General features: G+C 31.8%; 55 protein-coding genes, 2 tRNA genes, 2 rRNA genes and 2 pseudogenes (2 of these 61 cut by a window edge). 25 read left to right on the top strand and 36 right to left on the bottom strand.

Translation table 11 applies throughout. The annotated features are described in order from the left end of the window. Positions 1 to 148: the final stretch of a thiamine phosphate synthase gene (locus tag DZ65_RS0103365; RefSeq protein ID WP_024787258.1), read on the top strand. 371 nt of this gene lie to the left of the window's left edge; only the last 148 of its 519 coding nucleotides appear in the window; its start codon lies off the left edge, out of view; it ends in the stop codon at positions 146 to 148. Between the two features lie 61 nt (positions 149 to 209). Here DZ65_RS0103365 and DZ65_RS0103370 read toward each other — a convergent pair whose 3' ends face one another. After that, the gene (locus DZ65_RS0103370; protein WP_024787259.1) at positions 210 to 1,037 is read right to left on the bottom strand and encodes a prephenate dehydrogenase; all 828 of its coding nucleotides are present in this window, start codon (positions 1,035 to 1,037) and stop codon (positions 210 to 212) included. A 70-nt stretch (positions 1,038 to 1,107) separates the two neighbouring features. Here DZ65_RS0103370 and bamA point away from each other — a divergent pair, with 70 nt between their 5' ends. Continuing rightward, on the top strand, positions 1,108 to 3,291 hold the full coding sequence (bamA, locus tag DZ65_RS0103375) for an outer membrane protein assembly factor BamA (RefSeq protein WP_024790722.1): 2,184 nt from the start codon (positions 1,108 to 1,110) through the stop codon (positions 3,289 to 3,291). On the opposite strand, the gene flhB is transcribed toward bamA, so the two are convergent. Beyond that, on the bottom strand, positions 3,283 to 4,332 hold the full coding sequence (gene flhB, locus DZ65_RS0103380) for a flagellar biosynthesis protein FlhB (protein WP_024787261.1): 1,050 nt from the start codon (positions 4,330 to 4,332) through the stop codon (positions 3,283 to 3,285). The two genes, bamA and flhB, sit on opposite strands and share 9 nt — an antisense overlap. 40 nt (positions 4,333 to 4,372) lie before the next feature. On the opposite strand from flhB, the gene bioD reads away from it, so the two are divergent. Both bioD and DZ65_RS0103390 read left to right on the top strand, forming a co-directional pair. Continuing rightward, the gene (bioD, locus tag DZ65_RS0103385; RefSeq protein WP_024787262.1) at positions 4,373 to 4,990 is read left to right on the top strand and encodes a dethiobiotin synthase; all 618 of its coding nucleotides are present in this window, start codon (positions 4,373 to 4,375) and stop codon (positions 4,988 to 4,990) included. After that, on the top strand, positions 4,991 to 5,395 hold the full coding sequence (locus tag DZ65_RS0103390; RefSeq protein ID WP_084021777.1) for a hotdog domain-containing protein: 405 nt from the start codon (positions 4,991 to 4,993) through the stop codon (positions 5,393 to 5,395). On the opposite strand, the gene DZ65_RS0103395 is transcribed toward DZ65_RS0103390, so the two are convergent. Genes DZ65_RS0103395 through DZ65_RS0103415 form a run of 5 tightly spaced genes read right to left on the bottom strand, consistent with a single transcriptional unit; the run spans position 5,396 to position 10,001 of the window. Continuing rightward, positions 5,396 to 6,796 (bottom strand): DEAD/DEAH box helicase, encoded by a 1,401-nt coding sequence (locus tag DZ65_RS0103395; RefSeq protein WP_024787264.1) that lies wholly within the window; start codon positions 6,794 to 6,796, stop codon positions 5,396 to 5,398. Between the two features lie 17 nt (positions 6,797 to 6,813). Beyond that, positions 6,814 to 7,362 carry a DUF2393 family protein gene (locus DZ65_RS0103400; RefSeq protein ID WP_024790723.1) on the bottom strand — a complete coding sequence of 183 codons (549 nt, stop codon included), beginning with the start codon at positions 7,360 to 7,362 and terminating at the stop codon, positions 6,814 to 6,816. Continuing rightward, on the bottom strand, positions 7,359 to 8,027 hold the full coding sequence (gene hisIE / locus DZ65_RS0103405) for a bifunctional phosphoribosyl-AMP cyclohydrolase/phosphoribosyl-ATP diphosphatase HisIE (RefSeq protein WP_024787265.1): 669 nt from the start codon (positions 8,025 to 8,027) through the stop codon (positions 7,359 to 7,361). The genes DZ65_RS0103400 and hisIE overlap by 4 nt, the downstream gene beginning before the upstream one ends. Continuing rightward, on the bottom strand, positions 8,017 to 9,078 hold the full coding sequence (locus DZ65_RS0103410; protein WP_024790724.1) for a prohibitin family protein: 1,062 nt from the start codon (positions 9,076 to 9,078) through the stop codon (positions 8,017 to 8,019). The genes hisIE and DZ65_RS0103410 overlap by 11 nt, the downstream gene beginning before the upstream one ends. Positions 9,079 to 9,080: 2 nt before the next feature. Beyond that, positions 9,081 to 10,001 (bottom strand): branched-chain amino acid transaminase, encoded by a 921-nt coding sequence (locus DZ65_RS0103415; protein ID WP_024787267.1) that lies wholly within the window; start codon positions 9,999 to 10,001, stop codon positions 9,081 to 9,083. 64 nt (positions 10,002 to 10,065) lie between these two features. Between DZ65_RS0103415 and DZ65_RS0103420 the strand changes: the two genes are divergently transcribed. Next, positions 10,066 to 11,529 carry an aldehyde dehydrogenase family protein gene (locus DZ65_RS0103420; RefSeq protein ID WP_024787268.1) on the top strand — a complete coding sequence of 488 codons (1,464 nt, stop codon included), beginning with the start codon at positions 10,066 to 10,068 and terminating at the stop codon, positions 11,527 to 11,529. A gap of 91 nt (positions 11,530 to 11,620) precedes the next feature. On the opposite strand, the gene recO is transcribed toward DZ65_RS0103420, so the two are convergent. Continuing rightward, the gene (gene recO, locus DZ65_RS0103425; RefSeq protein WP_024787269.1) at positions 11,621 to 12,238 is read right to left on the bottom strand and encodes a recombination protein RecO; all 618 of its coding nucleotides are present in this window, start codon (positions 12,236 to 12,238) and stop codon (positions 11,621 to 11,623) included. 87 nt (positions 12,239 to 12,325) lie between these two features. On the opposite strand from recO, the gene gltB reads away from it, so the two are divergent. The 5 genes from gltB to DZ65_RS0103450 all read left to right on the top strand — a co-directional run bounded on the left by gltB (position 12,326) and on the right by DZ65_RS0103450 (position 19,858). Next, positions 12,326 to 16,699, top strand: a complete 4,374-nt coding sequence (gene gltB, locus DZ65_RS0103430; protein ID WP_024787270.1) for a glutamate synthase large subunit — start codon at positions 12,326 to 12,328, stop codon at positions 16,697 to 16,699. A 33-nt stretch (positions 16,700 to 16,732) separates the two neighbouring features. Then, positions 16,733 to 17,002 carry a NifU family protein gene (locus DZ65_RS0103435; protein ID WP_024787271.1) on the top strand — a complete coding sequence of 90 codons (270 nt, stop codon included), beginning with the start codon at positions 16,733 to 16,735 and terminating at the stop codon, positions 17,000 to 17,002. Positions 17,003 to 17,133: 131 nt separating this feature from the next. Beyond that, positions 17,134 to 17,412: a hypothetical protein gene (locus DZ65_RS0103440; protein WP_162147623.1), complete on the top strand. Its 279-nt coding sequence runs from the start codon at positions 17,134 to 17,136 to the stop codon at positions 17,410 to 17,412. Continuing rightward, positions 17,409 to 18,884, top strand: coding sequence for a glycosyltransferase family 39 protein (locus DZ65_RS0103445; RefSeq protein ID WP_024791209.1), 1,476 nt, complete (start codon positions 17,409 to 17,411; stop codon positions 18,882 to 18,884). The genes DZ65_RS0103440 and DZ65_RS0103445 overlap by 4 nt, the downstream gene beginning before the upstream one ends. After that, positions 18,881 to 19,858, top strand: coding sequence for an FAD-dependent monooxygenase (locus DZ65_RS0103450; protein WP_024791210.1), 978 nt, complete (start codon positions 18,881 to 18,883; stop codon positions 19,856 to 19,858). Before DZ65_RS0103445 ends, DZ65_RS0103450 begins: the two co-directional genes overlap by 4 nt. A 37-nt stretch (positions 19,859 to 19,895) precedes the next feature. Here DZ65_RS0103450 and DZ65_RS0103455 read toward each other — a convergent pair whose 3' ends face one another. Beyond that, complete coding sequence (locus tag DZ65_RS0103455; protein ID WP_051433536.1) at positions 19,896 to 20,447, bottom strand: tyrosine-protein phosphatase; 552 nt, start codon at positions 20,445 to 20,447, stop codon at positions 19,896 to 19,898. Between the two features lie 33 nt (positions 20,448 to 20,480). Between DZ65_RS0103455 and DZ65_RS0103460 the strand changes: the two genes are divergently transcribed. The 3 genes from DZ65_RS0103460 to DZ65_RS0103470 are packed head-to-tail and all read left to right on the top strand — an operon-like array spanning position 20,481 to position 23,079. Then, complete coding sequence (locus tag DZ65_RS0103460; protein ID WP_024791212.1) at positions 20,481 to 21,416, top strand: glycosyltransferase family 2 protein; 936 nt, start codon at positions 20,481 to 20,483, stop codon at positions 21,414 to 21,416. A 6-nt stretch (positions 21,417 to 21,422) separates the two neighbouring features. Continuing rightward, on the top strand, positions 21,423 to 22,268 hold the full coding sequence (locus DZ65_RS0103465; RefSeq protein ID WP_024791213.1) for a lysylphosphatidylglycerol synthase transmembrane domain-containing protein: 846 nt from the start codon (positions 21,423 to 21,425) through the stop codon (positions 22,266 to 22,268). Then, positions 22,261 to 23,079 (top strand): PLP-dependent cysteine synthase family protein, encoded by an 819-nt coding sequence (locus DZ65_RS0103470; RefSeq protein WP_024791214.1) that lies wholly within the window; start codon positions 22,261 to 22,263, stop codon positions 23,077 to 23,079. Before DZ65_RS0103465 ends, DZ65_RS0103470 begins: the two co-directional genes overlap by 8 nt. Here DZ65_RS0103470 and DZ65_RS0103475 read toward each other — a convergent pair. The 5 genes from DZ65_RS0103475 to DZ65_RS0103495 form a co-directional block, all read right to left on the bottom strand. Next, entirely contained in the window at positions 23,069 to 23,377 is a 309-nt protein-coding gene (locus DZ65_RS0103475; protein WP_024787279.1) for a phage holin family protein, read from the bottom strand. The genes DZ65_RS0103470 and DZ65_RS0103475 overlap by 11 nt on opposite strands. Continuing rightward, a complete protein-coding gene (locus tag DZ65_RS0103480) occupies positions 23,374 to 23,628 on the bottom strand; it encodes a hypothetical protein (protein ID WP_024791215.1) in 255 nt (84 codons plus the stop codon). Before DZ65_RS0103480 ends, DZ65_RS0103475 begins: the two co-directional genes overlap by 4 nt. Before the next feature lie 289 nt (positions 23,629 to 23,917). Next, the gene (locus tag DZ65_RS0103485) at positions 23,918 to 25,063 is read right to left on the bottom strand and encodes a murein transglycosylase domain-containing protein (RefSeq protein WP_024791216.1); all 1,146 of its coding nucleotides are present in this window, start codon (positions 25,061 to 25,063) and stop codon (positions 23,918 to 23,920) included. 32 nt (positions 25,064 to 25,095) lie between these two features. Continuing rightward, a tRNA-Thr gene (locus DZ65_RS0103490) sits at positions 25,096 to 25,172 on the bottom strand. A 56-nt stretch (positions 25,173 to 25,228) separates the two neighbouring features. After that, positions 25,229 to 25,304 (bottom strand) — tRNA-Asn (locus DZ65_RS0103495). A 126-nt stretch (positions 25,305 to 25,430) separates the two neighbouring features. On the opposite strand from DZ65_RS0103495, the gene DZ65_RS0103500 reads away from it, so the two are divergent. Further along, positions 25,431 to 26,087: a substrate-binding domain-containing protein gene (locus DZ65_RS0103500; protein ID WP_024791217.1), complete on the top strand. Its 657-nt coding sequence runs from the start codon at positions 25,431 to 25,433 to the stop codon at positions 26,085 to 26,087. Then, positions 26,078 to 26,743 (top strand): molybdenum ABC transporter permease, encoded by a 666-nt coding sequence (locus tag DZ65_RS0103505; protein WP_024789480.1) that lies wholly within the window; start codon positions 26,078 to 26,080, stop codon positions 26,741 to 26,743. The genes DZ65_RS0103500 and DZ65_RS0103505 overlap by 10 nt, the downstream gene beginning before the upstream one ends. Here the strand turns inward: DZ65_RS0103505 and argJ are convergent. The 8 genes from argJ to DZ65_RS0103545 all read right to left on the bottom strand — a co-directional run bounded on the left by argJ (position 26,740) and on the right by DZ65_RS0103545 (position 34,415). After that, on the bottom strand, positions 26,740 to 27,915 hold the full coding sequence (gene argJ, locus DZ65_RS0103510) for a bifunctional glutamate N-acetyltransferase/amino-acid acetyltransferase ArgJ (RefSeq protein WP_024790728.1): 1,176 nt from the start codon (positions 27,913 to 27,915) through the stop codon (positions 26,740 to 26,742). The two genes, DZ65_RS0103505 and argJ, sit on opposite strands and share 4 nt — an antisense overlap. A 52-nt stretch (positions 27,916 to 27,967) precedes the next feature. Further along, a complete protein-coding gene (locus tag DZ65_RS0103515; RefSeq protein ID WP_024789482.1) occupies positions 27,968 to 29,095 on the bottom strand; it encodes a potassium channel protein in 1,128 nt (375 codons plus the stop codon). 24 nt (positions 29,096 to 29,119) lie between these two features. Further along, positions 29,120 to 29,305, bottom strand: coding sequence for a 50S ribosomal protein L28 (gene rpmB, locus DZ65_RS0103520; protein ID WP_024787285.1), 186 nt, complete (start codon positions 29,303 to 29,305; stop codon positions 29,120 to 29,122). 125 nt (positions 29,306 to 29,430) lie between these two features. Then, positions 29,431 to 30,594 carry a 2,3,4,5-tetrahydropyridine-2,6-carboxylate N-succinyltransferase gene (locus DZ65_RS0103525; RefSeq protein ID WP_024789483.1) on the bottom strand — a complete coding sequence of 388 codons (1,164 nt, stop codon included), beginning with the start codon at positions 30,592 to 30,594 and terminating at the stop codon, positions 29,431 to 29,433. Positions 30,595 to 30,629: 35 nt separating this feature from the next. Further along, positions 30,630 to 32,237 (bottom strand): cation:proton antiporter, encoded by a 1,608-nt coding sequence (locus tag DZ65_RS0103530; protein ID WP_024789484.1) that lies wholly within the window; start codon positions 32,235 to 32,237, stop codon positions 30,630 to 30,632. Next, positions 32,230 to 32,616, bottom strand: coding sequence for a secondary thiamine-phosphate synthase enzyme YjbQ (locus DZ65_RS0103535; RefSeq protein ID WP_024787288.1), 387 nt, complete (start codon positions 32,614 to 32,616; stop codon positions 32,230 to 32,232). The genes DZ65_RS0103530 and DZ65_RS0103535 overlap by 8 nt, the downstream gene beginning before the upstream one ends. Further along, complete coding sequence (locus DZ65_RS0103540) at positions 32,617 to 33,363, bottom strand: pseudouridine synthase (RefSeq protein WP_024789485.1); 747 nt, start codon at positions 33,361 to 33,363, stop codon at positions 32,617 to 32,619. A gap of 107 nt (positions 33,364 to 33,470) precedes the next feature. Further along, entirely contained in the window at positions 33,471 to 34,415 is a 945-nt protein-coding gene (locus tag DZ65_RS0103545) for an SIS domain-containing protein (RefSeq protein ID WP_024791218.1), read from the bottom strand. A gap of 128 nt (positions 34,416 to 34,543) precedes the next feature. Between DZ65_RS0103545 and acnB the strand changes: the two genes are divergently transcribed. Continuing rightward, positions 34,544 to 37,141, top strand: a complete 2,598-nt coding sequence (gene acnB, locus DZ65_RS0103550) for a bifunctional aconitate hydratase 2/2-methylisocitrate dehydratase (protein WP_024791219.1) — start codon at positions 34,544 to 34,546, stop codon at positions 37,139 to 37,141. On the opposite strand, the gene DZ65_RS0103555 is transcribed toward acnB, so the two are convergent. The 4 genes from DZ65_RS0103555 to DZ65_RS0103570 are packed head-to-tail and all read right to left on the bottom strand — an operon-like array spanning position 37,127 to position 38,912. After that, complete coding sequence (locus tag DZ65_RS0103555) at positions 37,127 to 37,471, bottom strand: phosphate-starvation-inducible PsiE family protein (protein WP_024789488.1); 345 nt, start codon at positions 37,469 to 37,471, stop codon at positions 37,127 to 37,129. The genes acnB and DZ65_RS0103555 overlap by 15 nt on opposite strands. A gap of 36 nt (positions 37,472 to 37,507) precedes the next feature. Then, positions 37,508 to 38,224 (bottom strand): DUF445 domain-containing protein, encoded by a 717-nt coding sequence (locus tag DZ65_RS0103560; RefSeq protein ID WP_024789489.1) that lies wholly within the window; start codon positions 38,222 to 38,224, stop codon positions 37,508 to 37,510. Then, the gene (locus DZ65_RS0103565; RefSeq protein WP_024787294.1) at positions 38,221 to 38,562 is read right to left on the bottom strand and encodes an arsenate reductase family protein; all 342 of its coding nucleotides are present in this window, start codon (positions 38,560 to 38,562) and stop codon (positions 38,221 to 38,223) included. The genes DZ65_RS0103560 and DZ65_RS0103565 overlap by 4 nt, the downstream gene beginning before the upstream one ends. Then, positions 38,559 to 38,912 (bottom strand): rhodanese-like domain-containing protein, encoded by a 354-nt coding sequence (locus tag DZ65_RS0103570; protein ID WP_024787295.1) that lies wholly within the window; start codon positions 38,910 to 38,912, stop codon positions 38,559 to 38,561. The genes DZ65_RS0103565 and DZ65_RS0103570 overlap by 4 nt, the downstream gene beginning before the upstream one ends. A 69-nt stretch (positions 38,913 to 38,981) precedes the next feature. Between DZ65_RS0103570 and DZ65_RS0103575 the strand changes: the two genes are divergently transcribed. Further along, complete coding sequence (locus tag DZ65_RS0103575) at positions 38,982 to 40,892, top strand: motility associated factor glycosyltransferase family protein (protein ID WP_024791220.1); 1,911 nt, start codon at positions 38,982 to 38,984, stop codon at positions 40,890 to 40,892. Between the two features lie 9 nt (positions 40,893 to 40,901). Here DZ65_RS0103575 and DZ65_RS0103580 read toward each other — a convergent pair whose 3' ends face one another. After that, a complete protein-coding gene (locus DZ65_RS0103580; protein ID WP_024791221.1) occupies positions 40,902 to 42,419 on the bottom strand; it encodes a flagellin A in 1,518 nt (505 codons plus the stop codon). 187 nt (positions 42,420 to 42,606) lie between these two features. Continuing rightward, positions 42,607 to 44,125: pseudogene (locus DZ65_RS11450) on the bottom strand (flagellin B). A 104-nt stretch (positions 44,126 to 44,229) separates the two neighbouring features. Between DZ65_RS11450 and DZ65_RS0103600 the strand changes: the two are divergent. From DZ65_RS0103600 to DZ65_RS0103620, 4 genes are all read left to right on the top strand, one after another. Then, the gene (locus tag DZ65_RS0103600; protein ID WP_024791222.1) at positions 44,230 to 45,759 is read left to right on the top strand and encodes a hypothetical protein; all 1,530 of its coding nucleotides are present in this window, start codon (positions 44,230 to 44,232) and stop codon (positions 45,757 to 45,759) included. 202 nt (positions 45,760 to 45,961) lie between these two features. Continuing rightward, the gene (locus DZ65_RS09805; RefSeq protein ID WP_024791224.1) at positions 45,962 to 46,891 is read left to right on the top strand and encodes a glycosyltransferase family 2 protein; all 930 of its coding nucleotides are present in this window, start codon (positions 45,962 to 45,964) and stop codon (positions 46,889 to 46,891) included. Positions 46,892 to 46,902: 11 nt separating this feature from the next. After that, positions 46,903 to 47,820: a UDP-glucuronic acid decarboxylase family protein gene (locus DZ65_RS0103615; protein ID WP_024787301.1), complete on the top strand. Its 918-nt coding sequence runs from the start codon at positions 46,903 to 46,905 to the stop codon at positions 47,818 to 47,820. Further along, a complete protein-coding gene (locus DZ65_RS0103620; protein ID WP_035003100.1) occupies positions 47,817 to 48,878 on the top strand; it encodes a DUF354 domain-containing protein in 1,062 nt (353 codons plus the stop codon). Before DZ65_RS0103615 ends, DZ65_RS0103620 begins: the two co-directional genes overlap by 4 nt. Here the strand turns inward: DZ65_RS0103620 and pseI are convergent. The 6 genes from pseI to pseB are packed head-to-tail and all read right to left on the bottom strand — an operon-like array spanning position 48,868 to position 53,980. Then, positions 48,868 to 49,884, bottom strand: coding sequence for a pseudaminic acid synthase (gene pseI, locus DZ65_RS0103625; RefSeq protein WP_024791225.1), 1,017 nt, complete (start codon positions 49,882 to 49,884; stop codon positions 48,868 to 48,870). The two genes, DZ65_RS0103620 and pseI, sit on opposite strands and share 11 nt — an antisense overlap. After that, positions 49,865 to 50,308: a UDP-4-amino-4,6-dideoxy-N-acetyl-beta-L-altrosamine N-acetyltransferase gene (gene pseH, locus DZ65_RS0103630; protein WP_024789496.1), complete on the bottom strand. Its 444-nt coding sequence runs from the start codon at positions 50,306 to 50,308 to the stop codon at positions 49,865 to 49,867. Before pseH ends, pseI begins: the two co-directional genes overlap by 20 nt. Beyond that, complete coding sequence (gene pseG / locus DZ65_RS0103635; RefSeq protein ID WP_024791226.1) at positions 50,277 to 51,125, bottom strand: UDP-2,4-diacetamido-2,4,6-trideoxy-beta-L-altropyranose hydrolase; 849 nt, start codon at positions 51,123 to 51,125, stop codon at positions 50,277 to 50,279. The genes pseH and pseG overlap by 32 nt, the downstream gene beginning before the upstream one ends. Then, positions 51,109 to 51,786, bottom strand: a complete 678-nt coding sequence (pseF, locus tag DZ65_RS0103640; protein ID WP_024789498.1) for a pseudaminic acid cytidylyltransferase — start codon at positions 51,784 to 51,786, stop codon at positions 51,109 to 51,111. Before pseF ends, pseG begins: the two co-directional genes overlap by 17 nt. Next, on the bottom strand, positions 51,783 to 52,991 hold the full coding sequence (gene pseC / locus DZ65_RS0103645) for a UDP-4-amino-4,6-dideoxy-N-acetyl-beta-L-altrosamine transaminase (RefSeq protein WP_024787307.1): 1,209 nt from the start codon (positions 52,989 to 52,991) through the stop codon (positions 51,783 to 51,785). Before pseC ends, pseF begins: the two co-directional genes overlap by 4 nt. Next, the gene (gene pseB, locus DZ65_RS0103650; RefSeq protein ID WP_024787308.1) at positions 52,991 to 53,980 is read right to left on the bottom strand and encodes a UDP-N-acetylglucosamine 4,6-dehydratase (inverting); all 990 of its coding nucleotides are present in this window, start codon (positions 53,978 to 53,980) and stop codon (positions 52,991 to 52,993) included. Before pseB ends, pseC begins: the two co-directional genes overlap by 1 nt. 65 nt (positions 53,981 to 54,045) lie before the next feature. Here pseB and DZ65_RS0103655 point away from each other — a divergent pair, with 65 nt between their 5' ends. The 4 genes and pseudogenes from DZ65_RS0103655 (at position 54,046) to DZ65_RS11455 (ending at position 56,302) form a co-directional block, all read left to right on the top strand. After that, positions 54,046 to 54,255, top strand: a complete 210-nt coding sequence (locus DZ65_RS0103655; protein ID WP_024791227.1) for a hypothetical protein — start codon at positions 54,046 to 54,048, stop codon at positions 54,253 to 54,255. A 41-nt stretch (positions 54,256 to 54,296) separates the two neighbouring features. Beyond that, positions 54,297 to 54,941, top strand: a complete 645-nt coding sequence (locus DZ65_RS0103660; protein ID WP_024791228.1) for a HupE/UreJ family protein — start codon at positions 54,297 to 54,299, stop codon at positions 54,939 to 54,941. Beyond that, positions 54,911 to 56,084: pseudogene (locus DZ65_RS10545) on the top strand (IS256 family transposase). The gene DZ65_RS0103660 and the pseudogene DZ65_RS10545 overlap by 31 nt, the downstream one beginning before the upstream one ends. 14 nt (positions 56,085 to 56,098) lie before the next feature. Next, on the top strand, positions 56,099 to 56,302 hold the full coding sequence (locus DZ65_RS11455) for a HupE/UreJ family protein (RefSeq protein WP_156919570.1): 204 nt from the start codon (positions 56,099 to 56,101) through the stop codon (positions 56,300 to 56,302). Positions 56,303 to 56,481: 179 nt separating this feature from the next. Here DZ65_RS11455 and rrf read toward each other — a convergent pair. Both rrf and DZ65_RS0103675 read right to left on the bottom strand, forming a co-directional pair. Further along, positions 56,482 to 56,597: ribosomal RNA gene (rrf, locus tag DZ65_RS0103670) — 5S ribosomal RNA — on the bottom strand. A gap of 58 nt (positions 56,598 to 56,655) precedes the next feature. Beyond that, positions 56,656 to 57,671, bottom strand: a 23S ribosomal RNA gene (locus DZ65_RS0103675) (it continues 1,871 nt past the right edge of the window).

Here is a 57,671-nt window from a genome sequence, read left to right on the forward strand (position 1 = left end):
AGGTGTAGGAATTGAAAAATTAAATGAAATTTGTGAAATTTTTCCAAACACCATAGCACTCGGCGGAATTATCAGCGAAAAAGAAGTAAAAGAAATTGAAAAATCAAAAGCCATTGGATTTGGTGGCATCAGATATTTTTTTCATTAAAAAATAAAATTCAATTTTTTCCTACTCACTACTCACCATTCACAATTCACTTTTACATCAACTACATTATCTTATGCAGTTTGTTTCCATTTTCCATCCAAATTCTGAGCTCGTCCCATTCACTGTTTTCTATTAAATTTTTTGCCAGTTTCAGCTCTTTTTTAAATGCTTCTATAGCCTTTAAAAGATTGCTTTTATTTTCTCTGAAAATGTCTTCCCACATTTTGGCATTGCTTTTTGCAAGCCTGCTCATATCTTTAAATCCACCTGCGGCAAGAGTAACAATATTTTCTCCCTCTTCCTGGTTTAAAACCGCATTTGCCAAAGAAAAACTTATGATATGCGGCATATGGGAAATAAAAGCCGCATGTCTGTCATGGGAAGAGGCTTTCATAAACTTTATTTTCATTTTTAAGTATTGGAACAAATCAATTGCCACTTCTTTTTGTTTTTTACCGCTATCTTCTATATCACAAACAACCATTATTTTATTTTCATACAAATCTTCTATTGCAGCGTTCGGGCCGGAATACTCCGTTCCGGCCATAGGATGGGAAGCAACCAGATTTTTTCTTATATTTTTTGGACACTCTTTTATGATTGTCTCTTTGGTAGAACCAAAATCTATAATACTCACATCATTTTTAAGCGGCATTTTCGAAAGTTCTTTTAATGCCGAAATAATCCCTCTTATCGGTACAGACAAAATAATAACGTCAGCTTTTATTAAATCAGAAAATTCAACTATTTCATCCACAAGGCCCAATGTTAAAGCCTCTTTTTGATGAAGGGGATTATGATCAACTCCTATAATTTTTTTGAAATAATTTTTTGAAGAAAGTGCGAAGCTCCCTCCCATTAGTCCCAAACCTACTACAGCGCAAACCATATAACCTCTTTTTGAAAAAATTATATCACATATTTGGTATAATTTCTCTTAATTTGAAAAAAGGATTATAATGAAGAAAATTATTTTTGCATCTTTACCTTTTATTTTATTTGCAAATATTAAAACAATAACTTATCAGGGTTTGATACATATATCCCCCGTTACGGCAAATACAATAATTTCTGTGCATCCTGGAGATGAATACAATATAAAAAAAATAGATGAAAGTATTAAAAAACTGTATGAGACAGGTTATTTTAAAAAAATAAAAGTTGATTACACCAACGATAAACTTACATTTATATGTCAGGAAAAACCAATTATTTCAAGACTGGAATTTGAAAACCTCTCAGAAGAACTTAAAAAACTTTTAAAAGAACAAAACATTCTTCCCAAAAAAGGAGAAATTTACAAAAAAGAAACTTTTGAAAAATTAAAAGATTTTATCGAACAATATTATCTGGCAAAAAAATATTTTAACACATATATCAATATAGAAAAAACCTATATCAGCCCCACAAAACTTTATATAAAAGTAATAATTGTAAAAGGTAAAAAAATAGATATAAAAGAGGTTAATTTCTACGGTGCAAAACAGATAGATAAAAGCGATTTAATTGATTTAACAGAAAATCAGCCAAAGACCTTCTGGTCATTTTTACCAATCTTTAATTCAGGCGAGCTTAATGTATTCAAACTGCCTGAAGACAAGAACAATATACAAAATTATTATTTCAATTTAGGCTATATGGACTCAAAAGTGTCCATGCCTCTGGCCAAGGCAAATATTGATGATTACAAAGCCGTAATTGATTATAAAATACACGAGGGGAAAAGATATAAGGTAAAAAAAATAAATATAGACTATCCTAAAAATATTAAAGTAAAAACACCTGAGCTTGAATTAAAGCCCGACAAATATTTTAATGTATCGGCTCTTAGGGAAGATTTAAAGAATATAACACATGCTTTTCAAAATATAGGTTACGCTTATGTAAAAGTATTCCCTGAAATTAAAAAGAAAGGGGAATTTGCTTTTATTACTTATAAAGTAATACCTGGTAAAATTGTATATATAAGAAATGTGACAATTTCCGGAAACACAAAAACACTTGACAGGGTTATAAGAAGAAATATTTTTATAGCACCAGGAGATAAATATTCTTACCAAAATATTACAGATTCAAAATACGCCCTTCAAAGAACGGGTTATTTAGAAGATGTAAAAATAGAAGAAAAAAAAGTATCAGACAATCAAATAGATTTAAACGTAAAAGTAAAAGAAGGCCTCAGCGGAACACTAAAAGCCGGTATCAGCTACGGAAGTTATTCCAAATTCGGTGTTTCTTTTTCTATTACGGAAAAAGATATTTTCGGAAGCGGACAAAAACTCTCAGCCAGCGCCGATTTATCAGCAACCAGTAAAACTTACGCTTTTTCATTATATAATCCAAGGGTGTTTGATTCAAAATTTTCAATGAACACATCTATTTTTAACAGTGAATTTCAAGGTATTTCATACACTTCCAAGAAAAAAGGGTTTACATTAGGCATCGGTAAAATGCTAAGCAGAAATTTAAATTCAAATATTACATACGGATTTACAAAAACAGAATTAACCAATTACGATCAAAATTTAACATATTTAAAACCGACCAGTACAAAAAGCTATGTTATCGGTTCGATAAGATACAATTCAACAGATAATTATTATTTTCCAACACTCGGAATGAATGCCGGTACAAGTGTTGAATATGCCGGGATCGGGGGAGATGAGAAATTTATAAAAACAATAGGCAGTTTTAAATATTTTTATCCTCTAAAAAATTCAACATATGAAACATATGCCGTATTAAAATACAGAATAAAAGCCGGGGCAATAAAAAACAATGGTTATTTGCCTATCGATGAAAAATTTTATTTAGGTGGTATAGGAAGCGTAAGAGGTTTTGCTTCTTATTCTATTTCTCCTAAAGACAGCAACGGAAATTATATAGGTGGTAAATATGAATTTATAACAGGGCCCGAAATTTCCACACCGATTAACAGAAAAATAAAACTCTGGGCCAGCGCTTTTGTTGATTACGGTGCTGTGGGAGAGAACAGCTTAAATATTTCAAGAGCGTCAGCCGGTGTTGCAATTAACTGGATAACTCCTGTAGGACCTCTTACTTTAGTGTTTGCAAAACCTATTAAAAAAGAAGAAGGGGATAACACCAAAACATTTGACTTTTCTATCGGGGCATCATTTTGAGTTAGCCCTGAACACATAAGCCAGAATTTCCGCCACAGCTTTGTATAATTTTGGCGGAATAATTTCATCCAAATCCACTAATTTATATAATTCTCTTGCAAGCGGCGGATTTTCCACAATCATTATTCCGTTTTCCCTTGCTATTTCTTTTATTTTTAGCGCCAGATGATTGGTTCCTTTTGCTATAACCCTAGGAGCTTCGTCTTTAGTTTTATCATACCTCAGTGCCACCGCATAATGGGTAGGGTTTGTAATCACAACATCGGCTTTTGGAACTTCGGCTATCATTCTTTTTCTTGCCATCTCTCTTTGGAGTTGCCTTATTTTGGCTTTTATTTCAGGATTTCCTTCGGTCTGTTTGAATTCATCTTTAATTTCCTGTTTACTCATTCTGAGAGACTTTTTATAAGAGTATCTTTGATAAATAAAATCTATCAGGGCAAACACAAAAAAAACTCCGAGCATAGCCATTATAATTAAAGCAGCTTTATTTTCAAGCCATTTAATCTGATTAAAAAAATCCATAAGTTCAAGATTTGGAATTTGGGTAAAAAATGTCATAAAAAGCCAAAAGCCCACCAAAAAAGAAATAAAAACCTTTAAAGTGGTTTTAACCCCTTCTACCATTTTTTTTAAAGAAAAAAGATTTTTAAGACCTTTAAAAGGGTTTAATTTATCAAATTTAGGAGTAATTGGTTTTGTGGTAAATAAAAAACCAAACTGGCTTACATTTGCCAAAATTCCAGCAATTACTACAACTAAAAAAATAGGAAACATTACAACAAAAAAATAAAAAGCGCCTTTTACCAAAATATTAAAAATCAGATTTTTATTAAATTCGACACCTATAAAAGAATAAAAATATTTAAAAAAATCTTCAAAATAAAAAGCAATATATTTAACATAAAAAAATAGAACCAATAATGCCAAAAAAAGCACAATAAAGCCTGCTGTTTCTATTGATTTTGCTACATTTCCCTCTTCTCTTGCTTTTTGAATTTTACGCGAGGTGGGCTGTTCGGTTTTTTCTTCGTCAGCCATTAACTGCCTTTTTTATTATAATTATACAAAAAGGTTTTGAATGAATATATTTATTTCGGCAGATAATACAAATTCCGGAAAAACATACACCGCTATAAAACTTATTGAAGCTCTTTCAAAAAAAGGGTATAAAGTAGGCGTTATGAAGCCCATTGAAACTGGAGTGGAAAAATATCCGGAAGATGGAAAAAAATTATTTGAAGCAGCATTAAAATACAATAAAAATTTAAATAACCTGACACTAAAGGATATTGTACCTATCCAGCTGCACCTTCCGGCAGCTCCAATTGTTGCGGGAGAGATTGATTTTGAAAAAATAAAAAAAGCTTATTATAAAATTAAACCATTATGTGATATTTTACTTATTGAAGGTGCCGGAGGTTTATTAGTTCCAGTAACAGAAAATTTTAAAATGCTAAATTTCTTAAATTTTTTTAATGCAAAACTTTTTTTAGTTATTTCAAGCCGTCTTGGAATGATTAATGATTTTTTATTAAATAAATTCTATTTGGAAAACAACAGTATTGATTATATCTGGGCTATTAATCTGTCTGATAAAAATTATTTTGATATATCCCATCCTTTTATGAAAAAATTCAATCCTATGTTTATTCAAAAAGATTTAGATAAAATAATAAAAAAATTATTAGGAGAATAAATGAACGAATTTGAAGTGGAATTAAAAACACATACAAAATATCTGCCTAAATTCGGAAGACTGATTGAGCTTAAAAAAGATTACGCAAAAGTAATATTGGATACCTCGGAAGAAATGGCTGTCGATGAGTACGGCTTAGTTCACGGAGGATTTACATTCTCGGCAGCTGATTTTTGTGCCATGGCCACTGTAAACGAACCTTATGTTGTACTGGTCAGAAGCCAAAATGAATTTTTGGCCCCTGTTAAAGTAGGTGAGAGTGTTGTATTTGAAAGTGAAGTAATGATGAAAGAAAAAAGAAAATGGGAAGTGAAAGTAACAGGAAAAATAGATGAGATTAAAGTTTTTGAAGGGATTTTCGGATGTGTTGTTTTAGATAAACACGTATTAAAGAAGAATGTATAATTATCTTCTTCTTCCTCTATTATATCTATTGCCTCTTTGATTCCTGTTTTTGTAATTTCTTCTGCCTGAATTAGAATTGGAGCTATTAAATTTTTCTCTTTCAATCAATCTTTTTGCCTCTTTTAAACTTTTGCCTATTCTTTCTTTTCCTTTTGCTTCTTTTTCAAAAAGCATGGCCGCAAATTTAGTTGCAATGGTGAATAAATCAAATTCATTTTGAAGTTCTTCTATGATTTCTATAGATTTCGGACTTGCGTCAATATTATTAATTTTTTCTATTATTTTTTTAATTTCTGTATTTTTAACATCTTCAAGTGTAGGTATTTCTTTAAGAGTTATTTTCGAAATTTTTTCTATCTTGCTAAGAGCTTTAAATTCATACGGAGTAACAAGCGAAATAGCCATCCCCTCTTTCCCTGCCCTTCCTGTTCTTCCAATTCTATGAACATAACTTTCAGGATCAAGAGGCAAATGATAATTAAACACGTGGCTTACGTCGTTAACATCAAGCCCTCTTGCAGCCACATCTGTAGCTACCAATATATCAAGTTTATTGGTTTTAAAATTTCTTATAATAGTTTCTCTTTTTCTTTGTTCCATATCTCCGTGAAGTCCGCTTGCATTTAATCCAATGCCCTTTAAATATTCTGCAACATCATCCACATCCCTTTTTGTTCTACAAAATACTATAGCCTTGCTTGGGGCTTTATAATCAATAAGTCTGATTAACGCGTCTTTTCTTTCATGCTCATCAATAACATAACAATATTCTTTAATATTTTCATTTGTTACGTTTTGTTTTGTAATTTTTACAAATTCAGGCTCTTTTAAAAATGTTTTTGCAAGGTTTAAAATCTCTTTTGGCATTGTTGCGCTGAAAAGCAGTTTTTGGGCATCATTTGGCACAAATTTGAAAATTTCTTTTATATCGTCCAAAAAGCCCATATCAAGCATTTCATCCGCTTCATCAAGCACTACAAATTTAGGAGCTATATCTATTCTTCCGCTGTTAAGTAAATCAATAAGCCTTCCCGGAGTCGCAACTATTACCTGAGAAGTTTTTATCTGTGAAATCTGTCTATTGTAACTGCTTCCTCCGTATACACTGGCTGTATGAATTCCCAAATCTCTGCCGTATCTAAATATTTCTTCACTTACCTGAATGGCAAGTTCTCTTGTAGGGGTTACAATTAATGCTTTCTCCCCTTTCTTAAGCATATTCAAAATAGGAAGTCCGAATGCAGCCGTTTTACCGGTTCCTGTCTGGGCCTGTGCCACTATATCTTTTCCTTCTAAAATCAGGGGGATCGCTTTTTCCTGAATAGGAGAAGGTTTTTCAAATCCAATCTCACTTAATCTATGCAATAATTCTTTTTTTAAATTAAAATCGCTAAAATTCATCTGTTTCCTTTTTATTTTTAATGACAATACAACTTATAATTAATATAGGTGTTTGTAAAATAGGGAGGATAAGGCACAATGGCAGAAAAATTTTTAATCTCTCCGGGAATCAAATTTTTTACAATTATTCTTGTCGCTTTAATAGTATTTGGCTTTTGCTGCTGTTTTTCTTTTGCTCCAAATATACTAAGGCCTCCAGGTTTAAAAAAAGTTCCTTTTGGAACCTTTCCGCCCCATCCGTTATTTACAAGTTTTATTTCAAGCTTGCAATAATTTATTTTAAATTTACCTATATTTTTAACTTTACCTTTAACTACTAACGTTTCATTGATAAGCACTCTTCTGTTTCTAACATCAATCAGTTCGGCTTTTTTGGTATATTTTTCCAAAATAATAATACTAAGTACCGCACCAAAAGACGTAACCAAAAAAGAAGCAAATATCATACTTATAACAAGCCCGGTTTTATTACCGGCAGCTTTAATGGATAAAAAAGTCAAAAATATAAATAAAATTAAAAAAAAAGCCAGGCTCAGCCAGTGAAGAAATGTAAAATAGGGAATCATTTTTTTCGGTTCCTTTTTTCTTCTATACCGCTTACGCCTTCTCTTCTTTTCAGCTCTTCCAAAATAGCCTCCGGATGTATATTTTTATACGCCAGAGCCACTAAAGCATGAAAAGCCAAATCAGCAGCTTCATAAATTATTTCATCTTTTTTATCATCTTTAATAGCAAAACAAAATTCACCTGCTTCTTCAACAACTTTTTTAAGTATTGTGTTTTCACCTTTTTTGTATAAAGAGGCTACATAAGAAGTTTTGGGCGAAGCGTTTTTTCTATCAAGTAAAGTATGATAAAGCTTATCTGTGAAATTATACTCTATTTCTTCCTCTTTGTCGAGTATTATTTCACCGCTGTCCAATTTGGTAAAAAAACATGATTTCCTGCCTGTATGACAGGCAACTCCGTTTTGTTTCACTTTAAGTAAAAGTGTATCATTGTCACAGTCAAGCAAAATTTCTTTAACTTCCTGGGTATTGCCGCTGCTTTCCCCTTTTTTCCAGAGTTTATTTCTTGATCGGGAAAAATAGTGGGCAAACCCTGTTTTTTGGGTAAGTTCAAGCGCTTCTTTATTCATATACGCAAGCATTAAAACCTCATTTGTATCCGCTTCCTGAACTATTACAGGCACAAGCCCCCCGTTTTTTTCAAAATCAACTTTATTTACCATTACTCAAAGCCTTTTTTTTATCATCGATATTCATCCATATATTAGGAACTGCCCCACCAGGGGTTAAGAATATCTTTACATTAGGATTGACTTTAAGCGCATCGTTAAATTTGCCCTGAACTTCTATTTCTTTAAGTTTTAACAAATTATTTGTAAGTGATTTAGAAATAATTATATTTGCTTTTGCTTCAGCGCTGGCTTCAATAAGTTTTGCATCAGCTTTCCCCTGGGCTTCTATTTTTGCCGCATTGGCTTTACCCTGGGCTATTGCCGCTTGTTTCTGGGCTTCCTGCTCGGCTCTTAACACTTCATATTTTGCCCTTTCGGATTCTTGTTTTGCAATTTGAACCCTTTCTATCTGTTTTCTTATATTTTCAGGCAAAACAATATCCCTTAATTGAAAACTTTCAAAAATAACAGGTTTATGGTCTATTTTATTTAACGTGTCTCTTATTTGTGTTTCTATCTGCATGGCAATTTCATTTCTTTTTACAGGTAAATCTTCGGCCGGGTATTTTCCTATTACATTTCTTACCACATCTCTTACTATAGGATTAATTATTTTATCTTCCCAGTTCAGACCGTATGTTTTTATGGTGTAAGCCGCTTCATCGGGGTTTATCCTGTAACTGACAGAAAGTTCAACCGTAATAGGCAAACCTCTTGCATCAAGCACGTTAATAGCGGGATAAACTTTTATTGTTCCGTATCTGTCGGGCATAGTTCCGGCTTCTTGTATTCTTTTATAACTTATCATATGAACCTTGGTATCTACAATAATCACCTTTTGAATAACAGGGACATAAAAATGCATTCCGGGATATAGCGGCTCTTTGGAAAATTTTCCTGTCGTGGACAAAATACCGATTTCTCCTTCGTTTACAATAATCCAAGGTCTGAATAAAATTCCAAAAACAATGATTATCCCTATTATTATTAAAGCGAGACCGCTGCCTCCTTTTATAAATTTCGGAGGTTCAAACTTCGGAGGTTCGAAACCCGGTTTTTTGTTATTGTTTTTATTCATCCAATCATTTAAATCAGCAGGCATAATTATCCTTCAATAAGCGTCAAATAATGTTTGTAGCCTTTATCTTTTCCATAAACTACATCAAAATACGCTTCTTGTAATTCTTTTGTAATTTCCCCTCTTTTACCGCTGCCTATAATTCTTCCGTCAACTTCTTTTACGGGAGTAACTTCTGCGGCGGTTCCGGTAAAAAACGCCTCGTCAGCGATATAAACCTCATCTCTTGTTATTCTTCTTCTCTGAATTGGAATATCTCTTTCACGGGCAAGTTCCAAAACAGTCGCCTGGGTAATACTTTCAAGAGAATTGTCATTTGGAGGGGTTATTAAAACACCGTCTCTTACAATAAAAAAGCATTCCCCGCTTCCTTCAGCGACAAATCCTTCCTCATCAAGCATTAAAGCCTCTTCATATCCGCATTCAACCGCTTCATATTTTGCCATTTGAGAATTTAGATAATTAGCGGCAGCTTTAGCTTTTCCAAACATTGATTTTACAGAGTTTCTTACTAAAGAAGAAATCTTAACCCTGATTCCGTTTTCCAACCCTTCTTCACCGAGATATGCACCCCATTCCCATGCGGCAATTGCAACCCTTACAGGAGCTCCTATATGATAAAGTCCCATTTTTCCGTAACCAAGAAAAATCAAAGGTCTTATATAAACATTTTCTTTAAAATCGTTTTTTCTAAGTAGTTCTATCTGGGCATCTTCCAATTCTTCCTGGGTAAAAGGCACATCAATTTTTACTATTTTAGCAGAATTTAACAGCCTTTTTGTGTGGTCCTGAAGTCTGAAAATAGCAAGTCCGTCTTCGGTTTGATAAGCCCTGGTTCCTTCAAAAACTCCGTTTCCATAATGAAGTGTATGAGTTAAAACATGTACTTTTGCCTCATTCCATGGAACAAAATTTCCATCCATCCATATGTATTTTGCTTCGTTCATTTTTAGCCTTTTTTAGCGATATTTTATCATAAATTTGCTATAATTAATACAAAAAGGAAAAACAATGGGTTTCTTGGAAAGATTTTCGGAAATATTTAACACAAAAAAACAAGATTTTATTGCAAAAAAACTTATAGGCTCAAATGAAGAAGACGGAGAAATCGGAGAAATTATCAACCCGTATCTCAAACAGGTAACTACAAAATATATTAAATGCGCCCCTGAAGATGCAAAAAGAGCCCTTGAAACAGCAAAAAATGCATTTGATAAAACAAAAAACTCCTCTTTGGCACAAAGAATCGCCTGGATTGAAGATGTTGCAAAAAAACTTGAAGAGCAAAAAGAAGAATTTGCACAATACATCACCCTTGAAGTTGCAAAACCGATTTCGCAGGCAAAGGTGGAAGTAACCAGGTGCATTGAAAATTTAAAAATAACAGCTGCTGCGGCTTACGATATTGTCGGAGAAACAATTCCCACAGATGCAACTTTTAGCGGTGTTAAAACTACATCATTTTATAAAAGAGTCCCGCTTGGGGTGGTAGTTGCGATAACACCATTTAATTTTCCTCTTAATCTTGTAGCCCACAAAATTGCCCCTGCCCTCATCTCCGGAAACAGTGTGGTATTAAAACCGACTCCGGAAGCTCCATATACAGCCTATGCATTTGCAAAACTTTTTATTGAAAGTAAATATGCAATTAAAGATGCCTTAAGTGTAGTTTACGGAGATGCCGAAGTTGGAAGTACTCTTATTAAAAGTGGAGTTCCGAGAAAAATAAGCTTTACAGGAAGCGTTCCTGTAGGAAAAATAATTACACAAAATGCCGGAATCAAAAAAATAACACTTGAACTCGGCGGAAACGCAGCAACATTTGTAGAAAATTCGGCTGACCTTGACTGGGCGGCAAAAAGATGTGCAATAGGGGCTTTTGCAAACTCAGGTCAGGTATGTATTTCACTTCAGAGAATTTATGTAGATAGCGAAATTTACGAAGAATTTGCCCAAAAACTGGCAGTTGAGGCGGCTAAATTAAAAGTCGGCAATCCTTTTGAAGAAGATACATTTATGGGGCCTTTAATTAATGAAGATGCGGCAATCAGGGCTGAGAGATGGATAAATTCCGCAGTTAAAGAAGGTGCGAGAATAATTTCCGGAGGAAAAAGGGAGGGGAACATTTTAACTCCTACCATTTTAGCAGATGTAACGGATGATATGAATATAATCTGCGAAGAAGTGTTTGCCCCAATTGTCAGTTTAGTAAAAGTCAAAAGTTATGAAGAAGCTTTAAATAAAATAAACAACTCACCTTACGGTCTGCAATATTCAATTTTTACCAACAGAATAGATTTGATGCAAAAAGCAATCAACGATTTTGAAGCCGGAGGCGTAATAATCAACGACATTCCGACATTAAGATTTGACATCCAGCCTTATGGAGGGGTTAAACTCTCAGGTATTGGAAGGGAAGGTCCTAAGTTTGCAATTGAGGATATGACAGAAATTAAAACAGTAATAATTAGATAAATGTTAAATGCTAAATTATTATTTTAATTAAACATTAGGCATCATTTTTCACCACTCACTACTCACCACTCACTACTCACCACTCACTTTTTTATATTCCAAGAGATAATATTTTCCAGAGTTTTTCTATTTCTTCGTCAGAAAAAAGGATAGTTTTTTTTTCGTTAAACAATATATCTATTTTTTCCGCGTCAAAACCGTCGGACATAATACATTTTTCGTGGGCCACTAAAAAACTTCTTGCAAGCGCAATTTTTTTATCAACTTTTTTTTCGCACAAAAAACAGTTTTTGTCTTTATAGAGTCTCCCCTCTTTTTCAAGCAATCCCGCATAATGTTCGATTATTGCCCTTTTTGCATCTCTTTGATGCAGAGATTCGGCCAATCGAAACAATGAATCATAATAAAAATTATCAACCCTGCTTACATCTGTAAAATGAATATTTAAAAGTCTTACATATTCTTTAAAATAAAACAGTTTTTCCCTTTCGAATAAAAATTTAAAAGGAATCTGAGCCACATTTCTTAATCTTTTTATAGTGCTTTTATAATTTTCTTCTACAACAAAATCTATAAAAAAACCACTATTTATATAAGAATGTCTCGCACCGTAAAATCTGTACAAACTCAGCACTTCAGTATTTGTTATAATTTTTACAATTAAATCTTCGTCTCTTACCCTCACTGTGTTTAATATTAAGCCTCTCATAAAAAAATTATATCAAAAAGAGCGTTAAAAATATGCTATAATTAGAAATTATAAAATTAGGATAAATAACCTCTTAAAAGGAAATATATGTCAGGATTAGAATTTAAAGACAACTGTGGCTTCGGAGTAATAGCCAATATTAAAGGAAAAACTTCTCATAAATTAGTAAATGACGCACTAATTTCACTTGAAAGAATGATGCACAGGGGTGCTATTGCAGCTGATGGAAAAAGCGGTGACGGCAGTGGACTTCTTTTTTCAATGCCTGAAAAATTTTTTAAAAAGATAGCAAAAGAAAACGGTATAGACTTACCTGAAAATTTTGGTATAGGCGTAATTTTTTTAAAAAATGAAAATCAAAAAACAACAGTGGAAGAAATATGCGAAAAAAATGATTTAAAGGTGGCTCTTTGGAGAGAAGTACCTATAAATATTGAAGTTTTGGGGGAATTTGCCTTAAAAACCCTTCCTAAGATTTATCATGCATTTATAATTCCAAATTCCATTATAGCAATAAAAAGATTCGAAGAACTTTTATATCTGACAAGAAAAGAGATAGAAAATTTTATAGAAGACAAAGAATTTTACATTCCTTCTTTTTCAAGCAAAAAAGTGGTTTATAAAGGTCTTTTAATGCCAAATTATTTAAAAGAATTTTATCCTGATTTGGCAGATAAGGATTTTGAAATTTATTTTGCTTTGTTTCATCAAAGATTTTCTACAAACACCCTGCCGGAATGGAGACTGGCACAGCCTTTCAGATTTATAGCCCATAACGGTGAAATAAATTCAATACAGGCCAACAGAATAAACACGCTGATTAAAAGCGAATCAGTAAAATCGGATGTATTCAGCAAAGAAGAATTACAAAAGCTCCTTCCGGTAATAAGATTCGATGAAAGTGATTCAAGCTCACTTGACAGGATGATGGAATTTTTAATAATGAACGGAATGGATTTTTTCAAGGCTGTAAGGGCGCTAATTCCAATGCCTTGGCAAAACGCCCCTTATCTTGACAGCGAATTAAAAGCGTTTTATGAATATTTTTCAACACGTTTTGAAGCATGGGACGGACCTGCCGCTATCAGTGTGAGCGACGGGAGATATATTGCCGTAGTACTTGATAGAAACGGGCTCAGACCAGCAAAATATACAATCACAAAAGACGGCAGAATTTTAATAGCAAGTGAATACGGGGTACTTGATTTGAACGATACAGAAATAGTAGAAAGAGGAAGACTTCAATCCGGCCAGATGATTGGAGTTGATACAAAATTTGGAGTAGTGCTTAAAAATAAAGATATAGACGAATATCTTAAATCAAGCAATCCTTATACAAAATGGCTTAATGAAAATATGATTTATCTTCAGGAATATATTGAAAATCCATACAGTATAGACGAAAATATCAATTTAAACGATTTGGTTTATAAACAAAGATACGCCGGAATAACCAAAGAAATTATAAATTTGGTAATAAAACCTATGATGAGTGATGCAAAAGAGCCTACCGGAAGTATGGGAGACGACTCGCCTCTTGCATGTTTTAGCGATTATCCTTTTAGAAGTTTTAACGACTTCTTCAGACAAAAATTTGCCCAGGTAACCAACCCTCCTATTGATTCATTAAGAGAAAAAATCGTAATGAGTTTAAACACAGGTTTTGGAGAAGTTCACAATATTTTGGATGAAGCACCGGAGCATGCAAAAAGGGTAAAAACAACCTCTCCTATTCTCACCCAGACAAAGCTTGAAGTATTAAAAAGCTTCGGTGACGAAAATTCACCTAAATTTGAAAGTGACTATAAAAACGCCTTTTATTCAACACTGTTTAAAAAAAATTTAAAAGAGACTCTTGAAAAATTAACAGATAAAATAGTAAAAGACGTAAAAAACGGTGTTAGAATCATTTTTCTTGACGACAGAAATATAGATAAAGACCACAAAGCCATACCGATGGCCATGGTAATCGGCAGACTCCATAAAAAACTTCTGGATAACAAATTAAGACATCTTACAAGCATAGTGGCTATTACAAATGAAATTACAAACCCTCATGATGCGGCTGTACTGATAGCGTATGGGGCAAGCGCCATTTATCCGTATTTACTGTTTAAAACAGTTACCCAAATAGCAAAAGAAGAAAACATAGACAGGGAAGACGCTTTATTTAACGTTCATTCGGCACTTAATAAAGGTATTTTAAAAATAATGTCAAAAATGGGAATTTCCACAATTGCAAGTTACAGAAATTCTGCCCTAATGGATATAATCGGCTTAAGCGAAGAAATTACAAAAGAGTGCTTTATAGGAAGCAAAACCCTGCTTTCTGGATTAACATATAAAGATATAGAAGAGAAAATTAATATCCGTCACAAAAAAGCATTTGAAGAAGACAAACTCGATGCCGGAGGAGTTATAAAATACAGACGAAACGGAGAATACCATGAAATAACTCCGGAGCTGACCAAAACATTCAAAAGAATGTTAAGCGGAGAAAAAAAGGATTATGAAGAATTTAAAAAATTAGTTGAAAACAGACGGCCGACATATATAAGAGATTTCCTTGACATAAATTCAGATAAAAAGCCGGTTTCAATTAATGAAGTGGAAAGTGCCCAGAATATTGTTAAAAGGTTTATAGGCGCAGCTATGAGTATAGGAGCATTAAGCCCCGAAGCCCATGAAATAATTGCCCAGGCTATGAATGAACTCGGAGCTAAAAGCAATTCCGGTGAAGGAGGGGAAGATAAAAAAAGAAATAAAACAATAAAACAAAGTAAAATTCGCCAGGTTGCATCAGGAAGATTCGGTGTAACGCCTGAATATCTGGTCAATGCCGAAGAAATTCAGATAAAAGTGGCCCAGGGTGCAAAACCAGGTGAAGGAGGACAGCTGCCGGGCTTTAAAGTTTCTACATATATTGCCAAACTAAGACACACCACACCTGGTAAAACATTAATTTCACCTCCTCCGCATCATGATATTTACTCAATTGAAGATTTGGCTCAGCTTATATTTGATTTAAAACAGATTAACCCAACAGCCACAATCAGCGTAAAATTAGTTTCAACCGCCGGGGTAGGGACTATTGCCGCCGGGGTAGCCAAAGCATATGCCGATAAAATAGTAATAAGCGGAAGCGAAGGCGGAACAGGTGCCGCCCCTCTAACATCTATAAGACATGCCGGCAACCCATGGGAAATCGGCTTGATAGAAGCCCACAATTCATTAAAAGAAAACCAATTAAGGGAATTTGTTTCTCTGGAGACAGACGGAGGATTAAAAATTGGAAAAGATGTAATATTCGCTGCCCTTTTGGGAGCGGAATATTATGCGTTTGGTACAAGTTTGTTAATGGCGGTTGATTGCATATTTTGCAGAAGCTGTCAGACAAATAAATGTCCGGTAGGTATTACTACTCAAAATCCCGATTACAGGGCTAAATTTAAAGGCAATGTTGATAAAGTAAAAAAATATTTACTTAATCTTGCCGAAGATGTTAGAGAACATCTGGCAAAAATGGGATACAAAAGTTTGGATGAAATAATAGGCAGAAACGACTTAATAAAAATAAAAGACATTCCAGAAGCTAAAAAATTTGATTTTTCAGCACTCTTTAGAAAAGTAGAAGGTTTAAACACAAAACAAAAAGAAAACGTTCCGTTTGATAAAAACGAGTTTGAAAAAGAATTACTAAATAAAGTAATAGAAACAATTAAAAATCCAAACCATAAATCTGTGGTAAAAGCAAAAATCATTAATTTAAACAGAAGTTTCGGGGCAAGAATAAGCGGTGTAATAGCAAAATATTACGGTGACAACGGTTTAAATGACGATTCTATTATTTTTGAATTAAAAGGTGTAGCAGGGCAAAGTTTTGGGGTATTTTTAAGTAAGGGTGTAACATTGAAACTAAACGGAGTTGCAAACGATTATGTAGGTAAAGGCATGGCCGGGGGAAAAATTATAATTACCCCTAAAAAAGAAGGGGCGGCGGCAGGTAATACATGCCTTTATGGGGCAACTGCCGGAAAACTCTTTATTGCGGGTATTGTAGGTGAAAGATTTGCGGTCAGAAATTCCGGAGCCGTTGCAATAGTGGAAGGAACAGGAGATCATCCTTGTGAATATATGACAGGCGGGGAAGTTATAATTTTAGGAAAAACAGGTATCAATTTCGGTGCCGGTATGACCGGCGGAGTGGCATTTGTATATGATAAACATCACGATTTTGTAGATAAAATAAACCCTGAACTTATAGAAATCAGGAGAATAGATATAGATGAAAACGAAAAACCGAAAATTTATCTTAAAAAAAGACTTATAGAATATTATAATGCCACAGGAAGTGAAAAAGCTAAATTTATTTTAGATAACTTCAGAAGCGAAGTAAGACATTTTTGGCTTGTAACACCAAAAGACAACCGCCCGCCGCTTGATCCAAACGATATGGATTAATTTTTTTCTTTAATAAATAAAAAAAGGATTCTAATGAAAAATTTTGATGAAATGAACTTAAAAGAAAAAATAGAAGCAATTGAAGAGGTAATAAAAAAAGATATTTTGCCGATGCTTGCTTTTGACGGTGGAATGGCGGAAATTCTTGATGTCAGGGAAAGCAACGGGGAAACACATGTATATATTAGATACGGAGGTGCCTGTGCCGCCTGCAGCAGCGCCGGAGGTGCGACACTTTTTGCCATTGAAGAAACACTTAGAAAAAGATTAAATACAGATAAAATCAGGGTATTTCCTATTTAATAGTGAAAGTGGTGAATAGTGAAAATAGTTAGTAGTAAAAAATTATTTTTTCTTCTTTTTACAATTGCATTTTTAATTCCAATATTTATTACTCTTTTTTATCTCCTTATTCAAACGGTTTTTTAAAGGCTTTGTTTTTAACTGTTTATCCAAAAATGAATATTGTTTATTATGGGTTTTTAATTTTGTTTTTATTTTTAAATTTTATTAAAAAATATTCTTATTTTGCCGTAATTGGCGGAATTTTATTTATAGTGTTTTTTTATATTTATATTTTTACAACAGTGGATAAATTAAAAAATATGGGTGAGTATAAACTTTTATATAAAAATTCTGTTTTTGCAGTAATTAAAAAAACAACTTACAACCACACAAATCCGTTTAATTACAAAAAACAAAGAAATCAATGAACACAAAACAGTTTAAATTCTGGCTATTTTTAGCAATACTGATTAATTTTTTCTTAACACTTTCCCTTACTCCACTTTTTAACCTTGATGAAGGTGCTTTTAGCGAAGCTACAAGGGAGATGCTTCATAATCACAATTACATAACAACCTTTTTAAATGGGGAATATAGGTTTGACAAGCCTATTTTAATTTACTGGCTGCAACTTCTCAGCATTAAAATTTTTGGAATAAATGAGTTTGCTTTTAGATTTCCGAGTGCTGTTGCCGCCACTTTTTGGGCTCTTGGAATTTATTTTTTTACTAAAAAAATATATAATGAAAAAACAGCGCTGATCAGCAGTTTTTTAATGGTTACAACCTTACAGATTGGCCTAATTGCAAAAGCGGCTATTGCAGACAGTTTACTTAATATGTTTATAGCTTTTTCCATGTTTAGCATTTTTTTATATTTAAAAGAAAAAAAAGAAAAATATCTGTTGTTTGCTTTTGCCTTTATAGGATTTGGCACACTTACAAAAGGGCCAGTTGCTATAATGATTCCTTTAGTTGCCACTTTTATTTATATGTTAATAAAAAAAGAAATTAAAGAATTTTTTAAAATGGTTTTTAATATTAAGGGAATTTTGATATTTTTAATTATAACACTTCCATGGTATATCGCAGAATACATTCAAACGGGAGACAAATTTATTGAAGGATTTATTTTAAAACACAATATTCACAGATTCACATCGCCTATGGAGCATCACAGGGGAAACTATTTTTATTATATTCCTGTTGTTTTAATCGGACTGCTTCCCTGGAGCAGTCTTTTTATTACTTATTTAATAAAATTAAAAAATTTAATAAAAAATGATTTTACTCTTTTTGGCAGTATCTGGTTTTTCTTTGTATTTTTGTTTTTTTCAATTTCCGGGACTAAATTACCCCATTATGTAATTTACGGATATACCCCGCTTTTTATTTTTATGGCTTTAATGACAGATAAAATTAAAGAAAAGTATTTATCGCCTCCTTTAATTTTATTTATTCTGCTTTTATTGGCTCTCCCTTTTGTACTGGAAAACGTTAAAAACACTGAAGTGCATTTAGCTTATACTGCAATCAAGCCTTATTTTGACTGGTTTTATTTTTTAAGCCTAATTTTTTTGCTTGTTTTATCTTTAATCAAATTAAAAGAGTTTAAAATTATTTTTCTGGGATTTTCAAGCATATTTATTTTAAATTATGTAGGATGGATTTATGCCCATGCAAGGGCAATTCCTGTAAAAGAGGCTGCTGTTTGGGCTAAAAAACATAATATTAAAAAAGTTTATTTAAAAACAGATTTACCGTCATTCAGTGTCTATTTTAATAAAATAACACCAAAAGAGCCCAAAAAAGGAGAAATTGCCCTTCTTAAAATAACTAAAACAAAAGGTTATAAAATAATTTATAAAAACGGACTTATTGCACTGGGAGTTAAAAAGTGAAAATATTAATAATAGGAGGAGGGCCTGCCGGGGCGACAGCCGCAAAACTTTTAGCAAAAAAGTATGATGTTACATTAATTCAAGACAGGGATTGGGACAAACCCTGCGGAGGAGGGACTAAAATAAAACTTTTCGATGAAATGGACATTCCAAAAAATTTAATAAAACATAAATTAAATTATATTTATATGAATTATAAAAACACCAAAATAAAAATTGATTTAAAAGGTGAAAATTTAGCAATTGTAAAAAGAGCTGAATTCGACAAGACTTTAAGAGAGCTTGCCGTAAAACAAGGTGTAAAATTATATTATGGAAAATTTAAAAGATTTAAAGAAAAAAAAGCGGTAATTGAAATAAAAAAAGAAAAAATTCTATTTAACTTTGATATTTTAATAGCGGCTGATGGGGTAAATTCTTCCGTTAGACGAGCTTTAAATTTACCTCCTATTCCAAAAACAATAACACACTATGCAAAAATTGATAAAGAAATTGAAACTTGTGAATTTTATTTTGATGAAGCCTTAGGCGGCAAATATTATGCATGGGAATTTCCCCATATTAACAAAACGCATATAGGAAGTGTGGATAAAACAAGTTTTAATAATTTTTGCAAATTTTTAAATATAGAAGTTAAGCCAAAAGGTTATTTTATTCCTACCTGGCAGGAAAACATAACCATTCAAAAAAATAATATTTATTTTGTGGGAGATGCCGCTTCTCAGGTAATGCCTATGAGTTTTGAAGGAATTTATTATGCCATTCATTCAGCCAAAATCTTAGCAGATTCAATTATAAATCAAAAAGATTATAAAAAAGAGTGGAATAAAAGATTTTTAAAAGAATTTAAATTTATGAAGTTTATAGAAAAAATACATCAGACAAAACTTAAAGGATTAATGATAAAACTGCATAAATTTGAATATATGAGAACTTTCAGTGTTAATTTGTGGCTGCACAATTATGAATGTTGAATGTTGAATTATGAATTTAAAATTTATCATTTATCATTCAACATTTTCCACCTGGCTGTTTTTTCATTTTCCATTTCTTATAGCTTTCATCCATAGCTTTTGTAGGAGACCCTAAGTATGGAAAATGCCCGTATTTAATACTTAACATTGAATTATTTTTTTCACCTATTAAATATAAATAGGCTGCACTTACAAGTCCCGTTCTGTCAGCCCCTGCCCTACAGTGAATTAGTACAGGTTTTTTAGCATCTTTTATAATTTTTAAAACCTCATTTATTTTTTTAGGTGATTGAAACTCTTTATCACTCATTTGAAAATCAATATGGGTTATATTATGGTCTTTGCAAAACTTTATTTCATATTTATACCAGTCTTTATCTGGATGAGCGCCTCTTAAATTAATTATTGTTTTAAAATGATATTTATTAAAAAATTTCGGTAAATCATTTTCATACAGCTGGGCACTCCTGTAAATTCCGTCAGCTACCTTATGAAAGTTGCCAACCTGCCTGATAACTCCAAGCCACATAACAACTAAAACAAGTATAATCCAAAAAATTAAAAACAGAAATTTAACTAAATTTTTCATAATTGATATAATATCATAAAAAAAGGGATTTTAATGAAAATTTCTGTTGTAGTGCCTTTAATGAATGAAGAAGAAAATATAAAATATTTAATTGAAGAAGTAGATAAAGCCCTAAAAGACTTTGATTACGAATTAATTTTAGTGGATGACGGAAGCACAGACAATACTGTAGAAGAAATTAAAAAAAGAATGAATGATAAAACAAAACTTGTTATTCTAAACAGAAACTACGGCCAAACCTCAGCAATGGCTGCCGGAATAAAAGTGGCAGGAGGAGATATAATCGTTACAATTGACGGAGATTTACAAAACGACCCGAATGATATTCCTATGATGATTGAAAAACTAAACGAAGGTTATGATGTAGTTGCCGGTATAAGGGCAAAAAGACAGGATGAGCCTGTTAGAAAATTTTTAAGCAAAATAGCAAATAAAATTATTAGAAAAATAACAGGCGTTTATATAACTGATTACGGCTGCACATTAAAAGTCTTTAAAAAAGATGTTGCAAAAAATCTCCAGTTATACGGAGAGCTTCACAGATTTATTCCCATTTTAGCTAAAATGTACGGGGCAAAAATTACAGAAGTACCTGTTAGACATCATGAAAGAAAATTTGGAAAAAGCAAATACGGATTTAACAGAATTTTTAAAGTAATAAGCGATTTGATGTATTTAGTGTTTATGCAGAGATTTGGACAAAAGCCTATGCATTTTTTTGGGACAATCGGTTTTATAATGTTTAGTGTGGGGGCCTTGATTGACCTGTATCTGTTTATTTTGAAACTATTTGGAGAAAGCATAGGCAACAGGCCTCTTTTAACGGTAGGAACCGTATCTATTATTGCCGGTATTCAATTAATTACCACAGGATTTTTAGCAGAAATTATGATAAGAACTTATTACGAATCACAAAACAAAAAACCTTATGTTATAAAAGAAATAATAAATAGTAAAAACAGTGAGTAGTGAGTAGTGAGTAAAGAATTAAAGAAAAAAATTAAATTACTAATAAAAATAATTTTTATTATTTCAGCTTTTATAATTATTGTAAATAAAATTGATATTAACAAATTAAAAGAGATAAAATTAATTCACCCGACTTTACTGATTTTGGCATTTATCACTTTTAACCTTTCTCAAATTATTTCTGCTATGAGGGTTCACACATATTTAAAAAACATAAACGTAACACCAACATTTAAAACACAGCTTATTTTATATTATCTCGGAATGTTTTATAACATACTTTTGCCGGGCGGAATAGGAGGGGACGCATATAAGGCTTATAAATTTCAAAAAAATTTTGAGGTAGGATATAAAAAAATAATAAAAGCCCTTTTAATTGACAGAATATCAGGTCTTTTTGCAATTTTTTTTATTATTTCCGTTTTAATTTTTTTCAGCAGATTTGATATGTTTTTAATATATGCAATTATTTTACTTATTACAACGCCATTTATTTTATATTTTATTCATAAACTGCTTTTTATTGAATTTAAAAAAAGCTTTTTAAAAACATTTGTTTTTTCACTTATTATTCAATCCCTTCAGTTAATAAGCTTTATTTTTATAATGCTAAGTTTTAACATAAAACTTCATTTAATTGATTACGGGATTTTGTTTTTAATTTCTTCAGTTGTAAGCGTAATTCCTATTTCAATCGGTGGAGTCGGTTTAAGGGAACTTACATTTCTTTATGCGGCAGAGTATTTTCCAATAAATGCAGAAGTGGGAATTTTAGCAGCCTTTTTATTTTTTGTAATAACTTTGATTTCTTCAAGTATAGGAATTCTATTTTTAAGGAGCAAACATGTTTAACACACCTATTTTTCAGCTAAACAATATTTCAATCAAACTTGAATACAAAAACCCTGCCGGAAGCATAAAAGACAGACCTGCTCTTTTTATGTTAAAAGACGCTTTTTCAAAAGGATTCAGGGAAATTGTGGAAGTTACAAGCGGAAATACCGGAATTGCCCTTAGTTTTTATGCCAAAAAATTTGGTATTAAGCCTACTATTTTTATGCCGAAAAATTTTTCAATAGAAAGGCAAAAACTATTAAAAATGTACGGGGCAAATTTAATTTTAACGGACGGCACAATAGCTGATGCTATAAAAGAGGCAAAAGAATACATAAAAAAACATAATGCGTATTATACAGACCAGTTTAATAACCCCTTAAATACTCTTTCACATGAATACTCAACTGCACTTGAGATTTTAAATCAGGTTGAAAAAATAGATTATTTTGTCGCAGGTGTCGGAAGCGGAGGAACAATTACAGGAATAGCAAACGTATTAAAACCATTAGGGGTTAAAATAATAGCCGTTGAGCCAAAGGAATCTCCTGTAATTTACAATAAACTTAAAAATGAAAATTTACCAATAAATAAACATAACATTCAGGGCATAGCAGCCGGATTTATACCAAAAATAATTGATTTAAACTTACTTGATGATGTGATTTTAATTAAAAGTGATGAGGCGGTTGAATATATGAAAAAACTGCCAAATTTAGGAATTACAGGGGGAATTTCAACGGCCGCAAATATATTAGCAGCAAAAAAGTTAAACGGAAATATTGTTACAATATCACCTGACGGAATAGAAAAATACCTCAGCCTTTAAGGCGTTTTTTTATTGTAAAAATAAGACATAAAAAAACAAAAAAATAAAATCCCCCTATAATTAAAAAAGCATAATAACTTTTCATAAAAAGTTTTAAAAATTCATATACACCGAAACTTATAAAAATTAAAGACAGAATAAAAAATATTAATCCGATAATTCCAATAAACACAGCATTTAAGTATTGTGCTGTATCTTTTTTTATTTCTTCTTTAAAAGAAAATAACAAATTACTTCTGATTAATAATAAAACAACTTCCAATATAGAAACAATTATATTGCTTCTTTTATCATTCATTTACTAAGTCTGCCAAGCAAAAATCCTATAATACCGGCTACCGCTATTGAAAAAACAGGATGTTCTTTTGCCTGAGACTTTGTTTGTTCTAATATTTCTTCGAGTTTGGCTTTTATTTCTTTTATTTTTTCATTGTCAAGTTTTGAATTTACACTGTTTTTAAGCTCATCTAAAATATTTGTAACTTTTTTTTCATCTACATTTTTAATTGCATCCTCAAGTTTTACCAAGGTATTGTTTATTTTTTCCATTTTTTTCCCTTTTTTTTATTTTAAATATTATATCATTTTTTGACACTGACTAAATAACGGAAAAGTAAAAATATGACAGCGTAGCGGAATTTAGCGAAAATTTTGCGTTTAAAAAATTGCACTTAACCCGTAAGGGCTGCGTAGCTGTTTGCAATTTTTAGTAAAATTTGAGCGGTGCTTTAGTAAAATGAAGCTCTCAGCTGTCATATTTTTATCTTTGTAGTTATTTTTGTATATTTCTACCATTTAGTCAATGCCCATTTTTTTAAATTACTTTTCTCAATTAAAATTATAATGCAATAAATTTATTTCTGTTTTTTAATACTTTAGGAAGATAATTTCTTCCCTCACTTGTAGGTAATCTATGAATTAATCTATAATAAACTTCATTTGGAGAAAGTAAATTGGCAATAGCAACCGCTCTGTCTTTTCTTATATTGAATACTCTTAAAACATTACCTATTCCGCTGTTATAAGAAGCTATCATCATATATTCACGGCTTAGGGGATTTTTTATTTTTGAAAGGTATTTATAATATAAAAGATTTAAATAAGCCGTTCCTATATGGATGTTGTTTTTAGGCACAAACAAAAATTCTTTACTTGGAATATGTTTATATCCGTAAGCCCTTTCATAACCTTCAACCCCCGCGGTAGTAGGGACTATCTGCATAAGTCCAAATGCGGGCACATAACTTATGGCATAAGGGTTAAAATCGCTTTCTGTTTTAATAATTCCGAGTATCAGACTCTTAGAAATTGAATATTTTTTTGAATAGGTTCTAATAAAAGGCAAATATTTTTTAGCCCTGAGAGTTTCGCTGTTTTTGACTAACGGGAATGACACATAATAAATTTTTTGATTTTTATATACATAACTTTTTAGATTATGTCTTATTAAATAACTGGAATACCTGTTTGCCCTCCATTTATATAAAACCAGTTTCCCTTCAAAATCATATATTTCACCCGCCAGAAAAGGTTTTCCTTTTAAAACTATTTTATCACTGAATAAATCTACGCTTCTTGGGTCATCTGGCATAAGCATTGTGTTAACCAAAGCTTTTTGCAAAATTTTTTTATAATTTTTATCAATTGTTTCAACTTTTACTAATCCTCTGTCAAAATCAATAATAGCTCTTGCCCTGTAATGATTAGAATACTTAACCAATTTTTTGATAGTCGGCTTCTCTGGATTTTGCCAAATAGAAATTGCTTTTGTAAACTCTTTAACTTCTAAATTAAAATGATACAAAAAGCTTTTTACATCTTTTGCAAGTGCTTGAGGATGTGTAAGATAATAATCTCTTTTTCTAATTAAAAAATGCTTAATTTTTGATTTTGGATTTTTAGATACAGCAATGGAAGCTATGCTCTGATAATCACTAACACTGCAGCCGGTTAAAAATAAAATAGCCAAAAATATTTTTTTCATAGACATAATTATATTAAAAATTTAACAATATATGGAGCCGGCGACGGGATTCGAACCCCCGACCTGCTGATTACGAATCAGCTGCTCTGGCCAACTGAGCTACGCCGGCATTAGTGACAGACACTTAAAAATAAACGTTATTTAAAATTTTTCCATTTAGTATGATGGCTCCGGCGAGAGGACTCGAACCTCTGACCCGACGGTTAACAGCCGTCTGCTCTACCGACTGAGCTACGCCGGAATAATTATGGATTGAAATTATATCAAAAAATAAAAAAAATACAATTAAATTTGAAATTTGCTTGACAAAATAAAAAAATTATTTTAAAATACGTTATATAAATAAATATATAACGAAAGGATAAAAATGAAAAAATTATGCTTATTAATGATTGCATTAAAAATTTTCGCTAATTGTATTATAGGAATCACCGGTGGATATAAAGAAATCTTTAAACCTTTAATAAAACAATACAATTTAACACACAAAGAAAAAATAACTGTAATTTACGGCCCTCTGGGAACGCTTATTGCAAATGCCAAACTTAAAAACATTTCTATGATATTCGGAGAAAAAGAAACATTAAAACAAAACGGTTTTAATTCTTTTATTCCTATTGGTAAAGACAACTTAACAATTATTTGCAGAAAAAAAACAAATTTAGACGATTTAAATCAAACAAAAATTGCAGTTCCTAATCCAAAAGGAACTATTTATGGCAACAGGGCAGAAGAATTTTTTAAAAATATTCATATTCATCCTATAAATGAATTAACAGTATCAATGATGCCTCAGGGAATTAATTATTTACAGATGAATATAGTAGAGTGTGCAGTCGCAAATGAGGTAATGGCACTATTTTTAAAAAACAAATATTCATATATTGAAATAAAAAAGAATTATACACCTATAATTTTAGGTTTTTCATCAATAAAAAAAAGTAAAACGTGTGTTGATTTTATTAAATTTTTAAAATCTGAAAAAATAAAAAAATATTTAAAAAGCAGGGGGATATGCATTTAAACGAAGAAGCCATATTTTCAATTGTTCTTACGCTTAAAGTGCTGGGGGTAGATTTAATACTGCTGCTTACAATAGGAAGTTTAATATCTTTTTATCTGGCGGAATCACATTCCTTTTTCGCTAAAATTTTTTCTTTTATACTTGATTTACCCCTGGCCCTTCCGCCTATTGTAACAGGTTTTTTACTTTTATATTTTCTTTCACAAAACACTGTTTTAGGCCAAACACTGTTAAAATTAAATATAAATCTTGTTTTTAATTTTTATTCGTTAATTTTGGCCGGTTTTATTGCATCTCTTCCTCTTTATTCCAAACCTGTGATTTCAGCAATAAAACATTATCCTATGAATATAAAAGAAGCTGCATATATAAGCGGTAAAAGCAGGTTAAACACATTTATATTTATAATTCTGCCCGGAATAAAAAAAACATTTTTAGTATCGGTTATTTTATCCGTAACAAGAATATTTTCAGAAATCGGTATTTCTTTAATGCTAGGAGGAAATATCCCGTTTAAAACAAATACCGTTTCACTTGAAATTTTTACAAGCGTATTCAACGGAGATTTAGATACCGCTTTTCATTTAAGTATTATTATGTTTATAATTTCTCTTTTATTTTTTATAACATTAAAAATTTTGGAAAAAGAACATTAAGTTCTGTATTCCGCATTTATCTTTACATAATCATAACTTAAATCACAGCCAAATGCCCTGAATTTGCCATCACCTATTCCGATATCAACTTCTATTTTAAAAGAATCTTTTTTCATAACTTTACGGGCTTTTTCTTCTGTAACTTTGTCAAAACAGTTTTTCCCCTTATCATATATTAAAACATCTCCTATTTCAATGGATAAAGTGTTTTCATCGCATTCGATCCCGCTTGCCCCAATTGTTGACGCAATTCTTCCCCAGTTAGGGTCTTCTCCGAAAATTGCCGTTTTTACAAGAAGCGAATTTGCAAGAGCTTTGGCGGCAATCTTGGCTTCCAATTTATTTTTAGCGCCTTTTACATTAAAAGCCACCAGTTTTGTAGCACCCTCCCCATCTTTTACAATATCAGTTGCCAGTTTTAGCATTACCTGATTCAATGCTTCCCTAAAAGCCCCTTCTTCATAATCACCCTCGTTTGTACTCATTAAAAAAACGCTGTCGTTAGTGGATGTATCCCCGTCAACACTTATTGCGTTAAACGTATTATCATTAATTTCACTCAATATTTTTTTCATTTTTTCTCGGGGAACATTTGCATCAGTCACTATAAAACAAAGCATTGTAGCCATTGCAGGGTTTATCATTCCGGCTCCCTTGGCAACACCTGCAATTTTAAATTTTCCAAAATTTCCTTCTACTTCAAAAGCTATTTCTTTATAAAAGCTGTCTGTGGTCATTATTGCTTTTGCAAAATTCTTGGAATTTTTAGCATTAAAATCAAATTTTTCTATAGCACTCTTTATTTTTTCTTTATTTAGTTTTACCCCAATTACTCCGGTTGAGCTCATTATAGGATTTATTGCATCTATTTTTTCATTTAAAAAACTTAAAATCTCTTTAATGTCATTAATTCCCTCTTCCCCGGTTAAGGCGTTTGCATTTTTTGAATTTGCCAGAATAAAATTTGTTTTTTCAATATTTTTGTTTAAAACATATTTAACTGGCGCCGCTTGAAATTTGTTTGTAGTAAATAAATAAGCTATATTCATGATTTTTTCACTTCTTATAAATCCCACATCAAAACCATCTTTTTTGAATCCTGCATTTACACCGTCTGCATAAATCCCGTCTATTGCACAAAGTCCGTTTTTTATTGGTGTTATTCTAAACATTTTAATCCTTTTAATTTTTCTCACAACTCACAACTCGCTACTCACTATTCACTTATATAAAATCAATATTTTTGGGTCTTTTTGTACTTCTTATTACAAACCTGGCTTTAACCATGTCTTTTGAAGTACCGATTACCAACACTTTATCCCCAGGTTTAAGAGTATATTCGCCTTTTGGAACAGGCACGAATTTTCCGCTTGCTTCTTTTACTCCGACAACACTTACATTAAACAATTCTCTTAAATGTGCGTCTTTGAGTTTTTTATATGCAAGCCACGATTTTTTACTTACAGTTATTTTTTCCAGATTAAGAGGGCTATCTGTAGAATATACAAATTCCTCCAAAATATTTTTAACATCTGGATTTGCGGCTATTGCCGTCATTCTTTTAGCAATCAGCTTATTAGGTGAAATTACTTCATGGGCCCCCAGTTTTTGAAGTTTTTCTATATCTTCTTCTGAATTTGCTATTGAAAGAATATAATAAGGATGCCTTTTTAATTCTTTTTCGTATAATTTTACACTGCTGATCAGTGCTATATTGTCGGCTACATTTTTGGATAGAGATATTACACCTTTTGCACTGCTAAGAGATGCCTTTTTAATAGAAACCGTGGTATGAGGATCCCCTTTTACAAAAAAAGGATATCTGTTCTTTTTGGCAATTTCTTCCAAATTATCATTATTGTCTATAACAACAAAAGGAATATGGGCATGTCTTAGTTCTTTTGTCACATCTATGGTATATTCGTTATGAAAACACACGACATAATGATTTTTAAGTCTTGCTATTTTATAAAGCATTCTGTTCTCCTTAAGTAGTGCAAAAAGGCGGCCTTTATTAATCACATCCACTAAAATACCCACCGCATAAGAAAATACGGCAAATCCTGCAATAATCAAAAATATTGTAAAAAGTCTGCCAAGCGGTGAAATGGGGGCTATTTCACCAAAACCCACTGTGGTAAAAGTAATTCCTGTCTGATAAATTGCATCCATCAAAGAAAAATGATCAATTGCAATATATCCCAAAGTACCGAACAATTCGATTAAAACAGTAAGTATTATCGGGGCTCTGAAAGGTTTTAGCTCTCCCCAGATTTCATAAGAAAGGTCTACTTCTGGTTTTTTTGAAGTTTCCCAGTTAAAGAGTTTAGCAAGTTTTTCTTTAAAAGTCATAAAAACCCCGTAAAGAGGGGGAGATTATACAGATTTCTTCAGGTTTCTAAGACAACTTGTACAAATTTTAACTTTTCTTCTGACTCCGTTAATTTCAATTTTAACGTTTTGAATGTTTGGGTCAAACTTATGTCTGATTTTTTTATTTGAATGGCTCACTCTGTTTCCAAATTGAGGACCTTTTCCACAAATTTCGCATTTTCTTGCCATTTAATATCCTTTTACTTTATTTGAGTTTGAAATTATATCAAAAATTTTTTATTTTTATTTTTTATTTTTTCCTTTTATAACGGAAATTCTCACTACTCACCACTCACCACTTACCACTCACTTACTTAATGAAGTTCTTCATTAAGCTTAACCTCACGTCTACTTCTAAATGCTGTCATTTTCCCTTTTGTTGTGTCAAATCTGTAATGAATTCCGTTAAGTCCTGCTAATTCCAACCCTTTAAAATATTCTTTATATTCCGCCTTCCATTCAGGATTTACTTCTTTAATTTTTTCAAATTCATCTTCGCCAATAAATATTTTTGTGCCCTCTAAAACCGCAATTCCGGCATCTACTATACATCCGTCTCCCAAAGGGATCCCTGTTACAGAATTTGCGCCAAGAAGCGTATTTTTACCAATGGTAATAGGATTTCCGTTTGTACCGCTGAGCACTCCTAAAATACTCGCACCTCCGCCTACATCAGCACCTTCTTTTACAACGGCGGATGAGCTTATTCTGCCTTCAACCATTACCGCACCCTCTGTTCCGGCGTTAAAGTTTATATAACTTGCCCCCGGCATTACAGTGGTTCCGGGAGCCAACTGGGCACCGAATCTTACTTTGCTTGTATCAAGAATTCTTATATTTTCATCCGGAATTATATGTGCAAGGAATCTCGGAAATTTATCCACATATTCTATTTCAGGGAATGAATCTTTAAGCTTCATTTCAATTTCATGGGCTTTTAAATATTCAAGCTCAATCGGTACATTTCCAATCCACGCCGAATTATGCAAAACACCGAAAGCCCCGCTCAAATTTACTCCTCTTAAAGGTGCTTTTCTTGTGGAAAGGGCGTATAATTTCAAATAAACAGCCTCAACCGACTTTGGGGCCTCATCTTTAAATAAGAAACAAATTCTGTAATTATCGTATAACTCTTCTTCAAAAATTTCTTTTAAAACCTTTAAAACCTGTATATTTTTATGTTTTTCGCCTACGGCCTCACTTATCAAATCTTCTCCGAAATAATTTAATGCCGTATCTACAAAATCTTTGGAAATAGGCGCTACAAATTCGCTTTTTTCAAAATCAACATCAACGCCGCATTCAATCAAACTTCTGATAAATACTGCTGCTGAGCCAAAATTTTCATTCCAGTTTATTACGGGATAAGTGGCCTGAAGTACTTTATCATGGTTTAACTGTCCCAAATCGACTCTTGCAATTCCAAAAGCCATCGGTTGTCTGTAATTAGATATATTTTTTACTAACTTTTCAAACATTTATATCCTTTTTTACAAAATTATACCAAATGTTTTTAATTTTCCAATTCACATTTAAGCGCTAAATTTATCAGTATTTCGGCAAGTTCTTTACTTTTATCCACTACATAAACATTTTTTTCTTTATAATAATTAACCTCATCCTCATTTTCACTTAAAACAATAATATTCAGATTTGGATTAATATCTAAAATATTTTCTACAATCATATGGGTGTGTTCTTCATTCTGTGTGGTAATAATTACCGCATACGCATTTTCTATATCCAGACTTTCAAGCACTCTTTTGTTTGCAGCATTGCCAAAAATAACATTATCGCCTTTATTTAAGCCGTCTTTTACCAATTCCATCTGTTTGTCTATCGCTACATAAGGAATTTTAAAATTATTAAGTTTTCTTGCTATTCTTTGACCTATCTTATCATAGCCGATTAGTACTATATGCCCTCTGGCTCCTGCCGAAAAAATATTATATTCTTCGAAATTCTGTATATCTTCGTCAAAAATATCTGCTAATTTATAAATATACTTAATGATAAAAGGCGTTAAAATCATAGAAATTACAGCGGCAACCACCAGTTCTTGCAGTAAAAAATTTTCTAATAAAGAAAATTTACCCAAAAGTGCAAAAATTACAAAAGCAAATTCGCCTATCTGAGAAAGTATAAAACCGCTTTTTAAAGCCACTCTTTTATGTTTTACAAATTTTTTCAAAATTAAATAAATTAAAAAGGCCTTGAGCGTCATAACAGTTAAAGTAATTAAAACAATTGAAAATACATGGTTAAATACAAAATGAATATTTACCATAAGACCTACGGAAATAAAAAATATGCCTAAAAGCAAATCTCTAAAAGGAACCAAATCCGCTTCTATCTGATATTTATATTTTGTTTCGCTCAAAATCATACCCGCCAAAAATGCCCCGAGAGAATAACTGAGCCCAAAAAAATGGGCTGTCTCAGCCGCAGTCAATACAACCAACAAAACAGTTGAAAGAAAAATTTCATCAGATTTTGTTTTGGTGGCTTTTGTAATAATAAACGGGGCAATATATTTACCGAAAATATAAATAAAAATACCAAGAGACGCCATTGCTTCTATTGTTTTAACAATCAGGGGTAAAAACGGGGCGTCTTTGTTTACTATAAGTGAAATCGCAATTAAAATAGGGATAACAGCGATATCTTGAAAAAGCAATATACCAAGAGCAACTCTTCCGTAAGGTTTTGATATTTCACGGGATTCATTTAAAAGTTTTAAAACAATAGCGGTAGAACTGAGTGCCAAAGCACTTCCTACAATAAAAGAAACCCTTATATCCACATTTAAAACAAACCAAAAAACAAGTCCGAAAAAAACACCTGCAATACTCATTTCCAAAAAACCGTATAAAAAAACCTCTTTTTTCATTGTTTTTAATTTTTCCGGAGAAAACTCAAGTCCGATTAAAAACATTAAAAAAACAATTCCTATTTCTGCAACAATTTCTATTGTATGATGTTCAATATGAAAAATATTCGCAATAAGAATACCTGTAAAAATATATCCTATAATAGGAGGAATTTTAAATTTAGCCAATGGTATGTTAAAAATTAAGGCAATAAAAAGTAAAATGATTATAATTAAAATGGGGTTAATCATTAATTACCTTAACATACACACTCCTTTCTCTTGGTCCGTCAAATTCAACCAAAAAGACACTTTGCCATTTTCCAAGCATTATTTTGGCATTTTCCACTATTAAAGTAAGATTACTGGTTAATAAAGAAGCCTTTAAATGAGCCCTTGCATTTTTATGAGCGTAATCTTTATATGGAACAATGTTTTTTAATGTCATCAATAAATCCCTTCTGAGAGTCGGATCACTTTTTTCAAAAATAATGACACTTGCCGTTGAATGAGGGCAAAAAACACTGACCACACCGTTTTTAACCCCGCTTTTAATTATTATTTCTTTGATATCGTCTGTTATGTCTATTATTTGAGATTTATGCTCCGTTTTAAATCTAATCGTTTTCATTTAACTCCCTTTTAAAAAATCTTTTAGTATTTTATATTCTTTTTTATCAAAATATCTTGTCTTTCCCTGAGGCAAAGCATTAAGGCTCACCCACCCGTAACTAAGCCTTTTTAAATCCATCACATCCCTTCCGAAATGAGCGAAAAAGCGTCTAAGTTCTCTGTTTTTCCCCTCTTCTATAGCAACTTTAAGTGTTGAAAATTTAGGTGAATTTTTTATAATTTGAACATTTAAAAAAGGTTTTAAAGTAATATTGTTTATGTCGGTATTTTTATGGGCACCTTCAATTCCCACTTCAATACCTTCCCCCATGGCTTTTAACATTTCTTCTGTTATAGAGCCTTTGATTCTGAGCCTATAAACTCTCGGTAAATTGGATTTCATCAAAGCTTCGGCAATTTTTGGCGAATCGGTTAAAATCAAAAGCCCTTCGCTTGCAAAATCAAGTCTTCCGACTGGGATAAAATGTTTAAATTTTCTTGGAAGGGAATCATATATTGTTTTTCTGCCCTGTGGGTCTTTTTTTGTTACAAGTTCTCCTTTTGGCTTATTATATACAATACAAGTATATTTTGAACTTATTTTTACTGGTTTTGAATTTACAGACACTTTGTCGCCGTCTTCCACTTCATATGCAGGATTTGTAACAGTCTGTTTATTTACTTTTACCCTTCTCTCAAATATAAGCCTGTCCGCTTCTCTTCTTGAATAGGTCGTATGATGGCTTATAAATTTATTAAGTCTCATTTATTTCCTTTAATTTTTCACTTTTCATTTTTCACCATAGCTACTTGGAACTTGGCAACTTGGCCTCTTGTCAATTTGACTACTCACTACTCACAACTCACTACTCACTATCTTATTCCCGCTTCAACCAATTGATGTATATGAATCACACCGACTACGTTTTCTTTGTCGTCTATTACAGGCAGCAGCTGAATTTTATTGTTTTCCATATATTTAAGCGCATTACTTGCCAAAATATTTTCATTTATCGTTTTAGGATTAATGCTTGCAAAATCAATTGCTTTTTTATTTAAATCAAATTTTTCGCTCATCATAGCCCGTCTGAGGTCACCGTCGCTTAAAATGGCTTTTATTTTTGAATTGTCCAAAAATAAAATATGCCCTATTCTCCCCTCTGTCATTTTAATAATAGCCTCTTTTAAAGAATCATTCTCATCGGCTACAGGAAAATCTTTTTTCATTAAATCTTTGACTTTTATAAAAAGTTTTTTTCCTAAACTTCCTCCTGGATGAAAAGATGCAAAATCCTCTTTTGTAAAGTTTCTTTTTTTCATCAGACAAACCGCCAGGGCATCCCCCACAGCAAGTGTAAGGGTGGTCGAACTTGTAGGCGCCACATTCAAAGGACACGCCTCCTTTTGAACATGTATATTCAAAACCACGTCTGCATATCTTGCCAGTGTTGAATCAGACCTACCCGTCATTGCAATCAAAGGCACATCAAATCTTTTAATATGGGGAAGGATTTTTATAAGCTCTTCGCTCTCTCCCGAATAACTTATTGCAAGCACGCTGTCATTTTTCCCTATCATCCCAAGATCCCCGTGAAGGGCCTCAGTCGGATGGATAAAAAAACTCGGAGTTCCGGTACTTGCAAGTGTTGCCGCTATTTTACCCCCTATAAGACCGGATTTTCCAACACCCGTAACTATTAATTTACCCGGTGTATTATATGCTATTTCAACCGCTTTTTCTATGCCGCTGATATCCGCATGTAAAAGCTCGTTTGCCTCTATTTGCAAAACTTCTTTTGCAATTTTTTTAAAGTCCACTATTTTCCTTTTTGTTAAAATTATAACAAAATATTTTGTTACTATATTACACATCAAATAATTAAAAGTGTTAATTGATGTAACAATTTGTAAAAATAATTTTATAATTGCAATAAAAAAGGACAGATATGAGCTTTATTGAAGAATATAAAAAACATACTGAAGAAAGAGCTAAACTTGGCATTCCGCCGCTTCCGCTTACAGCTAAACAAACAGCTGAGTTGGTTGAACTTCTTAAAATGGTTCCAATCCCGGAAGAAGAATATTTAATGGATCTGTTTTTAAATCATATTAATCCTGGTGTTGATGAAGCTGCATATGTAAAAGCGGCGTTTTTAAACGATATTATTCAAGGCAAAACTTCATCTCCTGCAATCTCCCCAAAAAGAGCGGTTGAAATTTTAGGGACTATGCTTGGGGGATATAACGTAAAACCTTTAATTGACGCACTTTCACACAAAGATGAAGAAATTGCAAAGGAAGCTGCAAATCAGCTTAAAAATATTTTACTTGTATATGACGCATTTCACGATGTTGAAGAATTAGCAAAAGCCGGAAACAAATATGCTAAAGATGTGCTTGAATCCTGGGCAAATGCCCAGTGGTTTACTTCTAAAAACCCTCTTCCTGAATCAATTAAAGCAATAGTATTTAAAGTACCAGGTGAGACTAATACTGATGATTTATCTCCTGCCAGCGAAGCATTTACAAGAAGCGATATTCCGCTTCATGCAACAAGTATGCTAAAAGCAAAAATACCTGATGCCCTAAATAAAATAGCAGAACTTAAAGAAAAAGGGCTTCCTGTTGCTTTTGTTGGTGATGTAGTTGGGACTGGAAGCTCTAGAAAATCAGCCGCAAACTCACTTATTTGGCATATAGGTGAAGAAATTCCTTTCGTTCCAAATAAAAAAAGAGGTGGAATTGTTATAGGCAGCGTAATTGCCCCTATTTTCTTTAACACACTTGAAGATTCTGGCGCTCTTCCTATCGAAGGTGCGGATGTCAGCAAACTCGAAACAGGAGACGAAATAGAAATCAGACCTTATGAGGGTAAAATTCTAAAAAACGGAGAAGTTATTAGTGAATTTAAACTAAAACCAAATACACTTCCGGATGAAGTAAGGGCAGGAGGAAGGGTTCCGTTAATTATAGGTAAAAACCTGACTAAAAAAGCAAGAGTTTCTCTTAAAATGGAGCCGGAAAGCGATATATTTATAAGACCTGCCCAACCAAAAGGAAAAGAAGGCGTAGGATATACACTTGCCCAAAAAATTATCGGAAAAGCCTGCGGAATGGAAGGTGTTAGACCTGGCATGTATGTTGAACCGACAGCTACAACTGTTGGTAGCCAGGATACAACAGGTGCAATGACAAGAGATGAAATTAAAGAACTGGCCGCTCTAGGATTTAATGCGGATTTGGTATTACAGACTTTCTGTCATACAGCGGCTTATCCAAAACCGGCTGATGTCAAGCTTCATCACACACTTCCGGCATTTATTACAAGCAGGGGGGGTGTGGCGCTTAGACCTGGGGACGGGGTAATCCACTCCTGGTTAAACAGAATGATTTTACCGGACACTCTTGGAACAGGAGGAGACAGCCATACAAGATTCCCTATGGGTATCAGCTTCCCGGCAGGCAGCGGGCTTGTAGCGTTTGCAGCCGTTACAGGCTCAATGCCTCTAAATGTACCGGAAAGTGTATTGGTTAAATTCAAAGGGGAATTACAACCTGGAATCACTTTAAGGGATTTGGTTAATGCTATTCCATATTTTGCAATAAAACAAGGACTTTTAACCGTCGAAAAGAAAAACAAAAAAAATGTGTTTAACGGAAGAATTTTGGAAATTGAGGGCGATATAATAAGAAACCTAACAATAGAACAGGCTTTTGAATTGGCTGACGCATCGGCTGAAAGAAGTGCGGCTGCGTGCACTGTTGATGTAAGCGAAAATCAGGTTGAAGAATATCTAAAATCAAATATCAAAATGCTTGAAGCTATGATTAAAGCCGGATATGAAGATAAAAGAACGCTTCAAAGAAGAATTGATAAAATGAAAGAATGGCTGAAAAATCCAAAACTTCTAAGAAGAGATGAAAACGCAGAATATGCGGCAGTTATTGAAATTGATTTAGATAAAATCACCGAACCTATTGTTGCATGTCCGAACGACCCTGATGATGTTGCAACAATTTCTGAAGTATTGGCAGATGAAAACAGACCTCATAAAATTGATGAAGTATTCATTGGAAGCTGTATGACAAATATCGGTCATTACAGAGCAGCTGCCGAGATACTAAAAGGTGAAGGGCAGGTTCCTACAAGATTATGGATTGCACCTCCTACTAAAATGGACAAAGAAAAACTTACAGAAGAAGGATATTATGCCGTGTTCGGCCAGGCGGGGGCTAGAATAGAAATTCCTGGATGCAGCCTATGTATGGGTAATCAGGCAAGGGTTAGAGATTATGCAAACGTATTCTCAACTTCAACAAGAAACTTTGATAACAGAATGGGTAAAGGTGCAAAAGTTTACTTAGGAAGTGCAGAACTTGCAGCTGTAACAGCACTTCTTGGCAGAATCCCGACACCAGAAGAATATAAAGAAATTTATGAAAGAAAACTTGCAGGAAAAGAAGATAAAGTTTATAACTACCTATACTTCCACAAAATGCCAGAAGAAGATGTTAAGCATATGCTTAATCTAATCATTCTTTAATTCCTCTTTTTCCGCTTTATAAGTTATTTTTATTGACAAATATCTAAAAAAGAAAAATATCCCTATTAAAGCCACAAGTGAAAAAATAGTCTTTTCATTTTTATGTCCTACAACAAGAATAAAAACCTCTCTTATAAAAAATATAATTCCGGCATCAATCATATACCTCAGTTTTATCCTCTGTCTTTTGAAAAAGACAAAAAGCATCTGAACCACTTCAATAATTACAATATATTCCAAAATCAGACTTACCAAATGATAAAAATCATAATGAAAAATCAAAATAAATAAAAACAGTAATGAAGCGATTATAATTTCAATATTCAGCACAATCCCCCTTTTTTGTGGAATTATGCTAAAACAAAATTACATTTGAATAACAAAATATTGAACAAAGCCTATAATAGCGCCGAGAACGGCTCCTGCAAAATTAATAAACCCAAAATGCTTTTTCATTAAAACAAACAGCATATCTTCTAATTTTTTTTCATCAAATGAATTTATTTTATCTTCCACAATTTTTTCAATATTAGCTTTTATTAAAATTTTGGGCAGTTCACATTCCATAAAAACATATATTTCGTTTAAAAGCTTGTTTTTTACCTTTTCTTTATTTACAAATTTATTAAGTTTTATTCCGAGATTGACCTCACTCAATAATCTTTCAATGGTAGATGCATCTATAAAAGAGCCGAGCATCGGAAATTTTGATTTTATCAAATTATCTATCCATGTTCCAAGATTTTTGGCAAGTTCGTCTTTTGGGGTAAGCTCCGTTATATCCTGTGAGAGAAATTTTTCTATTTCTCCTTCCAAAAAAATTTCAATCTCTTTTTTTACCCCTTTATTTGTTACAATTTTTTTTATTTCCTCTTCGCTTAATATGTAATTTTTTACAACAGCGCCAACCTTTTTTGCCAGTGTGTTTTTTTCTCTTGGAATAACCCCCTGGGGGAAAATAAGGATATTTTTTAGTTTAACTGGTTTATAAGGTCTAAAAAGAAGTTTTATTGCAACATAATTAGTCACATATCCGATGGCTGCACCGACTCCCACACTTATGGTTAAAATTTCAATATTCATTCAAAAATTTCCTTATATTTTTCTTCATCAAATCCTACAACAACTTCACCGTTACCCAATTCAATTACCGGCCTTTTAATAAGCAGATTTTCTTTACATAACCACTCTAACATCGCTTCATCGTCAAGGTTTAATTCTTTTAATTTAAGCTGTCTGTATTTTGTACCCCTTTTATTAAAAAGAGTATTAATATCAACTTTTTTAAGCCATTCCTTTACTTTATCACATCCAACAGGTTCTTTTTTAAAATCATGAAACTCATATCCAATATTCCTGTCATTAAAAAATTTTAAAGCCTTTTTAACACTTCCACATGTTTTTATTCCATATACTTTCATTCTTCCCCTTTAATTGGTTTAATATTAAGTACTTCTGTTATATAAAAAAAACCCCCTCTGAGCCCTACAGCATCAAGACCCGTGTTTTTTGCAATTTCAACCGCCTTTTTTAAATCAGTTAATATTCCTCTGTCGTCCATAATCGCATATTTTTTACTTTTATCAAGCATCATAAGTTTACTTGCAAAATATTCATCAAAAGGTATATTTTTTGAATTGGGCAGTTTCCCATAAAATTCGACATCTTCCGGACCTCTTATATCGATAATTATTCTTGTATTTACGTCGTTATAATCCGGAAAAGGGTCTTTTGCAAGTTTGATATTGCTTTTTTTCTTCTTAAAAAACATATGCTCTCCTTTGTTATAATTTTATCAAAAATACCGATATAAGCTTAAATATATCAAAAAAGGAAAAAAATGTCTCCAATCTTTGAAAAAAACATAAAAGCTTTATTTAATCAAAATCCAAATTTAGCAACAGAACTTTTTGGTTTTCAAAATACCAAATTTGAAATATTCCAACAAGGGGATGACCCGGCAAACATAAACTTAATAGATAAAGAAAAAAAACTTCCGCTTTATGAAACCAAACCATTAGATGAAATTGAATCACAAAAAAAAATATTTGATCAAAAATATTTAAGATATCCTGTTTTATTTTTTTATGGGACAGGAAACGGTATTTTAATAAAATTACTGCTTGACAACCCCATAAGAAAAAAAATAGTAGTTATTGAACCGGACACTCAAATTTTATTTATTGTTTTAAATTTAATAGATTTTTCAAAAGAGATTGAAGAAAACAGATTAATCCTTTATAAATCAGCCCAGTTCAATTATCCGGAAGCAATAAAAATAATGACCCATCCGGATATTATTCTTTTTGTCAAAACATATGAATTACAAATTAACACAAAATATTATGAAAAATTATATAAAAAAGACATTATTGATATAAATCAGTTATTTACAAGGGCAATAAAACAAGCCGTTATTAATTTTGGTAATGACACAATAGATACATTGATAGGAATAGAGCATTCTATAAAAAATATGCCTGAAATGCTCAAAAACCCGCCGATTCAGTCGATTAAAGGAAAAAAAAATTCGGATATCGCAATTATTGTCTCAACCGGACCTTCTCTTACAAAACAGCTGCCCCTGCTTAAAGAAATACAAAATTATGTGAGTATTATCAGCGTGGACGCTTCTATGCCCATACTTGAAAAATGGGGCATTATTCCGGATTTTGTAACAAGTCTGGAAAGGGTAAAGGAAACAGCTAAATTTTTTGACAATACATCAAAAGAATTTCAGGAAAAATTTATCACAATCCATGCATCGCTTCAACATGAAAATGTTTTAAAAAATTCATACGGGCCAAAAATTCTTTCTATGAGAGGTTTTCAATATAACAGATTCCTAAATCTTAAAAAATACGGATATTTAGGTGTTGGAATGAGTGCTGCTAATATGGCTTATGAACTTGCTTATATGCTTGGATTTAAAAAAATTGTTTTAATTGGACAGGATTTGGCTTACAGTGAAGATGGAACAAGTCATGCAAAAGGACATGTATACGGGGAAAAAGAGATAGAATACAAAGAAACCGATGAATATGTCACGAAATACGGGGGAAACGGGGTAATCAGAACGTCAAAAACATGGCTTATGTTTAAAAACTTTTTTGAAAAAGATATATATGAAACAAACCTTGAAGGAATTTTAACTATTAATGCAACTGAAGGAGGGGCAAGAATAGAAGGCAGTATAGAAATGCCTTTTAGCGAAGTTATTAAAAAATATGTCAAAAAAATTCCAAAATCAAAAATAAAACTTAGAAAACCGAGAATTGACGGTTATATTAAAAATCTACAAAAAGCATACAATAAAACATTGAAGATGATTAAAATAGGAGAAAAAACAAAATCAGACATTGAAAAAGTGTTTATTGAAGTAGCTAAATGTTTTGACGAACTGGTGGAATTAAACAAAAACAATCATCTTGAAAAGATAGATTTTAAAAAATTAAACAGACTCTCTGATAAAATTGATAAAATAAAAGAAAAAATCGAATCAAAAACTTTTATGCAGTGCTATGGGGAAACTATGGTTCCATATCTGATAAACAAGGAAACAGACCTTGCTAAAATTCAGGTTCAAAATCCAAAAACCGACATTGAAAAAAAAGCAAAATTAATAGACTGGATAATGAATCACAGAGAATGGCTTTTTAATTTAGCAGGAAGCATAAACGCACAAATAGTTGTTGTAAAAAGAGCCCTTCCTTTTGTAGAAAAAGAATTAAAAAAAGAAAAATCTTATTGATTTTTCTAATTATTGTAACAATTTCAATACATTCTGCTGTACTGCGTTAGCCTGAGACAAGGCAAAACTTCCTGATTGTGCTAAAAGATTATGTTTTTGGAAATTAGCTGTTTCAGCTGCAAAATCTACATCTCTGATTTGAGATTCAGCCGCTTTTACATTTACCTGTGTTACGGAAATATTGTTTATTGTACTAACCAACTGATTTTGTACAGAACCTATATCTGCTCTTACTTTATCAAGAAGTTTTTGTGCACTCTCGGCAATATCCATAACAGCCATAGCACCTTTTAGTGTTGTAACTCCTGCGCCTATTCCGCTTGCATTATCCGCTCCTACCACAGAATTTGCATTTGCTCCAATGGCACTTGCCTGATCTGCACTGAAAGAGCCTTTAATAGTTCTTAAATTAATAGTGGCCTCGGCCATGTTACTGGTAATACCTATTTTTGAAATACCTGTTCCGGTAATTTTAATATCTCTTGCATCTAATCTTGTTAATGTAAGCCTTCCGACAATTGTATCTGATGCCGATGCATTTGCAAAACTTCCCCCTCCAAGTATTGAAGAGCCTGATGTAGTAGAAACCTGAATTGCCCTACCGTTCAAACTTCTTAGATTAAGTCTGCCTTCATGATCTATATAAGCTTCCACACCGGTTTCATCTTTTACCGCATTAATTGCATTAACCAATGTTCCGTCACTGTCTGCTTTTTGAACAGTAAGATCACCTATTTCAACCCCGTTTATTTTTAATCCGTGAACGGTGCCTGCTTGTATTTCACTTGAACCTGTTCCATGTACCTGCCATGATGCCCTGACTCCTGTTAAATCAGAGTTTTTATTTATAACTTCCGCAAGTACTCCTATTCCTGTTCCTGCACTTGTTGATACTTTTACTGTTTCTAATTGTATATCTCTTCTTCCGTCTGCTGATTTAAATGTTAATTTATAGCTATTAAGTGAATTGGAAGCAGTAGAAACAGCAACATCCGCAGTTGTTTCAAATCTTGTGTTTCCTATTTTGTCTGAAGATGTGGCACCTATACTCGCCTGAACTGTTTCATTTGAATAAGCACCTATTTGGAATTTTTGATTGGTAAAACTACCGCTTAAGAGTTTTTTACCGTTATAAGATGTTGTTTGAGCAATATTATCAAGCTCTTCCATTAATCTTGTAATATCTTCCTGAAGCGCTTTTCTTGTATCTGTTGTCTGTCCGTCCTGTGCGGCCTGAGTGGCTTTTACTTTAATTGTATCAAGAATTTTTACCTGTTCGTCCATTGCTTTGTCGGCAATTTGCATAACGCCGACGGCATCATTGGCATTTCTAATAGCCTGACCTAAACTGTCAGCCTGATCTCTCAAAGAATCTGCAATCTGAAGACCTGATGCGTCATCCGCAGCTTTGTTTATTCTAAGTCCAGTTGAAAGTTTTTCCAAAGAATCGCTAAGTTCCCTGTTGTTGGCCACAGCTGCCGCATGTGCATTTAATGCAGCAATGTTTGTATTTATTCTAAAGCCCATATGCTTCTCCTTAATATTTTAAAAAAAGAAGCAAAAGCTATTCCGAAAAGTGAAAAATGTAAAATGGAGAACGGAAAATGAGCGCAAATGAGCAGTTCACCTAGCTGCTTGAAAAGCGGCCAGATGGATAATGGAAAATTAAAAAATAAAGAAAAAGGCAAAAAGCCTTTTTAAAATCGAAGAAATATTATTGTAATAATCTCATAACATTCTGTTGGACAGCATTAGCCTGAGAAAGTGCATAACTTCCTGATTGTGCCAATAAATTCCATTTTTGGAAATTAGCTGTTTCAGCTGCAAAATCTACATCTCTGATTTGAGATTCAGCCGCTTTTACATTTACTTGAGTCACTGAAATGTTATTAATTGTACTTGTTAATTGATTTTGAACAGAACCTATTCCTGCTCTGATTTCATCAAGAAGTTTAGCTGCACTGTCTGAAATATTCATAACAGCCATAGCACCTTTTAGAGTTGTAACCCCTGCACCTATTCCGCTGGCGTTATCAGTGGCAATTAGTGAATTTGCATTCGCACCTATTGCACTTGCCTGAGTTGTATTAAATCTGTTTTTGATTGTTCTTAAATTAATAGTGGCCTCGGCCATTTTACTTGTTACACCAACCAAAGAAGCACTTGTTCCACTGATTTTAATATCCCTTGCATCAAGTCTTACAAAAGTAAGCCTTCCGACAATTGTATCTGTTACTGAAGCTTTGTTAAAACTTCCGTTTCCTAATACTGTTGATGCTGATGTAGTAGAAACCTGAATTGCCCTACCGTCCAAACTTCTTAAATTAAGCCTTCCCTGCTCGTCTACATATGCTTCCACACCGGTTTGGTCTTTTACCGCATTAATTGCATTAACCAATGTTCCGTCACTGTCTGCTTTTTGAACAGTAAGGTCACCTATTTCCACACCGTTTATTTTTAATCCGTGAACAGTACCGGAACTAATCTCACTTGAGCCTGTTCCCTGTACCTTCCATGAAGCCCTGACACCAGTTAAATTAGAGTTTTTATTGATAACTTCCGCAAGCACCCCTATACCTGTTCCTGCACTTGTTGATACTTTTACTGTTTCTAATTGTAATATCTCTTTTCCCGTCTACTGATTTAAATTTTAAAGCTACATCTTTTAATGAATTTGCCCCTGCTGAAACAGCAACATACGCAGTTGTTTCAAATCTTGTGTTTCCTATTTTGTCTGAAGATGTGGCACCTATACTTGCTGTTATTGTTTCATTTGAATAAGCACCGATTTGGAATTTTTGATTGGTAAAACTACCGCTTAAGAGTTTTTTACCGTTATAAGATGTTGTTTGAGCAATATTGTCAAGCTCTTCCATTAATCTTGTAATATCTTCCTGAAGCGCTTTTCTTGTATCTGTTGTCTGTCCGTCCTGTGCGGCCTGAGTGGCTTTTACTTTAATTGTATTAAGAATTTTTACCTGTTCATCCATTGCTTTGTCGGCAATTTGCATAACGCCGACGGCATCATTGGCATTTCTAATAGCCTGACCTAAACTGTCAGCCTGATCTCTTAAAGAATCCGCAATCTGAAGACCTGATGCGTCGTCTGCTGCTTTGTTTATTCTAAGCCCTGTGCTTAATTTTTCAAGAGAATCATTTAAATTTCTGTTTGTTACCATTTCTGCAGCATGCGCATTAAGAGCCGCTACATTTGTTCTGATTCTAAAACTCATTTTTAACTCCTTTTAATTTTATGATGGCTTCCTTGCCATCTTGGATATATATCGGCCGATAAAATATTTTTTTGATATAATTTTTCAAAAAAAGTATAAAAATAATGAAAAAAATAAGAGAAAATATTATAAATTTATTAAAAAAAGGCGATTTGCCTTCAAATGCTTATATAAATTATTATGATAAAGTAAAAAACATAAAATTTAAATATAATAAGTTTTTAGAAAAAAATATTGAAGCTTTAAAAAATTATTATCCAAATGCATTAAATGCTGAAAAAGGTATAATAAATAATGTATTGTTTATTTTAGAAACATTTACTTCAAAAGAAAATGCTCTAAAAAATTACCTATTCAGATCACTTCATTTTAAACATGATATAAAAGACGTTTTTTACTCTCTTGATTTTTTTCGAACGACCATTTCACTTACACAAAAACTATTTTTAGAAACATTAAATAAAATTCTTAATTCAGATTATTTTTTTTCACTAAATGAACAGACAAGAAGGAATGTCTTTGTAAATATTTTAGCTGTTTGGCATAATAAAAATATTTTTGTAAAACCTTTTTGGCTTGAGCAGTTACCTCTTTTTAAAGAATTGATTGATTATGCAATTAAAAAAGATTTTATGGAAGACATTATGTATATTCATTTTTATATATACCATTTTTACGGAAATTCGTCCCAGACTATCAAAGACTGGGAAAAATTTAACGAAATTATAGAAAAACCTTTAAGTAAATATTATAAAAAATGGGGTGAAAAAAACAATCTGCCAAAACCACCGCAAACTTATAATAACAAAAAGAAAAGAATAGGTTTTTTAATAGACACATTAGTAACCACATCCCCTTTAATGGTAGAATATTCATTATGGAAAGAATTAATGGATAATAATGAATTTAAAAATAATTACAAAATATTTGTTTATTCAATGAATTATGTAGATAAAAACCCTGATGAAGAAGAATGGGTTATTAAACTTAAAAAAATAGGTATTGAAGTTTATACCCCCCAGTTTAAATTTTACAAAGATGGGTATTATTATAAACATTTGCCAAAAGCTCTTGATTTAAGAGAACAAATTTTAAAAGACAAAATTGATATTTTAGTTTCTGGTTTTGGTTATGATATTCCAAATTTTCTTTTTTCTACAAAAACTGCACCAAAACAAATTTTCTGGTCTCACGGAAACTGCACAAGTGAGATTGAAAATATAGACCTTAGAATTAGCCATTTTGAACAAGAATGTAAAAATTACGAATGGAAAATATTTAACGTTCCTATGGCTGAAGAATTTTTAATAGGGCCTGAATATTGTAAAATAGAAGGCAAAAAAATAAAAGAAAACCTTTTACAAAAATATGGGAAAAACACTGTAATTTTAGGCACTATCGGAAGACTAATTAAAATAGACAGTGAAGAATATATTAAAGTTTTAGCCGAAATTATGAAACAAAATCCAAATACAATATATTTAGCCTGTGGAGAAGGAAATCAAGAAAGCATTAAGAAAAAACTTAAAAAATACGATATAGATGAAAATAGATTTATTTTTACAGGCCAAATTAATCCGCATGTATATGGATGGATTATTGATGTTTGGCCAGAAACATTCCCTTTACTTTAATCCATTATGGACCTAATTATACAAAAGAAGATTTAGAAAATTTAAAAGATTATTTTATCCTATTGCAAATGATAAAAATAAATATGTTAAAATTGCTAATTTTGTTAAAAAAATTTAAAGATAAAAGATTAAACATTGCAAAAGCTGTTTCAAATAGATATTTTAAAAAATATAGAATCAAATTTTATTGAAAAGGTTTTTTATGCTAATTTCAGTTTTAATAGATAATTATAATTATGGAAAATTTTTATCAGAATGTACCGAAAGTGTTTTAGATCAAACATATCAGAATTTTGAAATTATTATTGTTGATGACGGAAGCAGTGACAATTCAAAAGAAATAATTGAAAAATATGCTAATAAAGATAAAAGAATTAAACCTATATTTAAAAAAAATGGAGGGCAGGCAAGCGCATTTAATGAAGGTTTTAAACATTGCAATGGGGAAATAATTTGTTTTTTAGATAGTGATGATAAATTTCTACCAAATAAACTTAAAAAAATTAAAGAAATATATGAAAAAGGTTATGAATATATAGTTAATGATTATAAATTAATTGGAAATACTGCTTATAAAGGTCCATATTATCCATATGGAGGATATAATATGTTTTTAGTTTATTATTTAACTTTTTTTGCAGGAAGCACTACATCTAATATTTCAATATCAAAAAAACTGGCAAACCAAATTTTTCCAATTCCTTATGAAAAATTTTTTAAAATCAGAGCTGATGATGTTATTGTTTTTATATCTAATTTAATGACAGAAATGTTTTTCATTGATAAAGAATTAAGTGAATACAGAATACATGGAGACAATTTATTTGCATGTAATAATTCTGATACTTTAAAAGATAAATTTTACAGAGATTATATATTACATAAAATAAAGAAATACTATTTAGATAAAATTAATATAGAAAAAAGATTTTTTGAAAATCCATATGATTTATATTTAGAATTTACTACAAAGCAAATTTATGATTTTAATATTTTTAAATTATATTTAAAATTATTGTTTTTAGAAATAAACGCTCCATTTATCAAAAAAATTCAAATAGCAAAAAAAATGTTAAATTTTTATAAAAGACAAAAAAAGACAAAACTTAAGAAAAAAACTCATTTACCATAAAAGGAAATAGATTGAAAAAAATTTTAATAGCAGGCGGAGCCGGTTTTATAGGAAGCCATTTATGCAAAAAACTACTTGAAGAGAATAATGAAGTAATTTGTATTGACAATTTACTCACAGGCCAGAAAAATAATATCTATAATCACAAAAATTATACATTTATTAATCATGATATAGTAAATCCAATTGATATAAAAGTTGATGAAATATACAATTTAGCTTGTCCCGCATCACCAAAACAATATTTTAAATATCCTATATATACAACAAAAATTTCTGTTATAGGAACTTTGAATTTATTAGAATTAGCAGATAAATATAATGCAAAATTTCTTCAAGCTTCCACCAGTGAAGTATATGGAGATCCTTTAATACATCCTCAAACCGAAGAATATTTTGGAAATGTAAATACCATAGGTCCAAGAGCTTGTTATGATGAAGGGAAAAGATGTGCAGAAACATTATGCAGTAATTTTAAAAGAGAAAAAAACATTAATGTAAAAATAGTTAGAATTTTTAATACTTACGGTCCAAATATGAGAGCTGATGACGGAAGAGTTATTAGCAATTTTATTATTCAGGCATTGACAAATCAAGATATCACTATTTATGGAGACGGTAAACAAACAAGAAGTTTTTGTTATGTGGATGATTTAGTAAATGGACTTATTAAAATGATGAATTCAAATGAAAACGGCCCTATAAATATTGGAAATCCTGAAGAATATTCAATAATAGAAGTTGCTGAAAAAATAATAAACTTAACAAACCCGAAAAGTAAAATTAAATTTTTAAATAAAATGGAAGATGATCCAAAAGTTAGAAAACCTGATATTAAAAAAGCTAAAAAACTTTTAAATTGGCAACCAAAAATATCTTTTAATGAAGGATTAAAAAAAACCATTAAATATTTTAAAGAGCAATTATGAATATACTTTTTGATTTGGATATGTCAAAATGGGCACTTTTTTTTATACCTATAATAAAAAAATTAAAAAAAAACCATACTGTAATTGTAACTTCCCGAGGAGGAAAAGGATATTCAGAGCTTAATAAAATTTTAGATTTATATAAAATAAATTATATTTCTATTGGAGAATTTGGAGGCGCAGATTTAGAAAACAAATTAAAAGCCAGTATACAAAGACAATTACAATTAATCGATGTAATAAAAAAATACTCTATCGAAAAAATCGTAAGTGGAAGCGTAGTTGACAGTAGCAGAGTTGGATTTGGATTAGGTATTGAAGTTATTAACTTTTATGATATGCCAATTAAAGGTCATACAACAAATTTAAAATCAGCCCTTCCCCAAATAAAACTCTCTATTCCATTATCCACTAAAATATTTAAACCATTTATTATACCAGATGAAATTTATTTAAGATTGGGATTAGAAAAAGAACAAATTATTGAATATAATTTTATTGATCCTTTAATTTGGCTTAAAAAATTTAAATTTGATAAAAAATATATTGAAAGTTTTTATAATAAATACAACATAAATAGAAATAAATTTACAATAGTTATAAGAGAAGAAGAGTATAAATCAAGTTATGTAAATAAAAAATATCCTTTTTTATATGAAGCAATTCCAGAAATTTATAAAAAATTTAATGCAAATATTATAATAATTCCAAGATATGAAAGTAACTATCTAAAAAAAGAGTTTCCTTTTGCTTATGTGATAGAAGAAAAAATTTTTCTTCAGCATTTATTAAAAGACGCTGATTTATTCATTGGAGGTGGCGGAACAATAAATACTGAAAGCTGTTTTCTTGGCACTCAGACAATTTCAACAAGAAGTTTTATAAGCCATTACGATAAATGGCAGATTGATAATAATTTAATGTATTGGACAAACAATAAAGAAGAGCTATTAAATTTGGTAAAAAAAGCAACAGAATTTAAATTAAAACCAAATACTGAAATTTTAGATCAAATGGAAGTAAATTCAGATTTACTAATAAATAACATCATCCAATAACTTCCCAACTAAGTCTTTCCCCTCTTTCCAAATCCTTGCATGCCTTTTTTCCAAGAATTTGAGGCAGATATTTTGGATGAAGTCCATATCCCGGACGGATTGAGCGTATATTTTCACGGGTGAATTTTTCACCTTTTTTAATATCTTTTACAACATATAAACTTCTTGCAAATTCTCTTCCTTTTTTTGGTTTAAAATCTACCTCTCCAATCATTTCTTCAACTTCTCTTACAGTTTTAACCATCTCTTTAAATTCTTTTGGAGTTAGACTAAATGCCCTGTCTGGAGAATCAATAGATTTATCTAAAATAAAGTGTTTTTCAACTATTCTTGCTCCAAGCGTAACAGCCGCTATGGGAGCTGAAATACCAAGAGTATGGTCTGAAAAACCTATTTCGCAGTTAAATATCTCTTTCATTGCAGGAATTGTTTTTAGATTTACTTCGCTTCTTGGTGCGGGATAGGCTGATGTGCATTTTAAAAGGGCAATATCAATATTATATTTTTTGGCTGAATTTATGGCATTTTGAATATCTTCAAATTCTGCAATACCGGTTGAGACAATTATTGGTTTTTCCTGACAAACAACATAATCTACAAATTCATAATCAGTAATTTCAAATGAAGCTATTTTATAAGCAGGAGGATTAAACTGTTTTAAAAAATCAACATCTTTTTTGCTAAAAGGTGAACTAAATACTTCTAAATCTAAACTTCTTGCATAGTTAAAAAGTTCCTCATGCCACTCAAGTGGAGTCATTGCAACTTTATATAATTCATACAAATTTTTCCCATCCCAAAGCCCGCCTTTAATTAAAAAATCATCTTTTTTACAATCAATTGTAAGAGAATCAGGAGTATAAGTTTGAAGTTTTATTGCATCAGCTCCGCTTTCTTTTGCTGCATATATTGTATCTTCTGCCGTTTGTAAAGAATGGTTATGATTTGCACTAAGCTCAGCTATTATAAAAACTTTGTCTTTTGTATCAATTTTTCCTATTTTCATTTTCAAGCTCCATTTTTATTAAGTTATTTTTTTTATCAGTCTCTTTAAATCCATATTTTTTGTATAAATTTATAGCTTTTAGATTATCTTCATATACATAAAGTATAAGTTTATTTAAATTTAACATATTAAAGCCATAATCAATAATTTTTTTAATTAAAATTTTTCCAACACCTTTTTTTTCAGGATTTTTATGAATTCCTATTTCTGCTGAGTTTTTATTTATTTTAAAATTTATCACTCCTAAATCATTTACTTTAAAATATAGTCTTGATTTATCGTTTTTTAGTTTTTCAATAAATTCTAAATGATTTTTTAAAGAAATTTCATTCTTATCAAACATCCATTTCCTGATTTCTGGATGGTTTCTCCACTTTAAAACTTCTTTTTTTTCATCCAATGTTAAATCTACGAAGCTTTTCACCAATTTTCCTTATATCCCTTATTTTTAAGACAGAAATTCTTTTTTCTTTTAAATATTTGGCTATTTCTTTTTGATTATCGGCTATTTCAATAGCAATAAAAGGTAAATTCATATGAATAGCTTCCCACGAGATAGTGCTTGGCGTAATTATTGCAAATTTACTTTTTGCCATTCCCTTAGCCACATTTTCGTCAATATGCAGTTTGCACCATTTATTTACTTGGCAAAATCTTTTTAGTTTAATTAAATTTTTATTAGAGCTTGTTGTATAAAAATTTACAGGAAATTTCAGTTTTTTTAACTCTTTTAAAACCTTAAGTCCGATTCCCTTAGCATCAGTTCCTCCAAAAGAGATAAAAATCCCTTCTTTTTTATCTTTTTTCTTTTTTGCTTTTTGAAATTCTTCCCTGATTAGCGGGGGAAGTATTGTAACTTTGCAAAAAGGCGGGATTTTACCAATGTATTTTTCTTTTTTGGCGTATAAATTTACATTTATTACTTCATCTGCATAGTGTCTATAGTATAAGTCGTCAAATACTATTAGCTTAATTTCAGGAAATAATTTTTTAAACTCTTTTTCATTTTCATAAGTAAAATTGTAATTATCAACAATTACTTTTTGTGGTTTTAATTTTTTTACTTTTTTAAAAAACTCTTTTTCATCTTTTATTTTCACAACTGGTAAAGAAGTTAGTTTTTCATTGCATTCTTTACAAATAATTACAGAATTTTTTATATTGTATTTTTTTACAAAAGCTTCTATTCTTTTTAAATGTCCAAGTCCAATTTCACTTGAAAAATCAATTCTTATAATCACAATAAGCCTTATACATCATTTCAGCTCTTATAAAATCCTCAATTGTATCAATATCCTGGGCTAAATATCTTGGAATAATTATCGGAATATTTCCGTCAAATTTAAATTTTTCAGTGCAATTTATTTTTTTCCAGTAAAACTGTCCGGCATCATGGAAAGCTTCTTTTAAATCCTGACTTCTTTTTTCCATAAATTCAGGAAAAAACATTTTTGCTTTATCATGATTTATTTCAAATCCCCTCCATATGGGAAAATCATATGTTGTAGCAGAAAAAGAATAACATACATCTGAATTTTTTAATTTTTCAAACCCTTCTTTTAAATACTTAACTTCTAAAAAAGGGGCTGTTGGATAAATCATACAGGCATATTTATATTTTTTTTCTTTGTTAAGTTTGTTTATTGCATGTTCGAACACATCAACACTTGAAGTATAATCATCTGATAACTCTTTTGGTCTATAAAGTATTTGGGCTCCGTATTTTTTACTAATTTCAGCTATTTCTTCACTGTCGGTTGAAACAACTGTTTTTTCAAACAAATTACTTTTTTTAGCCGTTTCTATCGAATAAACAATTAACGGTTTACCACAAAAAGATTTTATATTTTTTTTAGGTATCCTTTTACTGCCGCCTCTTGCCGGTATTATACATATATTCATTTAAGAGCCTCAAATAGTTTTTCAATCACATAATCCTGCTCTTTTTCACTCAGAGAATAATAAAGAGGGATTGAAAAAGCCTCTTCATAATATTTGTACATCTTTGGCAGATTTTCACTACCGTACCCAAGCTTTTTATAATAAGGCTGTTTGTTTATAGGAATATAATGAAGCTGCAAAAAAATTCCAGCTTTTCTTAATTTATAAAAAAGCTCGGCTTTTGTAATATCAAGTTTACTGAAATCAACCCTTACAACGTATAAATGATAAGCTGAAAATTCATTGAATTTATAAAGCGGCTTAATTATTGAATTTTCAAAAGCTTTATCATATCTCTTAGCAAGATAGTGTTTTTTTTGTATAAACTTATCAAGTTTTTTAAGCTGACTTAAGCCAAGAGCACACTGCATATCTGTAATTCTATAGTTAAAACCAAGCTCTTTCATTTCATAATACCACGGATTTAAATTGCCTTTTTTATCATAAGCCATATCTTCATTTTCCATTTTCCATTTTCCATTTTCCATTCTAACAATTCCGTGATTTCTAAGAATAAGTGCTTTTTTGTAAATTTCTTCATTATTTGTCAAAATCGCTCCGCCTTCAGCTGTAGTTATATTTTTTACTGGATGAAATGAAAATGTTGTTATATCACTTATTTGACAATCTCCAATTTTATTAATTTTCCATTTTCCATTTTCCATTTTCCATCTATAAGTTGCCCCTATCGCATGCGAAGCATCTTCTAAAATTTTTATATAAGGATAATTTTTTTTGATATACACTAATTTTTCCATATCAACAGGGTTTCCGGAAAGATGAACAGCATATACGGCTTTTATTCTGTTTCCAAACTGGTTTATAATTTCTATACATTTATCCAAATCTATATTTCCATTCTCTTTTATATCTATAAACAGCGGAATAGCCCCGGCATAAAGAATAGAATTACTTGTAGCCACAAATGAATTCGGAGTGGTTAAAACCAAATCACCTTTGTTTAGTAAAATCAGACTTGATATGTGAAGCGCCGCCGTTCCGTTACTGACAGCCACAGCATATTTAGCCCCTGTATATTTACATAAAGCTTCTTCAAATTCTTTTATTTTTGGTCCTGTTGTTAAAAAATCACTTTCAAGAGTTTCTAAAATAGCTTTTTTGTCATTTTCATCAATAAACTGTCTTGAATAAGGTATTCTTTTCATTAAATAAATTCCTTGGCTAATTTTAAAAATTCTTCACTGTTTAACCACCAGTCATTATTATCGGAAGAATATTCAAAACCGATATCTTTTTCCTCTCCTTTTTCCCCTAAATTATTAACGCTGTAATCAACCGGAGTATGAAATTGAATTGTAGGCTTTATTACAAAATGGTCGTTAAACTCAATGCACCTGTCATTTTTGGTAATCATTACTTCATGTAATTTTTCACCAGGTCTTATTCCAATTTCTTCCAATTCACATTCAGGACATAATGCTTTTGCTAAATCAGTCATTTTCATTGAAGGAATTTTGGGAACAAATATTTCTCCGCCGTGCATTCTTTCGAAATTTTTTAAAACAAATTTCACACCCTGCTCAAGCGTAATTAAAAACCTTGTCATATCCTTGTGGGTAATAGGAAGCTTTTTTCTGCCCTGTTTTATCAATTTTACAAAAAATGGAACCACACTTCCGCGTGAGCCTATTACATTACCGTATCTCACAACGGCAAACCTTGTTTTTCTTTTACCTACTAAATTATTTGCAGCAATAAAAAGCTTATCACTCGCCAGTTTTGTGGCACCGTATAAATTAATTGGGGCAGCCGCTTTATCAGTTGAGAGGGCTATTATCTTTTCTACTTCGTTTTCAATTGCACATTCTATTACATTTTCAGCACCATTTATATTTGTTTTTATACATTCCATCGGATTATATTCGGCAACCGGAACATGTTTAAGAGCCGCTGCATGAATCACATAATCCACATCTTCCATTGCTTTTTTAAGCCTGTTTTTATCCCTTACGTCACCTATAAAATATCTCATACATTTTTCATTAAAAACCTGAGCCATTTCATACTGTTTAAGCTCATCCCTGCTGTAAATAATAATTTTGTTAGGTTTATAATTTTTTAAGATTATTTCTGTATATTTTTTACCAAAACTTCCGGTACCGCCTGTAATAAGTATGTTTTTATTATTAAACAATTTATTCCTTTTTAAATAAAAAGCAATTTTTATTCCATAAAACTTTAGTAAAATTTTATAAAAAAATGAAAAAAATAATTTTATTAATAATCTTTATTCTTCTAAACGCTCATCCTCTTAATATTACAAAAATGACACTGGATTTAAATAAAACCATACCTACTTTATATATGAGATTTGCTATTTTTAATATGCAAAAAGCACTGTATAAAGAAAATATCTCAAACAAAGAAATTCAATCATATATTTTAAATCACATAAAAATAGATAACTGAAAATAAATCCTCTTTATACGAAAATAAAAAACGAAGTTATAGTGGATAATTATTTCAATTTAAAATGTAATAACATTAATAAAATATATTTTGATATATTTTTTGATATAGACAAAACGCAACAGGGAATAATAAAAATTGTAGAAAATAATTCTACAAAAATTATCGTATTTAATCCTAATAAAAAACGTTATATTTTAAAAAATAATCAAAATGAATTTTTAGCTTTTTTAAAAGAGGGGATTTTCCATATTTTAGAAGGAATAGACCATATATTCTTTTTATTAATGCTTATTATTTCAGTTTTATTAAAAAATAACAATCTAAAAAAAAGTATAATAGAAATAATAGAAATTGCAACTGCGTTTACAATTTCTCATTCTATTACGTTAAGTTTAAGTATGTTTAATATTGTAAATCCACCTGAAAATTTAACAGAAGTATTGATTGCTTGTACAATATTATTTATGGCATTAAATAACTTATATTTTTGGATAAAAAAAGAGTGGTTGCTAGCTTTTTTATTTGGATTTATACACGGATTCGGATTTGCAAATGCATTAAATGAAATGAATGTAGAACATATAAATTTTATTAAAGTGGTTTTCGGAGAGAGTGTTAGCCAAGGTAAAATACTAAAGAAGAAAGGACTGACATGGAGAAATTTAATTTTGACAAAGCAGTAAAAGATTTATTAGCAGGTAAAAAGATAGGTGGGAAAGATGGAGTATTAGCTCCATTAATTAAAGAATTGGTAGAAGCTGCACTTGAAGCAGAAATAGAATCTCATATTGCAGATGAAGTATTAAATGGTAAAAAAAATCGCAGAAACGGTTACAACAGAAAAACAGTAAAATCAACATCAGGAGAATTTGAACTTGCTACCCCAAGAGATAGAGAAGGTAGATTTGAGCCTCAAATAGTAAAAAAACATCAAACAACAATAAGTGATGAAATAGAAGAGAAGATATTATCATTATATGCACTTGGAATGAGCTATAAAGATATAAAATCACATATTGAAGAGCTTTATCAAATTTCTATTTCATCAGCTACAATAAATGCAATAACGGATAAAATAATACCAAAAATCAAAGAGTGGCAATCAAGACCTTTAGAGAGTATATATCCATTTGTATTTATGGATGCAATTCATTATAAAATCAAAGAAGATGGGAAATATGTAAATAAAGCGGTTTATACAATTTTAGGATTCAAGGAAAAAAAGAAATTTTAGGACTTTATTTAAGTGAAAGTGAAGGAGCAAATTTCTGGCTTCAGGTTTTAACAGATTTAAACAACAGAGGAGTAAAAGATATACTTATTGCAAGTATAGATGGACTTAAAGGATTTCCAGAAGCCATTAACGCTATATATCCAAATACAGAGGTTCAGTTATGTATAATTCATCAGGTTAGGAATTCATTAAAATATGTAGCTTCTAAAGATAAAAAAGAGTTTATGAAAGATTTAAAAAAAGTATATCAGGCAATATCCAAAGAACAGGCTGAAACTGAACTTGACAATATTGAAGAAAAATGGGGAGATAAATATCCTATAGTCATTAAATATTGTAGATACAAGTGCCTCAAGATATAAAAAAAGTTATATACACAACTAATATTATTGAATCAGTTCATAGACAATTTAGGAAATTAACCAAAACAAAAGGTGCTTTTCCAAATGAAAACAGCTTACTGAAACTACTATATATGGGTATACAAAATGCAGAGAAAAAATGGACTATGCCTATTAAAAACTGGAATCTTACACTCTCTCAACTGGCAATTTTCTTTGAAGGAAGATTAGATGATGCTTTAAACTTATGATATAATCTCCTCAGTTGACACGGAATTTTGAACGGTCTCTTTTCGGATTTAATATTGGAGTGGAAATAGGCCAGATAATGATTATTACATTAGTTTTCTTTCCTCTTTATTATTTTAGAAAAAGCAAATTAATCAAATTGATAATTTATATAACAATAATTCTTTCAATATTGTGGATAATTGATAGAAGTTTTAATTTACATTTTATGCCATTTTAATTATATTTAATATAAAAGAATGAATAATTAATATAAATAAAGATAAACAAAGAAGTTAGGAATAAACGATATATATAAAAGGGATAATGAATATTAGACTCTGCATATCAAAGGTGCCAGACCCAAAATGATAGTAAACAATAAAAAAGGATTAATGATAAAGAAGATAACATATTAAAGCTTAGCGAGGACCTACTTTCCCACACCCGTAGGGCGCAGTATCATCAGCGCTGGAGGGCTTAACTTCCTGGTTCGGAATGGTTCAGGGTGTTTCCCCTCCGCTTTGCCCACTAAGCTTAAATATATTATCTCATAAATTAAAAATTAGCTGTTAAAAGTCTTGTCTCACGTCCGCTTAAAAGCCATTCGGGTTATTAGTACTGGTCAGCTCAACCCCTCGCAGGGCTTACACCCCCAGCCTATCAAGCAGGTAGTCTTCCTGCACCCTCATGGGAAGGCTCATCTTGGAGTGGGCTTCCCGCTTAGATGCTTTCAGCGGTTATCCCTTCCGAGCTTGGCTACCCAGCGCTGCCCTTGGCAGGACAACTGGTACACCAGTGGCTCGTCCAACCCGGTCCTCTCGTACTAGGGTTAGCTCTCCTCAACCTTCCTGCGCCCACGGCAGATAGGGACCGAACTGTCTCACGACGTTCTGAACCCAGCTCGCGTACCGCTTTAAATGGCGAACAGCCATACCCTTGGGACCTGCTCCAGCCCCAGGATGCGATGAGCCGACATCGAGGTGCCAAACCTCCCCGTCGATGTGAGCTCTCGGGGGAGATCAGCCTGTTATCCCCGGGGTACCTTTTATCCTTTGAGCGATGGCCCTTCCACTCAGAACCACCGGATCACTAAGACCGACTTTCGTCTCTGCTCGAGGTGTCTCTCTCGCAGTCAGGCTGGCTTGTGCCTTTACACTCTTCAGACGATTTCCAACCGCCTTGAGCCAACCTTTGTGAGCCTCCGTTACTCTTTAGGAGGCGACCGCCCCAGTCAAACTACCCGCCAGGCACTGTCCCCCAGAAGGATTACTCCTGCGGGTTAGTAGGCAGGATATCCAAGGGTGGTATCTCAAGATCGGCTCCACCAGAGCTGGCGCCCTGGCTTCTCAGCCTCCCACCTATCCTGCACATGGATATCCCACCTACAATGCCAAGCTGTAGTAAAGGTCCACGGGGTCTTTCCGTCTTGCCGCGGGTAGGAGGAATTTTCACCTCCACTACAATTTCACTGGATCCCTCTCTGAGACAGCCCCTCATTCGTTACGCCATTCATGCAGGTCGGTATTTAACCGACAAGGAATTTCGCTACCTTAGGACCGTTATAGTTACGGCCGCCGTTTACCGGGGCTTCAGTTCACCGCTTCGCC

Origin of the sequence: Lebetimonas sp. JS032 (assembly GCF_000523315.1) — a bacterium.
Classification (GTDB): Bacteria; Campylobacterota; Campylobacteria; order Campylobacterales; family Nautiliaceae; genus Lebetimonas.

Coding starts and splice junctions, on each gene's coding strand:
- DZ65_RS0103370 (WP_024787259.1), bottom strand. CDS start 1,037: ATGGTTTGCGCTGTAGTAGGTTTGGGACTAATGGGAGGGAGCTTCGCA.
- bamA (WP_024790722.1), top strand. CDS start 1,108: ATGAAGAAAATTATTTTTGCATCTTTACCTTTTATTTTATTTGCAAAT.
- flhB (WP_024787261.1), bottom strand. CDS start 4,332: ATGGCTGACGAAGAAAAAACCGAACAGCCCACCTCGCGTAAAATTCAA.
- bioD (WP_024787262.1), top strand. CDS start 4,373: ATGAATATATTTATTTCGGCAGATAATACAAATTCCGGAAAAACATAC.
- DZ65_RS0103390 (WP_084021777.1), top strand. CDS start 4,991: ATGAACGAATTTGAAGTGGAATTAAAAACACATACAAAATATCTGCCT.
- DZ65_RS0103395 (WP_024787264.1), bottom strand. CDS start 6,796: ATGAATTTTAGCGATTTTAATTTAAAAAAAGAATTATTGCATAGATTA.
- DZ65_RS0103400 (WP_024790723.1), bottom strand. CDS start 7,362: ATGATTCCCTATTTTACATTTCTTCACTGGCTGAGCCTGGCTTTTTTT.
- hisIE (WP_024787265.1), bottom strand. CDS start 8,027: ATGGTAAATAAAGTTGATTTTGAAAAAAACGGGGGGCTTGTGCCTGTA.
- DZ65_RS0103410 (WP_024790724.1), bottom strand. CDS start 9,078: ATGCCTGCTGATTTAAATGATTGGATGAATAAAAACAATAACAAAAAA.
- DZ65_RS0103415 (WP_024787267.1), bottom strand. CDS start 10,001: ATGAACGAAGCAAAATACATATGGATGGATGGAAATTTTGTTCCATGG.
- DZ65_RS0103420 (WP_024787268.1), top strand. CDS start 10,066: ATGGGTTTCTTGGAAAGATTTTCGGAAATATTTAACACAAAAAAACAA.
- recO (WP_024787269.1), bottom strand. CDS start 12,238: ATGAGAGGCTTAATATTAAACACAGTGAGGGTAAGAGACGAAGATTTA.
- gltB (WP_024787270.1), top strand. CDS start 12,326: ATGTCAGGATTAGAATTTAAAGACAACTGTGGCTTCGGAGTAATAGCC.
- DZ65_RS0103435 (WP_024787271.1), top strand. CDS start 16,733: ATGAAAAATTTTGATGAAATGAACTTAAAAGAAAAAATAGAAGCAATT.
- DZ65_RS0103445 (WP_024791209.1), top strand. CDS start 17,409: ATGAACACAAAACAGTTTAAATTCTGGCTATTTTTAGCAATACTGATT.
- DZ65_RS0103455 (WP_051433536.1), bottom strand. CDS start 20,447: ATGAAAAATTTAGTTAAATTTCTGTTTTTAATTTTTTGGATTATACTT.
- DZ65_RS0103460 (WP_024791212.1), top strand. CDS start 20,481: ATGAAAATTTCTGTTGTAGTGCCTTTAATGAATGAAGAAGAAAATATA.
- DZ65_RS0103470 (WP_024791214.1), top strand. CDS start 22,261: ATGTTTAACACACCTATTTTTCAGCTAAACAATATTTCAATCAAACTT.
- DZ65_RS0103475 (WP_024787279.1), bottom strand. CDS start 23,377: ATGAATGATAAAAGAAGCAATATAATTGTTTCTATATTGGAAGTTGTT.
- DZ65_RS0103480 (WP_024791215.1), bottom strand. CDS start 23,628: ATGGAAAAAATAAACAATACCTTGGTAAAACTTGAGGATGCAATTAAA.
- DZ65_RS0103485 (WP_024791216.1), bottom strand. CDS start 25,063: ATGAAAAAAATATTTTTGGCTATTTTATTTTTAACCGGCTGCAGTGTT.
- DZ65_RS0103500 (WP_024791217.1), top strand. CDS start 25,431: ATGAAAAAATTATGCTTATTAATGATTGCATTAAAAATTTTCGCTAAT.
- DZ65_RS0103505 (WP_024789480.1), top strand. CDS start 26,078: ATGCATTTAAACGAAGAAGCCATATTTTCAATTGTTCTTACGCTTAAA.
- argJ (WP_024790728.1), bottom strand. CDS start 27,915: ATGTTTAGAATAACACCAATAAAAAACGGACTTTGTGCAATAGACGGG.
- DZ65_RS0103515 (WP_024789482.1), bottom strand. CDS start 29,095: ATGACTTTTAAAGAAAAACTTGCTAAACTCTTTAACTGGGAAACTTCA.
- rpmB (WP_024787285.1), bottom strand. CDS start 29,305: ATGGCAAGAAAATGCGAAATTTGTGGAAAAGGTCCTCAATTTGGAAAC.
- DZ65_RS0103525 (WP_024789483.1), bottom strand. CDS start 30,594: ATGTTTGAAAAGTTAGTAAAAAATATATCTAATTACAGACAACCGATG.
- DZ65_RS0103530 (WP_024789484.1), bottom strand. CDS start 32,237: ATGATTAACCCCATTTTAATTATAATCATTTTACTTTTTATTGCCTTA.
- DZ65_RS0103535 (WP_024787288.1), bottom strand. CDS start 32,616: ATGAAAACGATTAGATTTAAAACGGAGCATAAATCTCAAATAATAGAC.
- DZ65_RS0103540 (WP_024789485.1), bottom strand. CDS start 33,363: ATGAGACTTAATAAATTTATAAGCCATCATACGACCTATTCAAGAAGA.
- acnB (WP_024791219.1), top strand. CDS start 34,544: ATGAGCTTTATTGAAGAATATAAAAAACATACTGAAGAAAGAGCTAAA.
- DZ65_RS0103560 (WP_024789489.1), bottom strand. CDS start 38,224: ATGAATATTGAAATTTTAACCATAAGTGTGGGAGTCGGTGCAGCCATC.
- DZ65_RS0103565 (WP_024787294.1), bottom strand. CDS start 38,562: ATGAAAGTATATGGAATAAAAACATGTGGAAGTGTTAAAAAGGCTTTA.
- DZ65_RS0103570 (WP_024787295.1), bottom strand. CDS start 38,912: ATGTTTTTTAAGAAGAAAAAAAGCAATATCAAACTTGCAAAAGACCCT.
- DZ65_RS0103575 (WP_024791220.1), top strand. CDS start 38,982: ATGTCTCCAATCTTTGAAAAAAACATAAAAGCTTTATTTAATCAAAAT.
- DZ65_RS0103580 (WP_024791221.1), bottom strand. CDS start 42,419: ATGGGCTTTAGAATAAATACAAACATTGCTGCATTAAATGCACATGCG.
- DZ65_RS0103600 (WP_024791222.1), top strand. CDS start 44,230: ATGAAAAAAATAAGAGAAAATATTATAAATTTATTAAAAAAAGGCGAT.
- DZ65_RS09805 (WP_024791224.1), top strand. CDS start 45,962: ATGCTAATTTCAGTTTTAATAGATAATTATAATTATGGAAAATTTTTA.
- DZ65_RS0103620 (WP_035003100.1), top strand. CDS start 47,817: ATGAATATACTTTTTGATTTGGATATGTCAAAATGGGCACTTTTTTTT.
- pseI (WP_024791225.1), bottom strand. CDS start 49,884: ATGAAAATAGGAAAAATTGATACAAAAGACAAAGTTTTTATAATAGCT.
- pseF (WP_024789498.1), bottom strand. CDS start 51,786: ATGAATATATGTATAATACCGGCAAGAGGCGGCAGTAAAAGGATACCT.
- pseC (WP_024787307.1), bottom strand. CDS start 52,991: ATGAAAAGAATACCTTATTCAAGACAGTTTATTGATGAAAATGACAAA.
- DZ65_RS0103655 (WP_024791227.1), top strand. CDS start 54,046: ATGAAAAAAATAATTTTATTAATAATCTTTATTCTTCTAAACGCTCAT.